Consider the following 57,262-nt stretch of genomic DNA (forward strand, 5'->3'; position numbering starts at 1 on the left):
ACAACCCCCTGCCCCTCAACCGGAGAACCTCTTGTGCAAGGGCATTGCCAGACGCCGTGGCGGGGCGGCTCTCCTCTGGGGGCGGGCGGAACATTGCCCCCGGGACAGAGGCGGGTGTCGGGCACGCTGAAAAAACTCCCTGTCCGGCAGGGAACGTCGGAGGAAAAACGACGGACTGCCCGGCCTTGGGGGCAGGTGTGTGCCGGGTGCGCCAACGCAAACGCCCGCCAGGTGGCCGGAGGGCCGCCGCTGGCGGGCGCTGAGGTGCTTCCACCTGCTTCAAGGGTGAATCAGAGCACCTTGACCTGAATCTCCTTCAGCACCTGGTCCCCGCGCAGCACCGACACCGTCCAGGTGCCAGGCTTGTTCAACCGCAGGCCCGTCCACTGCCGCGCGCGCCAGCCCTCGCCCTTGATCTTCACGTCCTTCGTCTCACGGACGACGGTGCCCTGCTTCGACTGCACCATGATGTCCTCGACGGAGTCGCCCTGCGGCACCAGGTAGGCCTGCCACAGCATCACGCTGGTGCCGGCCTTGATGCCTTCCGGGCCGACTTCCGTGGTGCACTCGTACTTGTTGGGGCCTTCCTTGGCGACCTCGGTGCAGACCTTGGCCTCCACCAGCACGGGGCCCTGGCCCTGGCCCTTGTAGAAGTAGTTCCAGGTGTCACGCACCGCGTCCGCGTCCGGCGCCTTCACCTGCGCGGCGGCGGGCTCCGCGTCCTGCGCCATGGCCACCGGCGACATTCCCAGCACCGCGCACAGCAGGCTCCGCGTCAGCATCTTCGCCATCTCAAGTCCCCTCGTTCTCGTGATGTGGCAGGCCCCCAGGCCCGCCTTGCCATGCCGGGTCTACCACAGCCCGCGTCGCCGCTCAGCCGAAGAGGAAGAAGGCCAGCGTCACCAACGGCAGGTACACGAGGAAGGCCACCAGCAGGAATCCCAGGAGCTCTTTGAACTCCAAGCGCGCCACGGCCAGCAGCGGCAGCGCCCAGAAGGGTTGGATGAGGTCGGTGGCCATGTCGCCCCACGCATACGCCAGCACCACCTTCTCTGGCGCCACGCCCAGTCGCGTCGCGGCGTCCAGGAGGTAGGGCGCTTCAATGGCCCACTTCGAGCCGCCGGAGGGGACGAAGTAGTTCACCACGCCGCTGTACAGGTAGACGATGGCGGGGAACGTCTCGCGCGTGGACAACGACACGAACAGCTCGCCGATGCGCTCCGTCAGGCCGGTGGCCTTGAAGATGCCGTAGATGCCCGCGTACAGCGGGAACTGGAGGACGATGCCGTGCAGCACGGTGCCGGCCTCCTCGCTGGCCTTGAGCAGCCGCGCGGGGGTGCCGTGCAGCAGCACCGCCAGCATCAGGAAGGTGAAGTTCACCACGTTGAGGTTGAGCGCGCGCCAGCCTCCATTCATCCACAGGTGCCGCGCCAGCCACACGAGCCCCAGGACGCCGATGACGGTGTTGAGCAGCCGCGAGTGGTCCAGCCATGAGGCGAAGCCGCGCTCGGCGGGGCGCGGGGGCGGGGTGAAGTCGCCCAGGGACTCCAGCACCGCCGGGTCCACGCGGACGGTGTTCTCCGGCTTCGGGTGCAGCACCCACGCCAGCAGCGTCAGCCCCGCCACCACGGCCAGCGTGAGGCCGATGTTGAAGGGCGAGAAGAGCGTCCTGTCGATGGGCAGCACGCCCAGGCTCTTCTCCAGGAAGTGGCCTGGCGTGGCCACCAGCAGCGGCGCGGAGGCGGACAGGCCCGAGTGCCAGGTGGCGCCCAGGCCGAAGTACGCGCACGCCACCAGCAGCCGGTAGTCCACGTCCGGCCGGCGCTTCACCATGAAGCGCACCAGCATGGCGCTGGCCACCAGGGACAGACCCCAGTTGACGTAGGCCAGGGCCATGGAGACGAAGGCCATCCACGCCGCCGCGCCCCGGGGCGTGCGTGGCACCCGCGCCGCGCGCTCCAGCAACGCGCGCACGGGGCCCGTGAGGGCCAGCAGGTAGCCGGTGAACATCACCAGCGCCATCTGCATGGAGAAGCCGAGCAGCTCCCAGAAGCCGCCGCCCCAGGCGTCCAGCACGGCGGGCGGCGCGGCGCCGGCCCAGCCGGTGGCCAGCGCCATGGTGAGCAGCGTGAGCAGGACGGCGATGGCGAACGCGCTGGGGACGAAGCGCGAAGAGAAGCGGCCGAGGCTCTCCGCGATTCGGACAAGGGTCTCCACGAGGTGTCGCTCCTTGGCAGGGCCGGCACGTTACGGCATGTGCGGCGCGCCGGCGGCGCAATCCCGTCGCGAGTCCTGGCCGCACGAGCCCGGGCACGCAGGCTCCCCTGGCCGCGGGGGGGCCCGGAGAGGGAGGGCGGAGGTTCCTTCCGCGCCGCACGGTGTCAACGCTCCAGGATGCGCCGACTGCTGAGACACCTGCGCTCCGTCCTCCGCGTCCGGCCAGGAAAGCCCGCCATTGGCGCGGGCTTGCGGACCGCGCTGGCCACCGCCGTTCCTCTGGTCCTCGCGTTCCTGTTGGGCGTGAAGGACGCGAGCTGGGGGGGCTTGTCCGGTCTCCTGGTGTCACTGGCCGACAAGGGCGGCTCGTACCGGACGCGTGCGAAGGAGCTGGGCGCGGTGACGCTGCTGGGGGCCCTGGTGGGAGCGCTGGGCGCGCCGGGCGGGTCCCTGCCGTGGCTGGACGTATCCTTGATGTGGCTGGGGGTGACGGCGGCGGCCTTCGCGCGGAGCTACGGAGAGACGGCGGGCTCCGTCGGCGGGCAGCTCGCGGTCATCTTCGTCGTGTCGCTGGGCGCGCCCGCGGTGGGCGTGGATGCCGCGCTGGTTCGCGCCTTCTGGCTGCTCTTTGGCGGCCTGTGGGCCATGACGCTGTCCCTGGTGCTGTGGCCCTTGCGGCCCTACCGCCCGGCGCGGAGGGCTATCGCGCGCGTGTACGGGGAGCTGGCGGAGGCGTGCTGGGATTTGGGCCGCCTGTCGCGCGAGGGCGCCAGCTCCCACGAGTGGGTGGAGGCCGCGGAGCGGCACATGAGCGTGCGGCCCCTCATGGAACATGCGCGCGCCACGCTGGGGGCCATGCGCGGCACGCACCTGGGCAGGTCCCGGCGCGGCGAGCACCTGCTCGTGTTGCTCGAGACGTGCGAGCCGATGTCCGCCCAGCTCATCGCCCTGGCCGAGGCCATGGAGGCGGCCGTGCGCGAGCCCCGCTTCCTGCCGCTGCGCGCGCGCGTGGACTCGCTGTGTGACGCCTACGCGGCCATGGCGAGCTGGGTGGAGCAGGTGCTGGTGCGCGAGCGAAACGAAGGCGTCCCGCGCGCGCCCCGGATGGTGCCTCGCTCGCGCAGACGGCGCTATCGGCCCGCTCCAGACATCCGGAACCGCGAGGACCCGCTGTCCATCCACGTGGAGGCGCTCTTCGGGAAGCTGCGGGAGCTGGCGGGAGTGGCGCACGAGACGGCCGCGGGCCTGCTCCATGGCGACCCGGTGTCCGACCGCGGGCGGAGCGTGGTGGGCCATGAGCAGCAGAGCGCGCGCTCGTGGCTGGCCCCGCTTCGCGACCACCTCCGCTCCGACTCGCTCGTCTTCCGGCATGCGCTGCGCGTGGGGCTGGTGGCGACGGCGGCGCTGGTGGTGACGCGGGCGCTGGGCATCCGCGACGCCCACTGGGTGAGCCTCACCGTCATCGCCATCCTCCAGCCGTATTCGGCCATCACCGAGGAGCGCGCGCTCCAGCGCGTCGGCGGGACGCTGCTGGGCGCATGCCTGGCGGCGGTGATTGCCACGCGCGTGCATTCTCCCTCCGCGCTGCTCGCCGTCATCGTCCTGCTCACGGCGGTGTCGGTGTCCCTCCTGCCCATCAACTTCGGTGCCTTCCAGATTCTGCTCACGCCCGACTACCTGCTGCTGGCCACGTTGAGCTCGGGGGACTGGAGCCTCGCCGGCCAGCGCGCGCTGGGAGTGCTGGTGGCCTGCGCGCTGGCGCTGACGGGCGCGTGGCTGCTGTGGCCCATGCCGGAGCGCCGCCGCTTCCCGGAAGCCGCGGCGGCCGCGTTACGCGCGGATGGTGAATACCTGCGCGAGGTCATCTCCCGACGCAGCGGCACCCGGCCCGAGGTGGGCGCCGCGCGGCGCACCTTCAGCCTGGCGCTGCTGGACGCGGAGGCCTCCTTCGAGCGGCTCACCGCCGAGTACCACGGCCCGCCCCAGCAGCTCGAGTCAGGCATGGCCGTCATCACCTATGCGCGCCGCTTCGCCACCGTGGTGACGGCCCTGGGCATGGAGCGGCCGGAGGCGGAGGTTCCCGACCAGTTGAAGAAACTGGCGCACCAGGCGGGGCGCGCGCTCGACGAACTCGCGGACGCGCTCAGGGACCGGCGCGTGCCGCCGCCCCTGCCGCCGTTGAAGGTGTCGTGCAAGACGGATGACCCCGTCTTCGGCGCGTTGCTCGAACGGGTGCCCCGCCAGCTGGGCATGTTGCACGGCGCCGTGTCGCGGCTCAGCAGTGGCTCGGTCCTGCGGTGAGCCGCGTCAGGGCCGGGCCTCCCGTTGCGACGTCGCGGTCAGCACGGGTAGCGAGACATGGAACGTGGAGCCTCGGCCCAGCTCGCTGTCTACCCAGATGTGACCGCCGTGCCGTTCGATGATGTCCCGGCAGATGTAGAGCCCCAGGCCCAGGCCCCCGAAGCCGGACACGGGCGCGTTGCTCGCGCGGAAGAAGCGGTCGAAGAGGTGCGCCTGTTGCTCCTGGGAGATGCCGATGCCGCCGTCCGCCACGCTGAGCACGGCGTTGCCGTCCGCATGAGACAGGGAGACGCGCACGGTGCCGCCCAGCGGGCTGTATTTGACGGCGTTCTCCAGGAGGTTGGCGAGCACCTGTGACAGCCGGCCCCGGTCGCCCATGACGAGGACGTCCTCCTGGGGGAGCTCGCACGTGAAGGCATGCTCCGCGCTGAGGGTGCGGAACTCCGAGCACGCCGCGTTCGCCAGTTCCAGGAGCGACACGGGCTCGTGTTGCAGCTTCAGCCGGCCCGCCTCCACGCTGGAGGCGTCCACCAAGTCATTGACCAGCGCGGACAGGCGGTGCACCTGCGCCATGGCCTTGTCCACGCGCTCCGGCGCGATGGGCTCCTTGGCCGTCAGCGCCCGCTTCAGCAACTCCAGGTGGAGGCGCAGCGGCGTCAGGGGCGTCTTGAGCTCGTGGGCGGCGATGGAGAGGAAGTCGTCGCGCACGCGAATGGCCTCGTGCGCCTCGGCCAGCAGCCGCTCCTGCGTGCGCTGTGCGTGCACGCGCTCGGTGATGTCGCGGAAGCTCCAGACACGGCCGGTGATGAGCCCGCGCCGCCGCTGGGGCAGGGAGTAGCGCTCCAGGATGCGGCCGTTGCGCAGTTCGATGAGGTCGAAGCTCTCCTGCGATGGCTCCTCGTACAGGGACTGGACCCGCGAGAGGAAGGCGTCCGGGGCCTTCAACTTCTCGCGCACGGCCGCGAGCAGCGTCGCGTCGTGCGTGCAGGCCGCCAATCCCGTCAGCCCCCAGAGCTGCTCGAATTGGCGGTTGCAGGCGGTGATGTGTCCGTCCCGGTCGACCACCAGCAGTCCGTCCGCCGTCGAGTCGAGCGTGGCCTCCAGCAGGGACACCGTCTGCTCCAGCCGCTCCTGGGCCTGATGCTGCTCGGTGACGTCCACCATGATGCCGTGAAGCCGGTGGGCGTGGCCGTCCTTGGACAGCACGGTGACGATGTCACGCAGCCAGACGATGCGGCCGTCCGCGGCCAGCATCCGGTATTCGAATTCGTGGGGAAGGCTCTGCTCCACCGCGGTGCGGCAGTAGGTGGAGGCCCAGTCCCGGTCGTCTGGATGCAGGTGCGCCATCCAGAAGTCAGGCTCCGTGAGCCACTGCTCCACCGGATAGCCGAGCAGCCGCTCCGCCTGCTTGCTCACGAAGATGAAGCGGACGGAGGGGTCTGCCTCCCAGACGATGCCGTCGACATTGTCAACCAGCGCGTCATGTCCACCTCGGGCAGGCGGGCTGACGTCCCCGGCTGCGTCGAGGCCCGGCTCCCTCTCCGCCATGGCGCGCTCCCTCCTCTGGAGCGGGGCTCTCCCGTGTCTCGGGCCTTCTTCAATCAATACACCCGGGGAGCCCGGCGCCACCGGCCCCATACGGCCAGTGGTGCATCGTCCGCCGAATCTCAGTGACCGGGCAGGCCAGCGTGCCCCGGGGCAGGGCCTTGCTTCCTCGCGGGGAATGCGCAGGCGGAGACATGCGAGGATGGCGCACCGAGCCCGCCCCATGACGCCTCCTCGCCCCGCTCGCGCCCGTGTGCCGCCTTCCCGTGAGGACCGGTGGCTGGGGCGCGTCTTCTTCGGCCCCCGGCGCTTGATGTACGTGGGGCCGCTCGCTCCAACGGACCCTCACGCCCACCCCACCTTTCAGGTCCTGCTGTCCCTGGACGCGCCGGTGCGCCTGCGCGACGCCCGTCAGCAGGAGGTCGAATGTCAGGCGGCCGTTGTTCCTCCGGACGCCGAGCACGCCATCGTTGAAGGCGCCCTGTCCGCGGTGCTGCTCCACGTCCCCGCGGAGGACCTGGTGGGCCGCCGGCTGGCGACGCTGGGCATTGGCGCGGACGCGGCCGCGTGGGGCGCGGCGGGCGAACGTTTGAGGGCCTGTGGCATCGGCCGGTTGCCGGTGCGCTGGGCGGAGGCCGAGGCGCAGACGCAGGTCCTGCTGCGTGAGCTCCAAGCCGACGCGGGCATCGCGAAGCCCACCCACCCCGCGGTGAAGAAGTTGCTGCGGCTGCTGCCAGAGGCGCTGGATGAAGACGTGCGTCTGGCCACGCTCGCTCCGCGCGTGGGCTTGTCGGTGGGCCGGCTGTCGCATCTGTTCAGCGCGCAGGTGGGCTTCCCCTTGCGGCCCTACATCCTCTGGCTGCGCCTGCACCGGGCCGCCGAGCACCTGCAACAAGGCGCGTCCCTCACCGAGGCCGCGCACGCCGCGGGCTTCACCGACAGCGCGCACCTGAACCACGCCTTCCGCCGCACCTTCGGCCTCAAGCCCTCGGAGATTGCCGGAGTGGTGGAGTGGGTGCGCCCGCCCTCGCGATAGCGCGTTCTTACAAGCCGGCGGAGGCTTCGTGGCGCGAAGGTGGCGACATGACCGGGAAGAATCCATGTCGATGAAGGCGAAGCTGCGCGCCGCTTTTGAAGCGGAGCTGCGCGAGGCCCATGAAGCGGAGTCGCGTTCGGAGCATGCGCGTGCCTGGCGGCACCTCGAGCGGGCCCACGTCCTCAGCCAGGCCCACGCGGGCCCTCACGTGCGGGTGCACTGGCGCATGCTGGGGTTCGGGTGGCGCCGGCGGAATGTCGCGGAGTGGGTGGGGCAGGTGGTGCGGCTGCTGGTCGCCGCGCCAGGCTCATGGCTCGGGCGGGCTCCGCTGGGAAACACCGGTGGCGCGAACGTGGGCATCCTCACGCCCATGCCCATTCCCGACGACCTGCGCGCCCTGCTGGACGCCGACCGCTGAGGCCCTTCCGCTGTTCACGGCCCGCGCGGTTTTCTTCTCACATTCCGAGGCGCGTGCTGGGGCGAATTACGGTATGGAACGGACATCATGTCCTCTTCCGAGCAACCCGCACGGCAGGACGCACGCGTATCGACTGGCGTGCCTGGGCTTGACGCGGTGCTGGGCGGCGGTCTCGTGTCGTCGGGTGTCTACATCTTCGTGGGGGAGCCGGGCGCGGGGAAGACGCTGCTGGGTTGCAGCTTGCTGGCGGACCACCACCCTCTTCGGCATGGAGACACCGCGGCTCTTCGGTCCGCTGCTGGACGTCCCGATGGAGGTCGGTCCCTCCGTTGTGGCGGAGAACCTCTTTTTCTTGAGACATGTCGAGCTTGAAGGCCGCCTGCGCAGGCTGCTGAGCATCTTCAAGATGCGTGACATCCACGATGCCCCCACCCTGAGGGAGTTCGTCATCGCGTCTCAGGGAATCGAGGTGCTGCCCCCCTTCAGTGTCGCTGTGGATACCCTGCTCACGGGACTTGCCCGACACCCGGGCACTGGCCATTCCTGAACGAACGTCGAGGAGTAGTACCACCCGTATGGAGACGGTCCTGGTGGTGGATGACGAGCAGGGCATCCTGGAAGCGCTGGCGGACCTCCTTCGAGAGGAGGGCTACCGCGTTCTGACGGCCTCTCACGGCCGTGAGGCGCTGGAGCGGATGGCGGAGCTCCGGCCGGACCTGGTCCTCACTGATTGGATGATGCCCGTCCTGGACGGACCGGCACTCATCGAGCGCATCCGGGCTGAGCCGGCCTACAAAGATGTATCACTCATGGGGATGAGCGCGGTGGACGTGTCCGCGCTGCGGCATCGGTATCCTGGCATGCCGTTCCTCCAGAAGCCCTTCGACATTCACGCGCTGATGCGACAGGTCCGCAAGGCCCTGGACGGAAAGCAAGGCTGAGCCTCATGTTCTACCTGCTCAAGCTGGGCCCCGTGCCACTCAGTCAGGGCAACACGCAGGTCCAGGTGTATCTGCGTATCTCCGATTCCGGAGAGCCCGCCGCGCCCGTCTTCGAATCGGACGACGGGGCGGGGCTGCGGGCCCTGCTGGAAGGGGTGGACGCGGCGGAGGTGCGCTGCGTGCCGGCGCTGGCCGCCGCGGGCGCGGAGCTGGGGCTCGCCGTGGCGGAGCCTTCACCGCAAGCGCTGTCTTCCTGTGCGGCCATCGCGACCTTCGTGGCGTGGGGGCAGCGAGGCTTGTCCGGGCTTGGCTCGGACAAGGCGCTGCTCTTCGTGCAGGCGTCGACGGAGTACTGGGATGCGCGGCCCTGGACGCATTGGGATGACAGCCAGCCCTTCGAGGTGGCCGTCACCGGGCCGATGAACCACACCTTCGAGGGGTGCGTCTTCCACATGGGGGACGGGCGCGCGGGACTGGCGCTGTACTTCAAGCCGGGCGCGCTGCAGATGTTGATGGAGATGCAGGCGCGTGGCCAGGGTGACGCCGCCACCAGCCTGCCCGCGATTGCCGTCACGCTGGACACGTCCCCTTCGTATGCCGTGGACGCGCTCACCGCCGCGGGGCGCGCGCCGCGCCTGCCGCTGCCCCTGAAGACGGGGCCGGATGGCATCGGCGTGCCGTCTCCGCTGGAGTCCCTGGTGCTGGTGGCGGCGTTGCGCGCGGTGGCCCGGCTGTCACTGGAGCAGCGCGAGGTGCTCAGCAGCGTCGTGGCCGGAGACGAGCAGATGCAGGTGCGCGTCCGCGCGCCCGCGCCCCGCGTCCGGCACTGAGCCTGCCTGCTCCGTCAGCGAGCGCACCGACTTTCACACCGAGTAGCGCCGCGTCCGAGCCAGTGTTGGCTGCCGGACGAAGTCCTCCTGGAATGTCGCCTGATGGCCAGCTGGGCGTCCCGGGGGGACTGGTCCAGGTGTGCGAGCGCGCGAGAAAACACGCTCCAGCTGCGAGATTCCCGCAGGACGGCAGCCCGTGCTTCGCCGTCCTGGGACCGACCAGGAACTCATATGGCCACGAAGAAGGTTTCCTCCCGCCGTGCACCTGTCGCGGCCCCCCCTTCACCGCGAATCCGGGAGGATGATTCGCAGTCGCTCGACTCGCGCCAGTTGCTGCGGGTCCTCACCGCCGTCCGCAAGGGCGACTTCTCCGTGCGCATGCCGGTGGACAAGGTGGGCAGCGCCGGCAAGGTGGCGGACACGCTGAACGAAATCATCGAACTCAGCGAGCGCATGGCCCGTGAGTTCGAGCGCATCGGCAACGTGGTGGGCAAGGAAGGCCGCATCACCCAGCGCGGCAACGTGGTGGGCGCGCTGGGCTCGTGGGGCGACTGCGTCGAGTCGGTGAACACGCTGGTGGCCGACCTGGTGCAACCGACGACGGAGATGGGCCGCGTCATCGGCGCTGTGGCCAAGGGCGACCTGTCGCAGACCATGGCCCTGGAAGTGGATGGACGTCCCCTCCGAGGCGAGTTCCTCCGCACCGCCCGGTTGGTGAACGGGATGGTGGAGCAGCTCGGCGCCTTCGCTTCCGAGGTGACGCGCGTGGCCCGCGAGGTGGGCACCGACGGAAAGCTGGGCGGTCAGGCCAAGGTGAAGGGCGTGGCCGGCACGTGGAAGGACCTCACGGACAACGTGAACTCCATGGCCTCCAACCTCACCGCGCAGGTGCGCAGCATCGCCGAAGTGACGACGGCCGTCGCCAAGGGCGACCTGTCGAAGAAAATCACCGTCGACGTGCGCGGCGAAATCCTGGAGCTGAAGAACACCATCAACACGATGGTGGACCAGCTGTCGTCCTTCGCTTCGGAAGTGACGCGCGTGGCGCGTGAAGTGGGCACGGAGGGCAAGCTGGGCGGACAGGCCGTGGTGAAGGGCGTCGGTGGCACGTGGAAGGACCTCACGGACAACGTGAACTCCATGGCGTCCAACCTGACGTCTCAGGTGCGCAACATCGCCGAGGTGACGACGGCCGTCGCCAAGGGTGACCTGTCGAAGAAAATCACCGTCGATGCCAAGGGCGAGGTGCTGGAGCTGAAGAACACCATCAACACGATGGTGGACCAGCTCAACTCGTTCGCCTCGGAAGTGACGCGCGTGGCGCGTGAAGTCGGTACCGAGGGCAAGCTGGGTGGCCAGGCCGAAGTGAAGGGCGTGGCCGGAACGTGGAAGGACCTCACCGACAACGTGAACTCCATGGCGTCGAACCTGACGTCCCAGGTGCGCAACATCGCGGAGGTCACCACCGCCGTGGCCAACGGTGACCTCTCCAAGAAAATCACCGTGGATGTGCGCGGTGAAATCCTGGAGCTGAAGAACACCATCAACACGATGGTGGACCAGCTGTCGTCCTTCGCTTCGGAAGTGACGCGAGTGGCGCGCGAAGTGGGGACGGAGGGCAAGCTGGGCGGTCAGGCCGTGGTGAAGGGCGTCGGTGGCACGTGGAAGGACCTCACGGACAACGTGAACTCCATGGCCTCCAATCTGACGTCTCAGGTGCGAAACATTGCCGAGGTGACGACGGCCGTTGCGAACGGCGACCTGTCGAAGAAAATCACCGTCGACGTGCAGGGCGAAATCCTGGAGCTGAAGAACACCATCAACACGATGGTGGACCAGCTCAACTCGTTCGCCTCGGAAGTGACGCGCGTGGCGCGTGAAGTGGGCACGGAAGGGAAGCTGGGCGGACAGGCCGTCGTGCGCGGTGTCGGTGGCACGTGGAAGGACCTCACGGACAACGTGAACAGCATGGCGTCCAACCTCACGTCCCAGGTGCGAAACATCGCCGAGGTGACGATGGCGGTGGCGCGCGGTGACCTCTCCAAGAAGATCACCGTGGACGTGCGCGGCGAAATCCTGGAGCTGAAGAACACCATCAACACGATGGTGGACCAGTTGTCGTCCTTCGCCTCGGAAGTGACGCGAGTGGCGCGCGAAGTGGGTACGGAAGGAAAGCTCGGCGGTCAGGCCATCGTGCGCGGCGTCGGTGGAACGTGGAAGGACCTCACCGACAACGTGAACTCCATGGCGTCCAACCTGACGTCTCAGGTGCGCAACATCGCGGAAGTCACCACGGCCGTGGCCAACGGTGACCTCTCCAAGAAGATCACCGTGGATGTGCGCGGCGAAATCCTGGAGCTGAAGAACACCATCAACACGATGGTGGACCAGCTCAACTCGTTCGCCTCGGAAGTGACGCGTGTGGCGCGCGAGGTGGGGACGGAGGGCAAGCTGGGCGGTCAGGCCGTGGTGAAGGGCGTGGCCGGCACGTGGAAGGACCTCACGGACAACGTGAACTCCATGGCGTCGAACCTGACGTCGCAGGTGCGAAACATCGCCGAGGTGACGACGGCCGTCGCCAAGGGCGACCTCTCCAAGAAAATCACCGTCGACGTGCAGGGCGAAATCCTGGAGCTGAAGAACACCATCAACACGATGGTGGACCAGCTCAACTCGTTCGCGTCGGAAGTGACGCGCGTGGCGCGTGAAGTGGGCACGGAGGGCAAGCTGGGCGGACAGGCCGAGGTGAAGGGCGTGGCCGGCACGTGGAAGGACCTCACGGACAACGTGAACTCCATGGCGTCCAACCTCACCACGCAGGTGCGCGGCATCGCCAAGGTCGTGACGTCGGTGGCCAACGGCGACCTGAAGCGCAAGCTGGTGGTGGACGCGAAGGGTGAAATCGCCGAGCTGGCGGACACCATCAACGGGATGATCGACACCCTGGCGGTGTTCGCCGACCAGGTGACGACGGTGGCCCGCGAGGTGGGCATCGAAGGGAAGCTGGGCGGTCAGGCCCGTGTGCCCGGTACGGCGGGCATCTGGCGCGACCTCACGGACAACGTGAACCAGCTGGCCGCCAACCTCACCACGCAGGTGCGCGCCATCGCCGAGGTGGCCACCGCCGTGACGAAGGGTGACCTCACGCGGTTCATCACCGTGTCCGCCCAGGGCGAGGTGGCCGCCCTGAAGGACAACATCAACGAGATGATCCGCAACCTGAAGGACACCACGCGGAAGAACACGGAGCAGGACTGGCTCAAGACGAACCTGGCCAAGTTCACCCGCGTCCTCCAGGGGCAGCGAGACCTGCTCACGGTGTCCAAGGTCATCCTGTCGGAGCTGGCGCCGCTGGTGGATGCCCAGCACGGCGTCTTCTACATCTCCGAGCGCGCGGACGGCGGCGACCAGATGCTCAAGCTGCTGGCGTCCTACGCGTACCGTCAGCGCAAGGGACTGGCGAACACCTTCAAGTACGGCGAGGGCCTGGTGGGCCAGTGCGCCCTGGAGAAGGAGCCCATCCTCCTGTCGGACGTGCCGGACAGTTACATCCGCATCGCGTCCGGCCTGGGCGAGGAGGTGCCTCGCAACATCGTGGTGCTGCCGGTGCTCTTCGAAGGGGAAGTCAAAGCCGTCATCGAGCTGGCCTCCTTCCACACCTTCAGTGAGGTCCACATGGGCTTCCTGGAGCAACTCACGGAGTCCATCGGCATCGTGCTCAACACGATTGCCGCCAACATGCGCACCGAGGCGCTGCTGAAGCAGTCGCAGGCGCTGACGGACGAGCTCCGCAAGCAGCAGGAGGAGTTGACGGAGACGAACACGCGCCTGGAGCAGCAGGCCACCTCGCTCCAGCAGTCGGAGGAGCTGCTCAAGCGTCAGCAGGAGGAGCTGCGCAGCACCAACGAGGAGCTCCAGGAGAAGGCGAAGCTGCTCTCCGAGCAGAAGACGGAGGTGGAGCGCAAGAATGGCGAGGTGGAGCAGGCCAAGCTCGCCCTGGAGGAGAAGGCCGAACAGCTCAGCCTCACGTCCAAGTACAAGTCCGAGTTCCTGGCCAACATGAGCCACGAGCTGCGTACGCCGCTCAACTCGCTGCTCATCCTCAGCCAGACGCTCAGTGACAACGTGGATGGCAACCTCACGTCGCGGCAGGTGGAGTTCTCCAAGACGATTCACGCGTCCGGCGCGGACCTGCTGGAGCTCATCAACGACATCCTCGACCTGTCGAAGATTGAATCCGGCACCATGGCCGTGGACGTGGGACCGCTGCGCTTCGGTGACCTGCGCGAGTTCGTGGACCGCACCTTCCGGCAGGTGGCGGACAAGAAGGGGTTGGAGTTCCACATCGGCCTGGGGGATTCGCTGCCCGGCGAGCTGGAGACGGATGCGAAGCGTCTGCAACAGGTGCTCAAGAACCTGCTGTCCAACGCCTTCAAGTTCACCGAGTCCGGCTCGGTGTCGCTGCACATCGGTCTGGCGAAGCGCGGCTGGTCTCCGGACCACGCCATGTTGTCCTCCGCGCCCTCGGTGGTTGCCTTCACCGTGGTGGACACGGGCATCGGCATCCCGAAGGACAAGCATCAAATCATCTTCGAGGCCTTCCAGCAGGCGGATGGCTCCACCGCCCGCAAGTACGGGGGCACCGGCCTGGGCCTGTCCATCAGCCGTGAAATCGCGCGACTGCTCGGCGGCGAAATCCGGCTGGAGAGCGACGTGGGCAGGGGCAGCGCCTTCACCCTCTACCTGCCGCTGGCCTTCATGGCGGAGCGTCCGCCGGAGGAGCATGGGCGCTGGGACTACAACCCGCTGGCCACCACGGTGCTTCCCGCGCCCATCGCGGAGCCGGTCACCGAGTCGCGGGTGTCTTCGCTGAGCCGGATGGACATCGATGATGACCGGGGCTCCATCCTGCCTGGAGACAAGGTGCTGCTGGCCGTGACGCACCTGGCGGACCATGCCGCGCGCCTGCGTGCCGCGGCGCAGGGCACGGGCTTCAAGGTGCTGGTGTCCACCGAGGTGGAGGGCGCGCTGGACGCCGTCCGCGACACGCGGCCAGCGGCCGTGGCGGTGGACCTGGACCTGCCGGAGATGGCGGGCTGGGTGGTGCTGGACCGGCTGAAGCACGACGCGTCCACGCGCGCGCTGCCGGTGTACACGGTGTCGGTGGAGGACCACCGCGAGCGCTCGCTCAACCTGGGGGCCATTGGCCACCTGCGCGCGGCGGCGGACCCGGAGGCGGCGGTGGCCGCGCTGGAGTCCCTCAAGCGCTTCGTGGAGCGCAAGGGCCGCGGGCTGCTCGTGGTGGAGGACGACCCCGTCCACCGCCAGACGCTGACGGAGCTCCTGGGCAGTGATGACGTGCAGACGGTGGCGGTGGGGACCGCGGCGGAGGCCCTGGCCGCGCTGGCCGAGCGCCGCTTCGACTGCATGGTGCTGGACCTGGGTCTTCCGGACATGCCAGGCACGGAGCTCATCCGCCGCATCCATGAGGCGCACGGCGCGGGCGGGCCGCCGCTCATCGTCTACACGGGCCGCGAGCTGACGCGCGCCCAGGAGACGGAGTTGCGGCGGGTGGCCGAGGCCATCGTGGTGAAGGACGCGCAGAGCCCGGAGCGGCTGCTGGAGGAGGCGAGCCTGTTCCTCCACCGCTCGCCCTCGGAGCTGACCGAGCCCAAGCGCCGCATGCTGGAGAAGGCGCGCGAGAAGGACCCCTTGCTGGTGAACCGCAAGGTGCTGGTCGTGGACGACGACGTGCGCAACATCTTCGCCCTCAACACCGTGCTGGAGCGCTACGGCATGAAGGTGGCCTTCGCGGAGAGCGCGCGCGAGGGCCTGGACCAGTTGGAGAAGGACGCCGACATCGAGCTGGTGCTGATGGACGTGATGATGCCGGAGATGGACGGCTACCAGGCCATGCGCGCCATCCGCCGCATGGAGCGCTTCGTCCATCTGCCCATCCTGGCCCTCACCGCCAAGGCCATGAAGGGTGACCGGGAGAAGTGCCTGGAGGCCGGTGCGTCCGACTACATCACCAAGCCGGTGGACATCGAGAAGCTGCTCAGCCTGCTGCGCGTGTGGCTGCACGCGCCGCGGGGCATGCCGCCGCGCGGTCCGCGCACGGAGGTCTCCGGATGACGGGGCCCGGCGCGCGCGGCGCGGAGCTGGAGGCGCTGGAGGTGGACCTGCTGCTGGAGGGCGTGGCCCGGCAATGGGGCTTCGACCTGCGCAGCCGCTCCCGGCCGCAGCTCTTGCGGCGGCTGCGGCACCACCTCCGCGAGGAGCGGCTGGACAGCTTCTCCGCGCTCCAGGCCCGCGTGCTGCACGACGCCGAGGCGCTGGACGCGCTGCTGCGCACGCTGTCCTGCACACCGCCCGCCCTGTTCGCGGAGGCCGCCTTCTTCCGCGACTTCCGCACCCGGGTGGTGCCGGTGCTTCGCACCTGGCCCTCCGTGCGTGTGTGGCACGCGGGCTGTGGCACCGGCGAGGACACGTACGCGCTGGCCATCCTCCTCCACGAGGAAGGGCTGTGGGGCAGGTGCCGGCTGTATGCGTCCGACGCGAGTGAAGGGCTGCTAGCGGACGCGCGCACCGGCGTGCTGCCGCTGCCCACGCAGGAGGACGCGCAGCGCTACCTGGAGGCGGGCGGGAAGGGCGCGCTCTCCGACTACTACACGCGCGACGGCAACTGGGCGCTGCTCCAGCCCCGGCTGCGCGACGGCATCTTCTTCACCCAGCACAACCTGGCCACGGATGGCTCGTTCAACGAGTTCCACGTCATCGTGTGCCGGGACACGTTGCTGACCTTCAACCGCGCACTGCACGACCACATCCACGGCCGCCTCTTCGAGAGCCTCGCCCGCTTCGGCTTCCTGTGCCTGGGGCGCAAGGAGTCGCTGGCGCGCACGCCGCACGCGGGGGCCTACGAGATGCTGGAGGACCGCGGTCGCATCTTCAGGAGGGTGGCATGAATCCCTTGGGCCTGCTGGTGGTGGGGGCGCCGCGCTGCGCGGCGGCGGACGTGGAGTCGGCGCTGGCGCTGCTGCCGCCGAACCTGCCCGTGCCGGTGGTGTTGGCGCTGCACCGGGGCCCTCTGGACGCGCTGGCTGCGCCGCTGGGCCGCCGCTGCGCGCTGCCGGTGGTGGAGCCGGATGACAAGGACCCGCTGCTGCCCGGCGCCGTATACCTGGCTCCCGCAGGCTACCACTTGTTGGTGGACCGGGGCTGCGTGTCCCTGTCCGTGGAGCCGCCCGAGCATGGGCAGCGGCCCGGCCTGGACGCGCTCTTCGAATCCGCGGCGGACAGCCATGGCCCCAGGGCCGCGGGGCTGCTCTTCGCGGGGCACGAGGATGGGGTGGCGGGCTTGCAGGTGCTCCATGCGAGAGGCGCCCGGGTGGCCGTGGTGAGCGCGCTCCAGACGGGCGGAGCGGGTGAGGATGGAGCGATGGCGCAATTGACGTTGGGTTCCGTGGGAGGGTGGCTCGCGCGGCTGGCCTATGTGCCGCGTTCCAAGGTGCTGCCTTGAGCGGCGCGCCCACGCGCGAGCGCCTGCCGGCGATTCCGGCGGAGCCCGTCTGCCTGCTGCTGGTGGATGACCAGCCGGAGAACCTGCTGGCGCTGGAGGCGACCCTGGCGCCCCTGGGGCAGCGGCTGGTCACCGCGAGCAGCGGCCGCGAGGCGCTGCGTCACCTGCTGACGCAGGACTTCGCCGTCATCCTCCTGGACGTCGTCATGCCGGACATGGACGGCTTCGAGACGGCCCAGCTCATCCGCGAGCGAGAGCGCAGCCGCGGCACGCCCCTCATCTTCCTCACCGGGCTGTCGCGGGGGCCACATCCGGAGCTGCGCGGCTATGCCATGGGCGCGGTGGACTACCTGCTCAAGCCCTTCGAGCCGGCCATCCTGCGCTCCAAGGTGAGCGTCTTCGTGGAGCTGTACCGCAAGACGGAGCTGGTGCGGCGGCAGGCGGAGGCGCTGCGCGAGGCTCAGCAGCGCGAGCACGCGCGGGAGTTGCTGGAGGCGCAGCGGCGCGTGGAGACCGAGCGGCTTCGTTCAGAAACCAACCGAAACCAGCAGCGCTGGCTGGAGGCGGCGATTGCCGCGCTCCCCATGCCGCTGGCGTTGGTGGAGCCGGGAAGCGGCCACACCCTGCTGGCCAACCGGGCGGCGCAAGGGCTGGCGGGGGGCTGTCTGGCCTACCGCGGGGCGCGCGCGCTGCATGCGGACGCACGCTTCCGTGGCGCGGATGGCCGGCTGCTCGCGGATGAAGACCTGCCGCTGATGCGCGCCGCGCGCGGCGAGGTGTTCCAGGCGTCCCCCGTGGAGTGGAACGTGGGCGGCCAGCGCGGTTCGGTGCTCGCTTCCAGTGAGCGGCTGCCTCGCATGCACGGACGCCCGGAGACAATGGTGCTGGGCCTCTTGGACGTGACGGCGCTCCGAGCCGCCGCTCGCCACGACTGGCTCCCTCTGCCGCTGACGGAGCACATCGCTACACTGGAGGCGCAGGGGGAGGACACAGGCCCGCTCACCCGGCTCATCGAGGTGCTGCGGAACCTGCCGGGCTTGAGCACCGGGAGCCCCGGACAGGAGCGCGAGGACGGCTCCTTGCCAGCGGAGGAGAGCAGCCTGGCGGGCAACCCTCCTCGGCCCGTGCGCTGAACATCGCCGGTCGAGAAATGATTGACGCACAAAATAACATGGGCAAGGTGGACGTGTGAGTGACGCCGGAATCCCACAGCGGGTCCAGCGCTTCATCTCGACGCACATCGACTCCCTGGAGAAGCTGGAGGTGCTCCTCCTGCTTCGTGCGCGCGCGGACAGGGAGTGGACGGCATCGGCGGTGAGTCTGGAACTGCGCATTGCAGAGGCTTCCGCCGCCTCCAGGCTGGAGGACCTGACGAACCGACGCATGCTGGTGAGCGATGGAGCCTCACCTCCGTCGTATCGCTACAGTCCTGAGTCGTCGGAGGATGTGCAGGCGGTGACGGAGCTGGCGGCGGTGTACGGCGCGAAGCGCGTCAGCGTCATCTCCTTCATCTTCTCGAGGCCGCTGGACAAGGTGCGAGGCTTTGCCGAGGCATTCATCCTGAAGAAGGACAAGGACGGCCATGGTTGAAGCAGTCTACATCCTGTGTGCGTTGACGAGCGTGGCGTGCGCGGTGCTGCTGCTCCGCGCCTACAAGCGCACGGGCATGCGGCTGCTCCTGTGGAGTGGGCTGTGCTTCGTGGGCATGGCGGTCAGCAACGTGCTCCTCTTCGTGGACCTGGTGCTGCTGCCCGCCACCATCGACCTGTACATGCCGCGCCTCATCGCCACGTTGTCCAGTGCCTCTGTCCTGCTCTATGGCCTCATCTGGGACGCGTCCTGAGGTGCGATGATGCTCAAGCCCATGCTCAACGGTGCGGTGGCGATGGCGTGGCTGGCGAGCGCGCTGTTCTTCCTGCGCTTCTGGGTCCAGTCGAAGGACCGGCTCTTCGCCTTCTTCGCGCTGGCCTTCACGATGCTGGCGGGCAACTCGGTGGTGGCGGCGCTGCTGGACGCGGATGACGAGCGGCGCCACTACATCTACGTGGCGCGGCTCTTCGCCTTCCTGCTCATCCTCTACGCCATCTGGGACAAGAACCGCGCGAACCGCCACGGCTCCGGGTAGGGCCGCGCCGGCGTCTGGCAGGTCATCTGGCTGACAGTTGTCTCGTACCTGCGTCCGAGCACCGTTGTCGCAGGTGGAGGGGCGTCATTATCTCCGGTACCCCATGTCGCGCCGCCCTTCTTCATCCTCGCGGCCCGCGTCCGTGGACGAGCGCGAACCCGAGCGGTCCGTCTCCACGGAACCGGACGCGGTGTGTCCGCCGCGAGGGCTGGAGCCCCAGGTGGGTGGGGCCGGGAATGCCGTCCGCTTGCGCGGCAGTGACGACGCGGAGGAGCGCCTCGCGTTCCTGGCCAGCGCGGGCGAGCTGCTGTCGTCGTCCCTGGATTCGGGCACGGTGCTCCAGCGGCTGGCGGAGCTGGCCGTGCCGCTGCTGGCGGACTGGTGCGCGGTGGACGTGCTCACGGCGGACGGGCGGGTTGAGCGGGTGGCCGCGGCGCACCGCCTGGCGGAGCAGGTGCCGCTGGTGCACGAGCTGGCACGCCTCCAGCCCCTGGACCTGACGGCCGAGGGCGGTATCCCGGAGGTGCTGCGCACCGGCAAGGCCGCCCTCCTTCCCGAAGTCCTGGACGCGATGCTGCCGGGCGTGGTGCTCACGGAGGCGCAGCTGGAGGTGGCGCGGCGCCTGGGCATCCGGGCGGGCCTCATCGTGCCGCTGCTGGCACGAGGCCGCGTGCTTGGCGCGCTGTTGCTGGTCCGGGGCGACTCGGACGGGGTGCCCGGTGCATCCGACCTGGACCTGGCGTTGGAGCTGGCCCGGCGCGCCGGCCTGTCCCTGGACAACGCGCTGCTGTACGCGGAGGCGCGCGGCGCGCAGCAGCGCACCGAGCGCCTCCAGGCCATCACCGCGGCCCTGTCCCGCGCGGCCACCGCCGAGGACGTGGCCGAAGCGCTGATGCGCGAGGAGCTGCGGCCCGCGGGCCCGGCGCGCGGCGCGGTGCTCGGCATGCTGGAGGATGGCCGGCTGCACGTGCTGGGCTCCTTCGGCTACGCGCCGGCGGTGCTGGATGCCCTGCGAGGGCTGTGGGCGGACCAGGTGCCCGGCGTGGACCGGGCGCTGGAGCAGATGGAGCCGCAGTGGTTCTCCAACCACGCGGCGGTGCCGCGCGCCGTGCCCGAGTGGGCGCGGGACCTCGTCCAGGGCGTGGGGACCGGGGCCTGGGCGGTGCTGCCCTTGAAGGTGGAGCACCGCATCCGGGGCTTCCTGCTGTTCGCGTGGGACGGGCCGCAGGTGTTCCTCTCGGAGGAGCGCGGCTTCCTGTCCTCGTTGGCGCAGCAGTGCGCGCAGGCGCTGGAGCGCGCGGCGCTGTACGAGGCGCTGCGTGAGCGCGGCGGCAAGCTGCACCTGGCGCTGGAGGCGGGCAAGGAGGCCGAGGAGCGGCTCTTCTTCCTGCTGGAGGCGAGCCGCGCGCTGGCCGAGCACCTGGACGACGTGGAGTGGACGCTGGAGCACCTGGCGCGAGTGGCCGCGCGAAACGTGGCCACGTACTGCCTGGTGGAGTTGATGGGGGCGGACGGCGTGCTGCGCGGCGTGGCCGCGTCCCACCGGGAGCCGGAGCGGGACGTGTCGGTGCTGGCCTCGCTGTCCCCTTCATGGGTGGAGGGCACGCTGAATCCGGCGCGCGAGTGCTTCCTGTCGGGGGAGACGCGCTTCTTGCCCGAGGTGGGGCCGGAGCTGCGCGAGCGCATGTGCCAGGGGCCCGAGCACCGCGCGTTCCTGGAGGCGCTGAATCCACACTCGCTGCTCGCGGTGGCGGTGCGCATGCGGGGACGCATGCTGGGCGTCATCACGCTGGGCACCGCGGCTCCCTGCCGCCGGCTGGTCACCGCCGACGTGGCCATGGCGGAGGAGCTGGCGCGGCGCGTGGCGGTGGCGCTGGAGAACGCGTCGCTGTACCGGGACGCGCAGGCCGCGGTGCGTCTGCGCGACGAGTTCCTCTCCGTGGCCAGCCATGAGCTGAAGACGCCGCTCACCAGCCTGAAGCTCCAGCACGGCCTCATCGACCGCGTCGCCCTCGGAGACGTGGGGGACAAGGTGCGGCCCCGGCTGGCCACGGCCGTGCGGCAGGTGCAGCGGTTGAGCGCGCTGGTGGACAGCCTGCTGGACGTCAGCCGGATTTCGCTGGGGCGGCTGATGCTGGAGCCGTCCGACGTGGACCTGGGCCAGGCGGTGCGCGACGCGGTGGACCGCATGGAGGAGGTGTTCTCCCAGGCGGGCTGTCCGGTGCGTGTGGAGGTGCCGGGCCCGCTGCCGGGGAAGTGGGATTCGCTGCGGCTGGACCAGGTGCTGGTGAACCTGCTCACCAACGCGGCCAAGTACGGCGCGGGCCGGCCTGTCCTGGTGGAGGCGGCCTTCGAGGGCGAGGAGATGGTGCGGGTGTCGGTGCGTGACGAGGGCATCGGCATCGCCGCGGAGGACCTGCCGCGCCTGTTCGGCCGCTTCGAGCGCGCGGTGTCCGACCGGCACTATGGCGGCCTGGGACTGGGGCTCTACATCAGCCGGCAAATCGTGGACGCCATGGGCGGCCGCATCGAGGTGGAGAGCCGGCCCGGGCTGGGTTCCATCTTCACCGTGCGACTGCCCCGGTCCACGGCACAATGCGCGCCATGGTGACAGTGGGAAGGGCGGACGTGCCCAAGGTGTTGTCGGTGGCGAAGCTGCGGAAGGAGTACGGCGGCAAGGCCGCGGTGGAGGGTGTCTCCTTCGAGGTGGGACGCGGAGAGATTGTCGGGCTGCTGGGCCCCAACGGCGCGGGGAAGACGACCACCATCAACATGGTGCTCGGCGTGCTGCAGCCCACGTCCGGCACCATCCACATCCAGGACCTGGACCTGGCGGCGCAGCGCTCCGCCGCGCTGGCGCTGACGAACTTCGCCGCCGTCTACTCGCCGCTGCCGGGCAACCTCTCCGTGTACCAGAACCTGCGCGTCTTCGGCCTCATCTACGGGGTGAAGTCCCTGGGGGCGCGCATCGCGGAGTTGCTGGAGCAGTTCGACCTGGTGAAGTACCGCGACGTGAAGTGCGGCGTGCTGTCCTCCGGAGAGCAGACCCGCGTGGCGTTGGCGAAGGCGATGCTCAACCGTCCGCACCTGCTGCTCCTGGACGAGCCCACCGCGTCGCTGGACCCCGCGACGGCCCGGGACATCCGCGCCCGGATTCGCGAGTTCGCCGCGCGGGACACCGGCGGCGTGCTGTGGACGTCCCACAACATGTACGAGGTGGAGGAGGTCTGCGACCGGGTGCTGTTCCTGGCGCGCGGCCGGGTGCTCCTGGAAGGCAACCCGCGGACGCTGCCCGGCGAGCACGGCCAGGCCTCGCTGGAAGAACTCTTCATCACCGTGGCGCGCGAGCCGCTCGCGCTGGAGCAGCGCTGACCATGCACCTGCACCGGGCCGCCGCCGTCGCGCTTCGCCACTACTACCTCTTGCGAGGGAGCCTCGCGCGCTTCCTGCCACTCTTCGCGTGGGTGGCCATCGACATGGTGCTGTGGGGCTTCATGAGCCGCTACCTCAACACCGTCACCTCTCAGGAATACAACTTCGTCCCGGTGCTGCTGGGCGCCGTCCTGCTGTGGGACTTCTTCATCCGCGTCATGCAGGGCGTGACGATGGTGTTCTTCGAGGACGTGTGGTCGCGCAACTTCCTCAACATGTTCGCGTCCCCGCTCACCATCTCCGAATACCTGGGCGGGCTGGTGCTCTCCAGCATCGCCACCAGCACCCTGGGCTTGTTGGTGATGCTGGTGCTGGCCAGCACCGTCTTCGGCCTGTCCTTCGCCGCGTACGGCGTGCTCTTCGTGCCCTTCCTGCTGGTGCTGTTCCTGTTCGGCATCGCGCTGGGCATCTTCGGCTGTGCGCTGGTGCTGCGCCTGGGCCCGGCGTCGGAGTGGTTCGTCTGGCCCATCCCCGCGCTGCTGTCGCCCTTCGCCGGCGTGTTCTACCCGCTGTCCACGCTGCCTGCGTGGATGCAGGCCGTGTCCCATCTGCTACCCCCCTCGTACGTGTTCGAGGGCATGCGCACGCTCGCGGCGGGGGGCGCGTTCCAGGTGTCCACGCTGCTGTGGGGGGCTGGCCTCGCCGTGGTGGAAATCCTGCTCGCGTGTGCCTTCTTCACGCGGGTACACCGACAGGCCGTGCGCACTGGACTCATCGCGCGATACAGCGCTGAAAGCGTGAGCTGATACAGGACGTTTTCAGTCGTGCTGTCGACACGGTGAGGGCGTGCGAAAACGCGTGGCCGGTGGGGCCGTGGGCGAGTCTAATCTCCGTGGTGGCTGTATCCGCGGGGGGCCGAGTCCTGGACGAACCGCGCTTGTGACTCCAGATGCCGCGCCCCTGCCCGCGGACTGGTTTCGACATGAGCAAGGTGGTGGTTGAGGTCGTCGTGGAGGAGGCCCGGCGTGGGTGGCAGCAATCGCACACCCGTACCTGGAGCATACCGATGCGAAGCCTCAATCCTGTTTTCTCGTCCGCGGTGGTGATGGCCCTGTGCTCACTGCTCGCGGGCGGTTGTGGCGGTTCACCGTCGGGCGGTGAGTCCCCGGACACGCAGACCCCTCAGAGCGGCGGGCTGGGCGGCAAGGCCGGCGAAGGAGGCCCTGTCTTCGGCGACGAGCCGACGTACCCCGGGGACGATGACGCCACGCCGGGCAAGGTCACCATCTGCCACATTCCCCCGGGCAACCCCGCCAACGCGCACACCATCTCGGTGTCCACGTCGGCCTGGCCGGCGCATGAGCGGCATGGAGACACGCTGGGCCCCTGCGACGGGGGCGGCGAGGAGCCGGATGCCGGCGGTGGCGAGGAGCCGGACGCGGGCACGGGCGGCGAGGAGCCGGACGCGGGCACGGGCGGCGAGGAGCCGGACGCGGGCGCTCCGGTGTGCGCGCCCATTGGCGCGGCCTGTGGTGAGTCCGCCGCCTGCTGCTTGGGGCTGATGTGCGGCGAGGACAGCACCTGCGAGCCTGTCATCGGCTGACGTGGATGAACGCACCTCCCCGTCCGCGGTTGGGCGGGGAGGTCCGCCGCGCTCGGCTCACGGGCGCGGACGCGCGTTGAGCGCAGCACACTTGCCGAGGCTTCAGGCGGTGGCGCGACGTCCACCATGGAGGTCCCGCGAGGCGTGCGTGCTCCGCCCAACAGAGCGGTCGTTGCGCGTTCGACGCACGTTCCGAAGTGCGTCGCGAAACGCGCCGTGACGGCGTTAGGGTTTCAGCTCAAGGAGGGGGACATCGGAGCGCCAGGGCGCGCGTTCCGAACGGGCACTGTCACATCTTCCGAAACCCATTTCGCGCTGGCTCGTGCGTGGGCCCACTGGCTGCTGGCCGGAGCGGGGCGCCTGTCGCGCGAAGGACGTTGGCATCATGTCCCGGTCGGACGTCACCACCTCCGTTCCCGTGTTCACCCAGACCTTCCGGTCCACGTGTGGCTGTGTCCCCGCGCACGGGGGGGCCTGCGAGTGTCCGGCCCGGGCGGGCGCGCGTCGTGTGTCCATGGGGTGTCCGCCATCCTTCATGGTGTCGCCCGCGAGGGAGGCCCCGTTCCCGTCCTCGGCGGCCTCGCTGGTGGGACAGCAGGTGGGCCACTTCCGGCTGCTGCGCGAGCTGGGCCGGGGAAGCCTGGGCGTCGTGCTGCTCGCGGAGCACGCGCTCATCCAGAAGCGCGTGGCCATCCAGGTGCTTCACACGCACGTGACGCAGGACCCGGCGCAGGTCGCTCGGTTCCTTCAGGCGGCGCGCACGCTGACGCTCATCCAGCACGCGCACATCGTCTCGCTCTACGACCTGGGCATTCGCGACGGGCGTCCCTACCTCGTCAGGGAGTACCTGGAGGGACAGAGCCTGACCGCCTTCGCGAAGGGGCCGCTGGCGTCCGCGCTGGTGGTGGACCTGCTCACCCAGGTGTGTGACGCGCTGGGCGCCGCGCATGCGCACGGCATCGCCCACGGCAGTCTCAATCCCACCAGCATCTTCCTCATCCCCGACGCGAATGGCCGCCAGCACGTGAAGCTGCTGGACTTCGGCATCGCCGGGTTGCTCCCTCCCGCCGACGGCGCCGCCGACCTGCCGGTGGCCGCGGACCTCTTCGCCGTGGGCGTGCTGGGCGCGCTGCTTGTCGCGGGCCGGCTGTCCTCGCGCGGGCACGCGGCGGATGAGCCGCTTCATGGCCACGCTCGGGAGGTGCCATCGCTACCGCTACCGGCGGGCATCCCGTCGGCGCTGTCACGCGTGCTGCTCAAGGCCATGGCGCGCCGCCCGGGGGACCGTTATGCCAGTGCGGCCGAGCTGCGCGCGGCCTTGCAGGCGTCGGTGGCGCTCGACGACGGCGTGGCGCATCCAGAGGCCCTGGAGCTGGAGCGGCTTCCCAGTTGGTACACGCTCCGGGGGCCGCCGGGGGCCGCGCCCGCCTCCAGGTAGGGCGGCCTGGCTGTCTCGGCGGGGCGTCATGCCTTGCGTCTGGCGGGGCCCTCCTCGTTAATCCACTTCAGCTCCCATGGCCTCCGACCCCGACGACAAGCTTCCTCCCCAGGGCCGCTTCAACCGCCTGCGCAAGCTGGCAGGCCTCTCCGTACAGGTGGGCACGGATGTGCTCAAGAGCGGCGCGAAGCGCCTGTCCGGGAGCACGCCCGACCTGCTCAGCAAGGAGGCCGCGGAGAAGCTGGTCTCCACCCTGGGCGAGCTCAAGGGGGCCGCCATGAAGATGGGGCAGGCCATCTCCATGGACCCGGACCTGCTCACCCCCGAGGTGCGGCAGGTGCTGGCGCGGCTGCAGAACCAGGCGCCCTCCATGTCCTACGCGCAGGTGTCGCGCGTGGTCCAGGCGGAGCTGGGCGCGCCGCCAGAGTCGCTCTTCCGCGAGTTCAGCGAGGAGCCGTTGGCGGCCGCGTCGCTGGGGCAGGTGCACCGCGCGGTGATGGAGGACGGCCGGGCGGTGGCGGTGAAGGTGCAATACCCCGGCATCGACGTGTCCCTGGCCAACGACATGGCGAACCTGGGCATCGTGGCGAAGACGGCGTCGACGGTGCTGCGCGTGTCCGATGCAGGCGCCTACTTCCAGGAGTTCCGCGACGAGATGTTGCTGGAGTTGGACTACCACCGCGAGGCCGAGCTGGCCGAGGGCTTCGCGCGCAGCGTGGCGAAGCTGCCGGAGCTGTGTGTGCCCGCCGTCATCTCCAGCCACAGCGCGAAGCGGGTGCTGACGCTGGAGCTGCTGGAGGGGCTCACCCTCAAGGACTGGCTGCCGACGAATCCCTCCAACGAGGCGCGCTTCCGCGTGGCGCGCCAGCTCATCCTCGCCACCTACGGGCCCTTCTTCAGCGCGGGCGAAATCCACGCGGACCCGCACCCGGGCAACTTCATGGTGATGCCGGACGGGCGGCTGGGCTTGCTGGACTTCGGCTCCATCAAGCGCTTCTCCCCGCGCTTCGTGGACGTCAACCAGCGCATGCTCCGGCAGACGATGCGCATGGAGCCGTTGGACATCCTGAGCCTGAGCCGGGAGGTGGGCTTCACCGTGGAGCTTCCGGACGAGGAGGCCGAGGACCTCATCACCGAGGTGCTGCGCATCGCCGGGCGGCCCATGCGCCTGCCGGACTACGACTACGCGGTCTGCGAAATCAACCGCGACATGCGCCACCACTTCTCGCGCAACGCGCCGCGCTTCCTGAAAATCAGGCCGCCACCGGAGGCGATGATGTTCTTCCGCTCCACCGGTGGGCTGGCTCAGAATCTGAGGCTCATCGGCGCGCGGGGGGACTTCCGCGCGGTCTTCCTGGAAGTGACGGACCTGCCCGCGTGAGGCCGGCGCCGCGCTAACGCGCGGCCTGCACGGCTTCCGAAGCCGCGGGCTTGAGGTGGAGCGCTTCCAGCCGCTGGGCCAGCTCCTCGCCCTGCACGCTCTTGCAGATGTAGCCGTCTGCGCCCGAGGCGCGCGCCAGGGCGCGCAGCTGGGATTCGTCCGACGCGGAGTAGAGGATGAACTTCGTGCCCTTGGGCGCCTGACCGCGCGCGAGCGTGAGCACCTTGTCGCCGCTGAGCGCGGGGATGTTCACGTCCAGCAACACCAGGTCCGGCTGGGTGGTGCGCACCAGGTTGGACACGCCCAGGGAGGAGCGGTGGGTGCGGACGTCGAAGCCGAAGGCGGAGAGGGTGCGCTCCACGAGGGAGAGCTGGTCCTGGTCATCGTCCACGATGAGGACGCGAATCTTCGTCTCCGGCATGGCTTCCCCCTTCAGCGTGCGGATGGCACTGCGGGTGCTTCCTGACGGGGCAAGTATCCTCCAGACGTCATTCCCTGTCGCCCCCCACATGAGGGAATCCCCTTAGCGGGGTTGAATCGCAGGGGACGAACGGGGGAGGGTGGAAGGGCCATGGAATCGGAACGCATCCGGGTGGCCATCCTGGAGGACCAGCAGGTCTTCCGGGAGGCCCTGGTGGCTGTGCTGGAAGGCGCGGGCATGGACGTGGTGGCGGACTTCGGGGAGCCCGCGCCGTTCTTCGCGCGTGTGCGCGAGACGCTGCCCCATGTCGCGCTGGTGGACCTGCGCCTGGAGCTGCCGGGGTGGGAGGCGCCCACCAGCGGGATGTCGGCGCTCCAGTGTCTGCATGACTTCTTCCCGGCGGTGAAGCCGCTGGTGCTGTCGGGCCACCGCGAGGCGGAGGTGGTGGAGCAATGCCTCCAGGCGGGCGCGGCCGGCTACCTGTGGAAGCAGAACGTGGGCTGCGCGGAGGTGGTGGAGGCGGTGGAGCGGGTGGTGCGTGGCGAGCGGCTGCTGTCCACGGGGCTGGCGTGGCCCCGGCCGGAGGCGTCGCCGCGGGGCGAGCTGGGCCGGCTGACGCCGCGTGAGCGCGAGGTGCTGGGCTACATCGCCGCGGGCGCGGACAACCTGAGGATCGCCGCATGCCTGGGCATCACCGAGCGCACGGTGAAGGCGCACATCACCGCCATCTACAAGAAGGTGGGCTCGGAGAACCGCACGCAGCTGGCGGTCCTCGGGTGCCAGTTGGGTGTGCAGCGCCCGGCAAGCCTCTGAGTCCGGAGGGCTTGCGCGTCAGACCGCCGGCCACTGGGAGCGCGCCACGACTGGTGGCACCGTCGAGGTGCCTGGGCGTCAGGCGCGCTCGCGCCTTTCCCCCCACGCCAGGGCGCCCGCTGGGGGCCAGGGCAGCGTTGCTGGCTGCCCTGGCCCGCCATGTGGAAAGCCGGTGCTTCAGCTCCCGGCGGCGCGCGGCGCGGGCAGGGAATCCCAGCGCGGCGCGCCCAGGTGCTGGAGGAACCAGATGCACGCCAGGTCCACCATCTGCGTCAGCGTGCCGGGCTCCTCGAAGCGGTGCGTGGCGCCGGGGATGACCTCCAGGCGCTTCTCCGTCGTCATCGCGGCGTAGGTGCGACGGTGGGCCTCCTGCGCGGACGTGTCCTCCGCGCCGACGATGAGCAGGGTGGGCGCGCGCACCCGGGCCAGCGTCGCCCCCGGCTGCGCCAGGCGTCCGCCCCGGCACACCACCGCGTCCACCGCCTCCGGCCGCATCGCCGCGGCGGCCAGGGCCGCGGCCGCGCCCGTGTACGCCCCGAAGTAGCCGATGCGCAGGGCGCTGGTGCGAGGCGCGCGCCGCAGCCAGCGCGCCACGCCCGCCAGGCGTCCGCCGAAGAGGCCCAGGTTGAAGCGCAGGTCCCGCTCGCGGCAGGCCTCCTCTTCCGCCGCCGTCAGCAGGTCCACCGCCAGGGTGGCCAGCCCCTCGTTCTGCAGCAGCCGGGCGACTTCCAGGTCCGTGGCGCCGCGGCGGCTGCTTCCGTGGCCCCGGACCATCACCACCACGCCAGTGGCGCCCGGAGGCACCTGGAGCAGGCCCCTCAACTCCACCCCTTCCTCCACGGGGATGCGGACCTCTCCGTCCGCGGCGGGCGGCGTCCAGCCTCCCGTGCCTTGCGGCTGTGTCACCAGCCCGCGGACCGCCTTCTCCGAGCCTTCATCCGACCTGCGTGAACCCTGCTTCTTCATGCGGAGTCCCTCCTCTTTGTCGGACTGCGTCGCTGCCGTGCTACACGCGCTACGGACTGGAACACTGCAGAGGCCGTGCCAGGGTTTCATCGGACACGGGGTGCGCCCATTCTACCAGCGCTTCCCTGGCGCGGTGCGGTGGGGCCGGTGACACTTGGGGGACAAACAGGTGGCCCCACCTGTGGGGTCCTGTCGTTTTTACCGGTGGGCCAGGATGAGTTCGAAGGGGCCGGGCAGGACTTCGGCGTCCTTGAAACCCGTCTCGTCCAGCACGCGCAGGTAGTGCTCCACCTCGCGCAGGCGGCTCACGCAGGTGTCCACGCCCATGAGGAAGTAGGACCAGAAGAACTGGGCCGCCAGCCGCTCCGGGGTGCGGAACTCCTCGCAGATGAGGACGCGGCCGCCGGGTGGGAGCGCGTCGCGCGCGGCCACGAGCAGCGCGCGCGCCGTGTCCGCGGGCCAGTCATGCAGCACCCGCACGAAGCAGAGCGTGTCGTAGCCGCCGGGCAGCGGTTCCCGGAGGAAGTCTCCGCTCTGGAAGCCCAGGCGCTCGGGGGAGAGGCCGAAGCGCTCGCGGGTGCGCGCCACCAGCGGCTCGGTGGCGGGCAGGTTGAACACGTCCACGTGAAGGCCCGGGTGCTCGCTCGCCAGGTGGGAGGCCAGCGTGCCGTCACCACCGCCCACGTCGAGCACGCGGCCGCCGCGCTCCCAGAGCCGGTCGCGGTGGGCGCGGAATGTCTCCAGGATGGGGGGCAGGCCCGCGGCCATGCTGGCCTCGAAGCCCGCCACCTGCTCGGCGGTGCGCGGAGGCCAGTCGAAGGCGGCGGGGGGCATGGAGCGCTCACCGCGTAGCACCTGGGGCAGTTGCCCGTGCAGCTCGTGCCAGGCGTAGCGCTCCCGGTCCTTCTCCAGGGACTGCGGGCCCAGCACGGCCTGGGCGGCCGCGCGCAGGCCGGGGATGGCCTGGTAGCGCGCGGACTCCAATGCGTCGGTGGGCTGCTCGCGCCGCACCAGCCCCAGGCTCTCCAGGCAATCGAGCAGCTTGTAGAGCCGCACGGGCACCAGCTGGTGCCGCGCCGCCAGTTCTCCCAGGGTGACGGGGCCCGGCTCCAGGGCGTCCAGCAGCCCCAGGTCCATGGAGGCCCTCAACACGTCCACGGCGCGGGCGCCGTTGTACAGCAGATGGAGCAATGCGCGAGGAGTGGTGGCCAGGGCCGTGGCCTCCCCCTTCATGGCTGTTCCACCTGCATCCTGGCTGCGTGCGCCATGGGGCAGCCGCCGCCTGGAGGGGCCCGGTTGGCGCCCGGCGCGATGCCGCCCTCGCGTTGCCACCCGGACGTCAGCTCCAGCCGCACGTCCCAGAGCTGGCGGAACAGCGGCAGCGTCATCCGCGCCGCGAGCACCTGCGTGGGCAGTCCATCCAGCGCCTTCACGGAGCGGTCCACGCCGATGGTGCGGCGCACCAACTGGAAGTGGGCATGGAGCCAGCCCTGGAAGGCCTCGTCCATGTCCACCAACTGCTCGCAGATTCGCTTCAAGTCGTCCGGGCCACCCGCGGTGTACACGGACGCCAGCGCCAGCCCGCGCCGCGCGAGCAGTCGGTCCAGGGCGCCTTCCAGCCCCTGCGCCACCCGCCGCAGCATGTTGTAGCCGGGGGACTCCTGGCCGCTGCCGTTGCCCAGGCTGCGCCGGATGACCTGGTAGGTGTCCGGCGTCATCGTCTCCAGGATGGCCAGCTCCTGCTTCACCGCCTGGAGCACCCGGCAGATGCGCTCCAGCCGCGACGAGGCGGCCCACAGCGCGTCCCGGTCCAGCTCGGCCACGACTTCCACCGCCTCGCGCGAGGCCAGCTTCAGCCAGAGCTCCTGCGCCTGGTGCACCACCTGGAACATCAGCTCGTCGTGGGCGACGCGCTCGCCGTCCGGCGCCTGCAGCGACAGCAGCGTGGGTGTCTTGAGGTAGACCTCGTAATCGAGCTCGCCCTTGCCCACCCACTTCTTCAAGAGGGGGTTGAAGAGGGGCTCTGCCAGTTCGAGTCGTAGTCTTTCAGCGTGACTGTAATTAATGGACGCGCTCATGCGGCCCTCCTGAGTGGGGGGTAGCTCGGAAGGTGTGGAATCGCGGGCACCGTCCCAACGGTACCCGCGGGCATGTCATCCGGCGTTCAGGTGGCGGGAGCGGGCGTCGGGGTGGGCGGCCGGGGCTTCAGGTGGAAGGCGCGCAGGCGCTGGGCCAACTCCTCGCCCTGCACGCTTTTAGAGATATATCCGTCCGCACCGGACGCGAGCGCCAGTGAGCGCAGCTTCGATTCGTCGGATGCTGAATAGAGGATGAACTTCGTCTTCGGCAGCGCGTACTGGCGCGCCAGGTTGACGACCTTGTCGCCCTTGAGGGCGGGGAAGTTCACGTCGATGAGGACGAAGTCCGGCTCCACCGAGCGGACGAGGTTGGAGACACCCAGCGCGGAGGTGTGCGTGAGCACCTCGAAGCCGTATGCGCTCAGCGAGCGCTGTACGAGGTCGAGCAGGTCCGGGTCGTCGTCCACCACCAGGACGCGCGCTTTTTCTTCAGACATGGGTTCTCCCTAGATGCTTTCGAATCATCTCGAGCAACTGGTCACGATCAAGGGGCTTGGTGAGGTACGCGGTGCAGCCGGCCGCGTGTGCCTTGTCCTGGTACTCCCGCCCCGCGTGTGCCGTCACCGCGATGACGGGAACAGTGGCCGCGGCGGGTAGGGCTCGCAACCTGCGGGTGACTTCCCAGCCGTCCAGGCGGGGAAGCGACAGGTCCATCAGGATGAGGTCCGGGGCGTCGCGGATGGCGCGCTCCAAGCCGTGCTCGCCGTCCTCCGCTTCGATGACTTCGAAGTGGCCGTTGAGGTAGCGGCGGACGATGTCGCGGTTCTGCGCGCTGTCCTCCACATAGAGGATGCGGGCCAGCTTGCCGGCGCTGGCGGCGCGCTGGGACAGCAGCAGGCCCTTGGCCTGGGCGATGACGTCCTCCAGCGCGTGGCCGCCCTTCTTCACGAAGCCGGCGAAGCCGTCACGCAAGAGGGCCTCTTCCTCCGCGGAGAGCGTCTTGCCGGTGAGCACCACCACGGGCACCTGGAGCTTCTCCGCGCGCAGCCGGCGCAGGACCTCGAAGCCGTCCAGGTTGGGCATCATCAAATCCAGCACCACCAGGGCGGGCGGGGACACGCGCGCCTTGAGCAGGGCGTCCTCGCCGCTGCGGGCCTCGGAGGTGGAGAAGCCGGCGCGGCGCAGGTTGCGGCTGACCAGCTCGCGGGTGGCCGAATCGTCGTCCACCACCAGCACTTCACCCACGCTGGTGGTGGCGCCGGGGGCCTGGTGGAGGCTGCGCTGCACCACCTCCACCAACCGGTCCGGCTCCACCGGTTTGACGAGGTACTCGCACGCGCCCAGGGAGAAGCCGCGCGCGCGCTGCTCCTCCACGGAGATGAGGATGACGGGGATGCCGGCCAGCGAGGGCTCGCTCTTGAGCTGGCTGAGCACCGACCAGCCGTCCAGCTTGGGCAGGTGGATGTCCAGGAGGATGGCCTGGGGCCGCAGCTCGCGGGCCCGCTTGAGGGCGGCGATGCCGTCCTCGGCCACCACCACCTTGAAGCCGGCGGGCTCCAGCTGTCCGGCCACCAACTGCTGGATGAGCGGGTCGTCGTCCACCACCAGCACCGTGCTGCCCGGCTGGGCCATGGTGCCCACGTGCTGGGCCACTTCCGACACGGGCACGCCGCGCTCCAGGTGCGGCCCGCCGCCGTTGTCCGGCGTCTCCAGCGTGGTGGGCAGGCGCACCGTGAAGGTGGTGCCGCGGCCCAGCGTGGACGTCACGGTGACATTGCCGCCCAGCACGCGGGACAGCTCGCGGACGATGGCCAGCCCCAGTCCGGTGCCGCCCACCTTGCGCGTGGTGGAGCCGTCCACCTGGCGGAACTTCTCGAAGATGAAGGGCAGCTCGTCGGAGGGGATTCCGACGCCGGTGTCCTCCACCGTCATGATGACTTCGCTGCCCGCGGGCACCAGGTTCAGCGACACCTCGCCCGCGTCGGTGAACTTGGCGGCGTTGCTCAGGAGGTTGAGCATGATCTGCCGCAGCTTCAGCGCGTCCGAGCGGAGTATGCGGGCGGACGGGGCGATGTTGGTGGTGAGGGCCACGTCCTTGCCCTTGAGGTACTCCTTCACCGTGGCCAGGCACTCCTCGGCCAGCTCCTGCACGTCCACCTGCTCGGTGACGACCTCCACGCGGCCGGACTCAATCTTGGACAGGTCCAGGATGTCGTTGATGAGCGCCAGCAGCGTCTTGGCGTTCGTCTTCACGACGTTGAGGTCGCGGCGGCCGTGCGCCGTCAGCCGTTGGCCCTCCTCGCGCATCAGCAGGTCGCAGTAGCCGATGATGCCGTTGAGCGGGGTGCGGATTTCGTGGCTGAAGTTGGCCAGGAACTCGCTCTTGAGGCGGGCGGCGGCTTCGGCTTCCCGGGCGCGCTCCTCCTCGTTGCGCTTGGCCACCGCCAGCTCCTGGGCCAGCCGGTCCAGGTCCTCGTTCTGCTGACGGATGATTTCCATCTGCAGCGCGCGCTGCTGGTAGGACGCCAGCGAGCGGGCGGACACGGCGCGGGTGCGCTTGATCTCCTCCAGGCTGGCGGCCAGCTGCTTGTTGGCCGCCTCCAGCTCCGCCTTGGACGCGCGCAGCATCTCTTCGTGCTGCTTGCGCTCGGTGATGTCCTCGGTGACGCCCATCACGTAGCGGGCCACGCCGTGCTCGTCGAGCAGGGGCAGCTTGCGCGTGGCGAAGATGCGGTCCACGCCGTCGGCGCGGGCCACCTCCTCGAAGGACTTCATCTGCTTGGATTCGAGAATCTCCGTGTCGATGGCGATGAACGACTCGGCCTGCTCCTTGGGGAAGTAGTCGTGGTCCAGCTTCCCCAGCAGCCATTCCTTGGTGACGCGGAAGGCGTCCGCGAACGTCTTGTTGGCCACCACCAGCCGGCGCGTGTCCGCGTCCTTCACGAAGAGGACGAACGGAATCGCGTCGATGATGTTCTCCATCAAGTAGTTGGTGCGCTCCAATTGCACCGCGGTGGCGGTGTGGCGGCGGCGGTCCGCCGTCATCCGCAGCTCGCGCTGCACCACGGGCGCCAGACGGCTGAAGCGGTCCTCGGTGATGTAGTCGAGCGCTCCGGCGCGCACGCTGGCCTCCAGCGTGGCCTCGCACCAGTCGCGCGACAGCACCACGAAGGGCAGCTCCTTGCCGTGCTTGCTCCACAGCGACTGGACCTCGGCGAAGCCCATGTCGGGGACTTCCGAGCCGCACAGCACCAGGCCCCACGTGCGTGACAGCGCGGCCTCCGCCGCGGCCGCCGTGGTGGCGCGCTCCGTCACCACCGTCACGCCCGCGTGATGGAGGGCTTCCTCCACGCGTTGGCACTCACGCTCGCCGGCTACGAGCAGGAGCGACGCATTGTCCGCCGGAGAGTCAGAGGGAGGCTGCGAGGAGGCCATGGCTCAGTTCGCCCCGAAGACCAGCGCGGTCAGCGTGGTGTTGATGTGGAACCCCGAATAGATTTCGAAGTGCACGTTCATCCCAGCGGCGGTTGGCGCGGCCTTCAGCGTTTCCGCCAGTTGCTGCGCGGTGTTGGTGGCGCTGGCGTACCACATGCGTCCACCACAGTGAAAAAGCAGGGCGGCCTGGGGGTTCTGGACCCTGCGGGGTACCTCGTCGGTGAAGAAGCTGCGCGTCATGCCGGCCATGTCCCCCAGCTTCATCAGCTCCAGCTCGGTGCCTTCCTCCAGCAGGTTGGCGAAGAGGATGGAGCCATCCTCCTGCGGGCTCCAGGCGGCGCGGATGAAGTACTCCCGGCCCACGCGCAGCGCGGTGGGGCGCACGGCGAAGCCCCGGGGCGTGCCGAACTCCAGCTCCTCCACGCCCACGCCCAGGATTTCCGCGTAGCGCCTGGCCGCCGGGTGCCCGTCGATTTCGAGCGCGCGGGTGTGGCTTTCATCCACCTTGGTGATGGTGAGCTTCTCACCGGTGGGCACGTACCAATGGGAGCGGAGCGCGGCCCAGGGCGCGTTCGTCTTGAAGAGGGCCACCAGCACCGCGTCGGTGGCGACCTCGCCATCCACGTGCACCATGGCGGACTGCTTGGCCGGGTCGCGGTTGGCGTCGCTGGCGCCGCCGCCCACCAGCACCAGCGTCTGGCACTTCTCCAGGATGCCGAGCAGCAGCTCTTCCTTCTTGTAGCGGAAGCCGTCGTCAATCACGAGGCCGACGAACCGGCGCGGGTCCAGGTCCTGCTGCCGCACGCCCAGGTCCTCGCACGCGCGCTTGATGGAGGCTGCGCCCGCGCTGATGGCGTCCACGGACAGGCCGGTGCCCAGGCCCAGGCCCACCTCGAAGTCACCGAAGAGGGCGCTCATCACCACGCTGCCCTCGTGGATGCCGGTGTTGTCCAGCTCGCCCGCGGTGGTGGCGCCAATCAGGCGCGTGTCCGCCGGCAGCCGCTGACGCACGGCGCGGTTGAGCGCGTGCTGGTCACGCTCCCGCGAGGCGAACATCGTCACCAGGCGGGGCGTGTCGCTGCCCAGCTGACTCAGGAGGTCCTCCGCGGCGGCATCTGGCTCCCTCAACGTGGTGCGAGCCGTCTGCATCTTGACCTGAGCCATGGAGGAACTCCGAGGTACGCGAGCGGGGGTTAGAGGCCGCTTCCTGGGTGCCGAGTATGACAGGCGCCGGTGCACTGCTGGAAAGACTCAGCGCCGCCCCCCACATACATGCTCTCGATGGGTCCGAATTGCGCCACGTGACTGTCAGGATAGCTCTTGTGACAGGACAGGCAGGCGGCCTTGCTGGTGCGCTGGATGCTCTCCTTCGTCAGGTGGCATGACGAGCACTGTTGGAGCGGTGCGTCAAAGCGGTTGGACCGCGAGTGGATGAAGTGGGTGCGCACGAAGATGGGGCCCTCCAGCTCGAAGGCGAGCGGGGCGTGGCATCCGGCGCACGCGGCGCGGTTGTCGTTGGCGTGCAGCACCACGCCCAGCTCACCGCCCTTGCTGTGGCAGGAGGTGCAGGGGCCGGTGGTGTGCTTGGGCTGGGTGCGCTGCGGGGTCCCCACCTGGATTTCAATGGTCGTCGACCCGGGGAGGTCCTCGCCCAGGTACACGCGGCGGCCCTTCACCGTCACCAGGTAGGTGCCGGGGGCCGCGTTGTCCGGCAGCTTGAACTGCCAGGTGTCCGTGTTGGGTTGGTTCCAGAGGTTCGGGTCGATGAAGGCGCCGCCGAAGAGGACGTTGGCGAAGGGCAGGGTGGCGAACTGGGAGAAGACGCCGTCGCGCTCGGGCGTGGCGACCACCTGCTCGTCCACTTCGGGGTCCAGGAACGCCTCCAGCGGGACGATGGAGCGGATGGGCTGGATGTTCTGCGCCGGCCCGATGATTTGCGTCATCAGCATGCGCTCGCGGTGCTTGCGCCGGTAGTAGGTGGTCGTCGCGTCGAAGAAGGCCCGGTAGTACTGCAGCCCGGAGTCGGTGCCGTCGGGGGCCACTTCGTTGTAGGGCGGCAGGTACCCCTTGTCGTGGAGCCGGTTGCCCGCGCCGTCCCGCAGGGTGAGCTGGAAGCTGATTTCCGTGCCGGGGGCATAGGTGCCGTCCGGGCGAGGCGGGGTGAGGGCCTCCACGCCAATGCGGAAGCCGTAGGTGTAGCGCGCGTCGCGCACCTGCTCCACGGGGATTTCGTAGGGCGCGGCCGGACGCAGGCTCCAGCGCAGGCGCAGCGTGCGGGTGTCGGAGCGCAGCGTGAGCGTCTGGCGCTGGGCGTGCTCGTACGCGTTGCGCAGCTCCAGGATGGCCTCTTCCTCGAACTGGGTGGATGCCGAGCAGTCGTCGGGCGTGGCGCAGCCGGAGGCCGTCTGGATGCCGCGGAAGCGGCGGATGAAGAAGTCATCCATGCCCGCCCGGCGCTGATGCTCGGTGCCCGCGTTGAGCAGGATGGGGACGCCGGTGAGCCGGCCGCGCGAGTCCACCGGTTCCACGATGAAGTGGCTGGGCAGGTCCATCCACGCCGCGTTCCGGAAGAAGCGGCGGCGGGTGTAGGGCCCCGGGGCGCCGATGGACTCCTGGTCCACCTGACGCACGCCCCACCAGCCCAGGCCGCCGAAGTCGCTCTGGGCGATGAGGTTGCGCAGGCCCTCGTCCCGGGTGGAGGTGACGAAGGTGCGGATATCAATCTGGTTGATGAAGAAGGTGGAGCCCTCGCGCATGCGCAGCGGCTGTCCCACGCCGTTCTTCACCTCGAGCGCCAGCGCCACCGCGGGCGTCTTGTTGCCAGGCCAGGGCCAGCCACCGAGCAGCGACTGGGGATCCGCGTCCAGGAGCGTCTTCTCCGCGGACCGCGTGTCCAGCGAGCTTGTCTCCAGTGCGCTTGTCGCCACCGAGACCGTGTCCGGCGCCTGCGTGTCCAGCGAGGCTGCGTCCGGGGCATCCTGTCCGCCGCAGGCGAGCATCAGCCCTGCGAGCGACGCGAGCAGGGCCCGGGGGGCTCCAAGTCCACCCATGGTGCAACTCCTCGTACGTGTAAAAGCCGACGCCGCCATGGCGTCTGGGGCCAGTGGGCCGTGTAACCCGTCGCCTGTGGGGCGGTGTGGGCCGGGCCTCTCCCAATTCCGGGTTTCCCCGGTTCGGGCCTTTTTAGCCGTACGAAGATTATCTGCAACCAACAGATTTGTTCAACTTCTGGGAAAACAATCCGTCTGGAGTCAAACCTGCTGTGTTTTCAAGGAGATGAATGCCTGCCCCGCAGGGCCATCTCACCCACAAGGTCATACCTGCACTTCATTCATTGAGCAGGATTCCTTGTTTGTCCTGCGAGGAAGCTCAATTGTGAATTCCGAGCCTTCTCCGTTTCTGCTCTGGACGTGGATGGTGCCCCCGTGGGCCTCGACGAGTTGGTGGACGATGTAGAGCCCCAAACCGGTGCCGGGGTGCTGCCCGCCGGCATGGACGCGCTGGAATCGGTGGAACAGGCGCTGCTGTGCTTCCACACCAATGCCGATGCCGCCGTCCCGGATGGCGAAGCGGACGCAGTGGGTGTCAGCCTGGACGCGCAGCTCCACGGGGTGGCCGCGGCCGAACTTGAGGGCGTTGCTCAGCAGGTTGGTGACGACGCGGTCCAGGCGCTGCCGGTCCCACTGGCCGGTGGCGCCTTCCTCCACGCGGATGCTGAGGGCGCAGCCCGCGGCGCTGGCCTGATCGCGGTGGCGCTCCACCACCTCGCGCACCAGGTGCGCCAGGTCCAGCGGCTCCGTGTCCAGCACCATGCGGCCCGCCGACAGGCGGGACAGGTCCAGGAGGTTGTGCACCAGCCGGCCCAGGCGCAGCGTTTCGCCCTCGGCTCCGGCCAGGCCATCGCGCATCCGCATGTCGGAGGTGCCGGCGCTCTGCATGGACAGGCGCCGCAGCCGCAACTGGAGCGAGCTGAGTGGGTTGCCCAGGTCATGCGCGGCGATGCCGATGAGCTCCAGCGCGTCCTTCGCCTGCGCCAGCAGCCGGGCGTTGTCGAGCGCGAGCGCGGCGCGCGCCGCCAGCTCCTCCATGAAGGCCCGATCCACCTCGCCGAAGCGGCGGTGCGTGCCGGTGGACAGCAGGCACAGCGCGCCCAGCACGCGGGAGCCCACCGCCAGCGGCACCGTGAGGGCGGACGTCACGCCCAGCGCGCACAGCAGCTCTCCGTGTGCGCTGCCTTCCAGCGCCGGCGGGAGACGGGCGCCGTCCAGCTCCGGAAGCAGCTCGCTGCGGCCCGTGCGCACCACGCGGGAGGGGCCCACCTCGCCATCCTCTGGACAGCGCAGCAGCGGCTCCCACATGCGGTGGGTGGCGGCGATGTCCTCGCAGGCCACCGCGTGCGGACGCACCGTGCCGTCCTCGGAGGGGAGGAAGAGGATGCAGGCGTCGGCCACTTCGGGCACGCACAGCCGGGTGAGGGCCTCGCCCACTTCGCGCGCGCCTGACAGCGGCTGGAGCACGCGGCCGGCTTCCGCGAAGAGCGCCTGGGCCCGCTCCATCCGGCGGCGCTCGGTGATGTCTCGCGTCACCTTCACGAAGCCGCGCAGCCGCCCGTGCGCGTCGTACAGCGCGGTGAGCAACATCTCCGCCCAGAAGCGGCTGCCATCGCGGCGCACCCGCCAGCCCTCCGCCAGCAGGCGCCCCTCGCGCGCGGCCCGCTCGCGGTGCGCGCGGGGCACGCCCGCGGCCACCTCGTCCACCGGATAGATGCGGTCCGCGTCGCGTCCGGCGAGCTCCACCTCGGACCAGCCCGTGAGGCGCTCGGCGCCCGCGTTCCACGCCGTCACCCGGCCGTGCCGGTCCAGGAAGCACAGCGCATAGTCCGTCACTCCGTCCATGAGGAGCTGCAGGTGCTGCTCGCTGGATTGGTGGCGCGCATGCAGCGGCGCCAGCGCGCGGTGGAGCACGAAGCCCAGCGCCGCCACGCAGGCCAGACCCAGCAGCCCCGCCAGGACGGCCTGGGGCTGGGCGCCGTGGCCCGGGGGCATGCTGGCTTGCGCGTAGACGGCGGACAGCAGCGTCGCGAGCAGCAGCAACCCGGCGAACAGGCAGGCGGACAGGCCGGCGCTCACTCGCTGGGCGAACGTCCAACGGCGCATCATGTGGTGACTCCCCCCCAAGGCACCCTTCCGGGCGTGCCGTCGGTGAGGAAAGCATCACCCAGACTGCCTGCTGGAAGACATCGTCCTGGTGGACGGGGTGGGTCCACCCCAGGGGCGCTCGGGCGGCGCGGTGCGGGCCTCCGGAGGGCGCTTCGTCCGACGAAAGTCCGTCACGGGAGGCCGTCATGGAATGGCCTTCGTCCGGACAGGGGGTTATGAGCGGACGCTCCATGTCTCTAGTCGAAGGTTCGAAGGTCCGTTACCTCCCGCAGCCCGAATGGGGTGTGGGGCATCTGTTGTCGCTGCAGGAAGAGGGCGCCAAGGCGCTCGTCGCCTTTCCCGCTCGGGAAGACGCCCCGGTGCTGGTGTCCACCAAGGGTGGAGCCCTGGTGCAGTACCCGCTGCCTCCAGGCGAGCCGGTCATCACCTACAAGGGCCGCCTGGCGCTGGTGGTGCGCGAGGAGCCGGGGGCGCGCGGCCTGCGCCGCTACGTGCTGCGCTACGTGGAGAACGACGAGGAGGACGAGCTCCCCGAGTCCTCGCTGCGCGCGCTGCCGCCCCGCTCCGACCTGCTGACCACCCTGCGCGAGGGCCGCGTGGGCGAGGCGCGGGCCTTCACGCTGCGCAAGCAGGCGCTGGTGTTGGACGACGAGCGCCGCTGCGACGCGCTGGGCGCGCTGCTGGCCAGCCGCATCATGGTGAAGCCGCACCAGGTGGGCGTGGTGCAGCGCGTGTTGTCCGCCAGCCGTCCGCGCTTCGTGCTGGCGGACGAGGTGGGCCTGGGCAAGACGATTGAGGCGGGCATGGTGTTCAGCGCGCTGCGCCTGTCCGGACTGGCGCGTCGCTGCCTGGTGGTGGCGCCCAGCCACCTCACCGTGCAGTGGCTGGTGGAGCTGTTCCACAAGTTCAACCAGCTCTTCACGCTGATGGATTCGGACCGCTACGCGCAGTCCCTGAAGGAAGCGCCGGAGGTATCTCCCTGGGCGCGCTTCCCACTGGTGGTGACCAGCCTGGAGTTGCTCCAGCGCAGCGAGGAGCACCGCCGCGCGCTGGCTGGCGAGGACGCCTTCTGGGACCTGGTCATCATCGACGAGGCGCACCACCTCAAGGGCGAGCGCGCCTTCGAGGCCGCGCAGGTGCTGGCGAAGAACACGTGGGGCCTGTTGCTGCTCACCGCCACGCCCATGCAGTTGGACCCGGCGGAGTACCACGGCCTGCTCACCCTCATCGACGCGGCCACGGCGCCCTCCGTCGCGGGCTTCGAGGAGCGCCTCAAGCGTCAGGAGGAGCTGTCCGCCGCGGTGCGCGCGCTGATGGAGGGCGGCAAGCCGTCCGCCGCGGTGCAGGCGCTGGCGAAGCGCTTCCCCGAGGACGCGAAGCTGTCTTCGCTGAAGGACCGCGACGCGCTGCTGCAACACCTGTCGGAGACGTACAGCCTCAGTGACCGGCTGGTGCGCAACCGCCGCGCGGTGGTGGGCGGCTTCTCCACGCGCCGGCTGCACCGCCACCCGGTGACACTGCCCGCCGAGGAGCTGAAGGTCCGCGACGCCGCGCTGGCGGTGCTCGCCGGGGCCAGCCTGCGCGGCGCGCCGCTGGGCAACGTGCTGCGCCGGCTGGAGTCCAGCCCCGCCGCCTTCGCGGGCGCGGTGCGCGCCAACCCCGTGTTCAAGGGGCATGCGGACGCGCTGCGGTTGCCGTCGCGCGACGCGAAGTTCGGCGCCTTCCTGGGCGTGCTGCGCGGCGTCTGGAAGTCGGAGCCGGCGGCGAAGGTGCTCGTCTTCACGGAGAGCCGCGACACGCTGGACGCGCTCCAGTCCGAGCTGGGCCGCGAGGGCGTGGAGGCGCTGGGCTACCACGGTGACTTGCCCCTGGTGGAGCGCGACCGGCAGGTGGCGCGCTTCCGTGACCCGGAAGGGCCCAAGGTGTTGCTGTGCACCGAAGTCGGCGGCGAGGGCCGCAACTTCCAGTTCGCGCACCACCTGGTGCACTACGACCTGCCTTGGAGCCCGGCCACGGTGGAGCAGCGCATTGGCCGCCTGGACCGCATCGGCCAGGCGCACCCGGTGGAGATTCACGTCTTCGACCCGGCGGGCACGCTGGCCTCCGACGTGCTGATGCTGCTGGCGGACGCGGTGGGCGTCTTCGGCGAGACGGTGGGCGGCCTGGACGCGGTGCTGGAAGAGGTGGAGGCGCGGCTGGCCGAGCTGGCGCTGATGCCGCGCGAGGCCCGCATGGCCTACGCGCAGGAGCTGAAGGCCCGCGTGGAGGCGGCGCGCGCTCAGGTGAAGCGCGCCTATGACCCGCTCCTGGACGTGCGCAGCTTCGACCGGCCCGCGGTGGAGCGCCTGGTGAAGCGGGCCCAGGAGCGCATGGGCATCGAGGCCGACGAGGAGGACGAGGACGGCGAGGCGGAGGCGTCCGGCGTGGAGGATGGCCTGTGGGGCATCGCGCGCGACCTGGACGAGCGGCTGGAGGAGACGGTGACGGAGCTGGCGCGCCGGGTGGGTATCGGCGTGGACACCGACGAGCAGGTGGAGGCTTTCCAGGTCGCCTTCCAGTTTGGCCACGCGCTGAAGGTGGACGGACTGCCGGGCATCGACGTGATGGAGGACCGCACGCAGCTGGGCACCTTCTGGCGCGACACCGCGGTGGAGGCGGAGGAGCTGGAGTACTTCGCCACCGGCCACCCGCTGGTGGAGGCGCTCTTCGGCTTCCTGCGTGACGGCCCTTACGGGCGCAGCGCCTTCCGCTTCATCGAGCGGCGTGGACCCCAGAAGGGACGCGGCGTGGAGTTGCTCTTCCACGCCCAGTTGCCGGAGTCAGAGGACACGTCCCCAGGCGCCCGGGTGCCCAGCCGCCAGCTGGCGCGCTTCCTGGAACGCACGCTGCTGCACGTGGCCGTGGTGGACGGCGCCGGCGGCCCCAAGGCCGACACCGCGCTGCTGCCCGCGTTGGAGAAGGAAGGGAAGTCGCTCAAGGGCGATGAGGTGTCGCTTGCCTTCCCCGGCTTCGCGGACTTCGTGGACGCGGCGGTGCCCGTGGGCCAGAAGGCCGCCGAGGCGGAGCTGGCGAAGCTGGCCACCCGGGCGCGCAAGGCCATTGAAGCCGAGCGCGACGCCGCCGTGGCCCGCCTGCGCCTGTCCCTGGGACACCAGGGCCTCTCCACCGAGGCCGTGGAGGCGCAACTGGATGCGGAGCGCACCCACTACGCCCGATTGCTGGACGCGCTGGCGGGTGCCAAGGTGGTGCTCGACTCCGCCTGCGGCTTCGTCCTCAACCGCTGAAGGCGCCCCTGTCCAATGTCCGCCTGTTGACGCGTGATGTAGTGTTGCTGGGACTTCAGGAATTGCTGATTTTGTTCTCCCAGTGAAATCGCGCGTTTTCAGGATGGCGGGCCATTTGACCGATTCCTCAATCAACGAGAAATAGGATGGTGGAGGCTCGCATGATCCACCGAGGCACCCCACGCACACGACGTCAGTCGGGACAGGCCGCGGTGGAAGCGGCGCTGACCCTTCCGCTGGTGGTGTTCCTTGTCCTGGGGACACTGCAGCTCTTCATGATGCTCCAGGCCCGCATCCTGGCGCAGGTGGCGGCATACCGGGCGGTGCGCGCGGGCAGCATCAACCACGGCAACTGCCTGCCGATGATGCACGCGGCGATGGTGACCATGCTGCCCACGGTGGCGCGCACGGACAGCGCGGAAACCCTGGCGGCGGCCTTTTCCCCCCGCCGTCACAATCAATTCCGGGTGCGCAGCTCCTACGGGCGCGACTTCAACGAGCCGTTGATTGAAATCGTCCGGGAGTCGCCGGATGCCGGCTGGGCGCAGGAGCTGACGGGGGGCGAGGACCTGCTCTTTGATCAGCCCACGGACAACGCGGCGGCGCTTCGGGCCCGCACGTTGGAGATACGCATGGTGGCCTGGTACTACATGCGCGTCCCCTTCGCGAACTGGGTGATGAGCCGCATGCTGCTGGCCCACTTCCGGCTCCGGCGCTACACGGCGGCCAACCCGCTGATGCCGGTGCAGCGCCGCTCCGCGTGGTGGGGCGAGACGAGCGCCACGCTGGGGCGCGACGGCTGGCCCGGCGGTGATTTGGGCACGCGCATGGTGCGCTGGAGCGACGAGGGACACTTCGTGTTCCCCATCCAGGTCAACGCGGCCATGCGAATGATGACGCCCGTCATGTCCGAGTACTTCATGGGAGGTCCCGCGTGCAATCTCCACGGCTCGTGAGGCACTCGCGGCGAGGCCAGGCGCTGGTGCTGTTCGCGCTGACGCTGCTGCTGCTGACGTTGATGGTGCTGATGACGCTGGGCTTCGGCATGCGCGCCAAGGAGCGCGTCGAAATACAGATGGCCGCGGACGCGGCCGCCTACAGCCAGGCGGTGGCCACGGCGCGCGCCTTCAACGCCATCTCGGTGATGAACCGCGCCCAGGTGGCGCACATGGTGGCCATGGCCGGCACCCAGTCGCTCATCAGTCACAGCAGCCAGGAATACGCGGCGCACGACGTGGCCTGCCCCGGCTCCATCCCGCCGCCGCTGTGGTTCGCCGCGGACGCGGCCGCCGCCACGCAGGTGCGGCAGCTCCAGGGCCGGGCCGGCAACCTGTTCCAGGCCGGGCTCAACATCTACGGCAAGCTCCTGAGCGAGCACATCGCGGAGCAGGAGCTCACCCGGCGTGTCGCGCAGGCGGTCAACCCGGAGCTCCGCGCGCCGCCCGCTGGCGCGGCCAAGAGCTTCTCCGAGCTCAATGGTGGCAACGACGTCCCGGAGCGCGACGCCGTCATCCAGTCCATCAAGGCGGGCACCTATGGCTGCGGCGTGGGGGACGGAGCGCTCTGCCCTTCGGGCGGCGGCACCCCCGCGCTCAACGCCACCATGGGGAGCATGGGGTGGACGTGGGTCCACAACCGTCCGGGAGGCACCGCCGGTTTCGGCACCGGCGGCGCCGCCATCTCCACCAGCTTTCGCCGCTACGGCTCGGTGTCGCAGATGGACCCCGCGACGTACCACACCGTGTCGGGTCGCAACTCGACGGCGCATGACCACGGGCGCGTCGTCATCCCCACGCGCTGCACCCGAGCGCCGACGCTTCCACCCATCGCGACGGATGCGTGGGTGATGTCCGACGAGGAGCAGACGCACGAGGACCAGCACGTCTACGGCGCGCGCCTGCCCCCGGGCCAGGCGCCGGAGGACGGGAAGCCCACCTACGAGACGCACACGCTGGGCGCGTGCGTGGTGTGCCCCGGCATCTGGCCCTACTCCGTTGGCTACAACGTGGACGAACTGCACGCGGGTGCGTCCAACCACTACGGCCAGCCCAAGCTGTACAGCATGCTGTACCGGGACTACGCGAGCGCGGAGCGCCAGGCCCGTCCGGACCCGTGGAACCTCTTCTTCCGCTTCCGCTTCGCGGGGACCGAAACAGAGTTCGACAACAGCAGTCCGCTGGGCCGCATCCGCCCCACGGGCCGCGAGGACGTGCACCGCAACCAGGTGGCCCTCTCCGCCGGCATGGTCTACTACCACCGGCCCCGGCCCGCGTCGCAGGGCGGCGGCTGGCGCGAGCCTCCCAACTTCCTCAACCCCTTCTGGCGCGCCACGCTGGTGAGCGCGGAGGGCTCCCGGGATGACCGGCCCGCGGACAGCCTGTCCGCCGCCGGCTTCTCCGGGCACGCGCGGGCGCTGCGAGAGCTGCACTCCGTGGGCTACCGGGGCGGTGGCCCCGGCGACAGGGGCTACTGACATGCGCGTTCGCCATGCACGAGGCCAGTCGCTGGTGGAGACGGCGCTGGGGGTGATGGTGTTCGTCACCATCCTGCTGTTCGGCATCTACTTCGCCGAGGTGGGCGCGCTGACGCTCAAGGTGCAGGAGGCCGCCAACTTCGCGATGTGGAACGCCACCGGCCGGGTGATGCACGACCCGCAGGACAACGAGTGGGGCCGACGGGGCACGGTGCTCGCCGCCGAGGCGGAGGCCAATGGCCGCTACGCGGACTTCGACGGGCGTCAGCGCATGGGCCGCACGGGCGTGGCCGTCCAGCAGGCCATTGCCCGCGCACAGCCCATCCAGGTGGATTGCCGCCCGGAGCTGCCGGGCACCGTGCGCGGCCTCTCCATGGCGGATGCCGACCCGGACCTGGCCGGCACCATCGCCATGGGGACGCAGGGCATGGGGTGCACCGCGTCCTCGAGCATTCGCGGCGTCCGGATTGGCCGCTATCTGGAGAATGGCCGGGAGGGGTTCTTCAAGGTGTCCCAGCGCCGGGCCGCCGATGCCTTCACGGTGTGTGCCGCCGGGCGCGCCTCGGGTGGCCGCTGCACGGCGCGCTTCGGCATGCTGCTGGATGACTGGGGGCTGGGCGGCGTGGAGGAGGGCCGGGCCTGCGCGCTCAACATCAACGGCGCGCGCCGTTGCGCCAATCCGGACTACTACGAGTGGGCGCAACGCGTGTACCGGGCCAATGGTGCGGGTGGCAACGCCGGCTCCGCGCTGGCGGCGCTGACCGGCGCGGCCGGCGTCAACGAGGACCAGTTCTTCATGAGCTTCCGCGGCGAGGAGGACAACTACGAGGAGAACCTCGGTTCCACGCACGCTGGAGGTCAGGCGCGCTGGGAGGTGACGCCCTTCGACGCGCCCAACATCCGCTCGCACAACGTGGGCCGGGCGAATCACTGGCTCGGGGTTCCGCGGTGAGGTGGCGCCGGGGGCTGCTCGTCACGGCGTGTCTGCTCGGCGCGGCGCCGGTGGTGGCCCAGGGCACGGCGGCGAAGGCACCCGTGGCCGCACAGGGCTCGGCGAGCAAGGCACCCGCCGCGTCCCCGGCGCAGCCCGAGGCTCCCGCGCGGCCGCGCTTCGCCTGGCCCCGCGTGCAGGTCATCGACACCGTCGAGTCGAACGAAATCGTCGAGGCAGGGGGCATCCCCGTCGCGCTGCGCGCCGTGCACGCGAAGGAGCGGATGGATGACCTGGTACAGCGCTTCGCGGACGCCTTCATCCAGGCGGGCCTGCACCTGCCACCGGGCCATGAGCAGCCGCAGCTCGCCAGCGGCGCGGTGATGCTCACCGCCATCGACGGCCACCGGGGCATCACCTACACCGTCATCTTCCAGCCGCAGCCGGACCGCACCACGATGATATACCTCGGTGAGGCCAATCACGCCCTGCGCAGGGACCCGGCGGCGGCGGGGGACTTCGCGCCCATGCCGCCCCAGGCCAGCCAGGTGCTGCGCGTCAACAGCGAGAGCTCACGCACGCTCGCCTTCCATGTCCCCATGTCTGGCGAGGCAGTGGACGCCTTCTACAGCCAGGCGCTCACGCGCGCGGGCTGGAGGCTGGAGGAAGGGGAGACGTCCTTCTACGTGCGCGCGGGCGAGGAGCTGCGCGTGGTGCACGAGCCGGGCGAGGGGAATCAGCGGGCCGTGGTGCTGGTGTATCGCGGCGGACGGAGCGTGCCACCGCCGCCCGGGCCCGCCGCCGTCGTGCGCTGAAGCTCAGGCGCGCAGCTTCTCGCGCAGCGCCTTGGCGCGGCCCTGCATGTCTGGATCCATGCTCGTCAGCTCGACGGACTTCAGGCGCTGGTCCAGGCTCTGCGGCACCTTGGTCTTCAGCTTGCCTTCCTCCCCGAGCACCTCCAGCTTCGCCAGCGCCTTGTCGACGATGCGCTCGCGCGGGTGGTCCAGCAGGCTGTCGAGGAAGTACGCGTCCTCGGGCAGCTCCGGGTACTTCTCCAGGTAGTCCACCACGGCCTTCACCCAGTCGGCGCGCGTCTCGGACTCGGTGACTTTCTGCATGGCCTGCTTCTGGGCCTTGCGCTTGCCTTCGGGGTCGAACGTCTTCGCCAGCCCTTCAGGCAGCTCGCCGCCGGTGAAGAGCGCGTCCGCGGCGGCCTTGTACTTCTGGTAGCTCGCGCTGCGCTCCAGCTTCTGCTGCGCGGGGTCGTCCTGGCGGGAGGCGTACTTGCTGCCCTTGCCGCGCCCCGCGTCGATTTCGCGCCAGCTCTTGTTGCGCTTGCCGGAGAAGCCGCCGCCGCCGTTGTCGTCCCTGTCCTTGGCCATCCTTCATCTCTCCTTGCGAGCGCCCCACAGCGCCGCCAGTCCGCGATGGACGAGGCGCCGCACCACCTCCAGTTCCTGGGAGGACAGGGGCTGCTCCTCGTCCTGCTCCGCCTCGAAGAGCGCCTCGTCCGCGTAGTCCTTCAGCGGCTGAGGCACTGGCGGGGCATCCGTGTCCGCCTCCAACACCGCCGGCTTGATGGACGTGAGTCCCGGCGGCCAGCCCAACTCCAGCATGGCGTACAGCTCGAGGAGCAGGTGGCGGGCGACGCCATATCCTTCGTCCGTGAGCGCCGCCGCGTCAAGCGCGCCCAGCAGCGCGTCCTGCCGGTTTTCGAAGGCATGGGTGAAGCGCGTTCGCGTCTTCTCGTCGTCCTCCAGGTAACGCCAGGCGGCCTCCACGAATTCGCCCGTGGGCGTCCCCGGGTGGAAGGGCGCGGGCGCGGAGGCCTTCACCTTCTTCGGGCGAGGCGGGCGGGCCTCGTCTTCCAGCCGCACGTGCTTTCCCTCCGCCACCAAATCCCAGAGGCCCAGCAGGTTCTGGTACAGGCGCCGGGCGATTTCGGGGGAGGGGAAGCGCGGCTCCTCGTCGAACAGCGCGGGGATGACGTCGCTGGGCGGCGTGCCTTCGGCGCGGGCGTCCCGCATGCGTTCGAGGACCTGGGCGCTGTCCAGCCCGCTGCCGGCCAGGTCCAGCAGGCCGTCGAGCGTCTGGGCGCCCTCGAAGTGGCGTTGGAAGTCATCACCTCTGTCGCGGGAGCGGCTCATGTGGGCAGGCACGCTAAGCACAGCGGGCGGGCGGGCGCACGCGGCTTCATGACTCTCCGGGCCATTCGCCCATCAGTTCGTCCTGGTGCTCCTTGGGATTGGAGGTCCACGCGTAGTCTTCCGGGACGTGGCCGCCTCCGTGCGCGGCCCAGCCATCCCAGCTCACCTGCGCCTTCATGAAGGCGTCGGTGGGTTCGTCAGTGACCTCGGGGCGGTTGGCGGGGACCTCGAAGGGCGTCTCGATGGGCTCATCAGGAAGGGTGATGGGCATGGCTCAATCCTCCTGGTGTGAACAGTAGGGAGGCTCCGGGTGCGAGAGGAGCGGGGCTGCCAGGCAGACGAGCAGCGGGTCGTCTTCCGTTTCGGGACCTTCGCACCTAGTCTCCGTTCACAAATGGCAGAAACCTCCGTGGAAACGTTGAAGACCGCGGTGCAGGCGCTCTATCGCGTCCACGCGGTGGAAGGCCCGCCCGGCGAGAATGGGCTGCGCACCGTCTGGCACTTGTGCCCGGACGGCGCGGAGCTGATGTCCCTGGTGGATTCAGAGGGGCGCGTGCGCCGGCAGGAACTCACGCTGCTGGAGGACCACTACGTGTGGGCCAGCGGTGAGGGCGTGCGCACCGGCTACCTGGAGCGCGGCGGCGGCAAGCCCACGGCCGCGGCGGTGGTCCAGACGGACCCGGAGCTCGTGCCGCAGCGGCTGATGCGCGCCGCGCTCGCCATGGGCACGTACACGGGACAGGACCGCTACCTGCTCCACATGCAGCGGGTGCTGGCGCTGGCACGCGAGGGCCTGGAGATGAAGGGCGGCCTGACCCGTCCCTCGGAGCCCACGCTGCCCGCCGTGGAGGCGCCAGTCGTGACGACGGCTCAGGCCGCCGTCTTCGACGTGCCGCCCGCTTCGGTGGCGGTGGTGGAGGAGGTCACGCCTCCGGTGGTGCGGCCCGGTGAGGGCCTGACGATGGTGCTGGTGCTCGCCCTGGGGTTGCTGGTGGGGTTCGGGATGCTGGCGTTCATCTTCATGGGCTGAGCGGGGCTCACGTCGCCGGAGGGCGGCTGCGGCATGCTCCCCGAGGGGCTCTCGCCGTGTTCGGCGGGAATGGCCACCGGCGCGTGTTCCGTGGCGGAGCTCACCGGGTGCGCATCCAGCACCAGCAGCACGGCCACCGCGGTGGCGGGCACCAGCCGGGCGGACCAGCCCAGCGGCGTGTGGGCGTCTTCTCCGGCGCGCCGGGCCATCAGCGTCAGTCCCAGCACCGCCAGCACCCCGGTGCACGTCCACCGCAGCGCGCGCAGGTTCGCCGTCGCGGCGAGCCCCGTGGCAATCAGCTCCGAGCGCTCCGCGTCCGGCATCCGCGCCAGGCTGGTGAGGAAGCTCAGCAGGTGGCGGGCCTCGAGCGCGCCCACCATGGCCACCGAGGCCAGGGACGCGGAGACGCCGCTGGCCAGCAGCAGTCCGCGGTTGCGGGAGCCCGCGGCCTCCCGGAAGCCCGTGGGGCCGAAGTGCGCCAGCGCCAGTCCCAGCGCCAGTCCCAGCAGTAGCGAGGTGCTCGTCCAGGCGCCCAGCAGCCGCGGCGCCATGGCCTCTCCCGTGCTGGTCGCCAGCACCAGGCCCGCCTCCACCGTGTCCAGCCGGGGCAGGGAGACCAGCACCCGGTCCATCAGGACCTCGGTGCCCATCAACCCCAGCATCCACGGCAAGGTGGCCAGTCCCAGCATCGCGGACAAGGGCACCCGCCGGTCCATGCCGGAGCCGACCAGCGCCAGGGACAGCAGCGGCACCTCCAGCGCCAGCGCCAGCGCCACCAGCGCGGCGAATGGCCCGGCCGCCTGGAATGCGTGCGACACCCCGGCCATCCCCTCCAGCAGGGGACCCAATGTGAAGCACCACACGAACACTGTGATGGGCACGGCCAGCGCCACGGCCAGGCCGGGCGCGAGACGAAGCCGGAGCGGAACGAGCATTTCAGGAGAGAGTAGTCTCTCCGGTTAAGCCTGTGAAATTAGACCGGGGGACGACCCACGAGCCAGTAGATGACGCTCGCCAGCACCCCTGCGACGGGAGAGACGAGCACACCCAGCAGGTAGAGTTTGGGACACCCGCCGCCGCTGCAGCCAATGCGGCCATAGGCGAGGACGCCGGCCAGCAGCATGGGCACGTGCATGCCCATGAGGAAGACGCCCACACCGCGCAGCACGAGCCCGCGGTACCAGGTGCGCGTCCACAACCGGAAGACGACGGGGAGCAGCAGCAGCGTCAGGGTGGCCGCGGTGGCCAGGGTGCCCTGCCGAGCCGACACCGCCACACACGCCAGGGCCGCGAGCGCCAGGGCGGGGACGAGCAGCAGGGCGTTGAGGGACAGGGGCTCCCGGGGACGCATCGAAGTCAGCCAGGGACGCTGGCAGAGCGACGGTGGAGGTGCAAGGACGGAAGCGGGAGGGGTGTCCGGCATCAGCCAGGGCCGCGCGCCGCCTTCACGCCGCGACAGCGCCTTCGCCCAGGAGCTGCGTGTACCGGCCCCGCAGGGCAAGCAGTTGCGCGTGGGTGCCGGCCTCCACCACGCGGCCGGCCTCCACCACGGCAATCAGGTCCGCGTCACGCACCGTGGACAGCCGGTGCGCGATGACGAGCACCGTGCGCCCCTTCATCAGGGCCACCAGGCCTTCCCCCACCGCGGCCTCGCTCGCCGCGTCGAGCGCGCTGGTGGGCTCGTCCAGCAGCAGCACCGACGGGCGGCACAGGAAGGCCCGCGCCAGCACCAGCCGCTGTCGCTGTCCGCCGGACAGCCGGCCGCCGCGCTCGCCCACCAGCTCATCCAGGCCGCCGGGAAGCGAGCGGACGAAGTCGTCCGCGTGCGCCAGCCGCAGCGCTTCCCACAACTCCTCGTCCGTCGCCTCGGGCCGGCCCAGGCGGAGGTTGTGCCGCACGGTGCCGGAGAAGAGCACCGGCTCCTGAGGCACCCACGCCACCTGGCCGCGCACGCTGGAAGGCTGGAGCGCCGTCAGCGGCGCCCCGTCCCACAGCACCTGTCCGCCCGACGTGGGCAAGAAGCCCAGCAGCACGGAGAACAGCGTCGTCTTGCCCGCGCCGGAGGGCCCCACCAGCGCCACGCGCGCGCCAGCGGGCACCACCAGGTCCACCCCGCGCAGCGCCTCGCGCCCGTCCGAGTAGGTGGCCCGCACGCCTTCCAGCCTCAGCTCGCGCGACAGCGGCCCGGCGGCGTCGCCCACGTCCGGCGCGGACGGCTCGTCCGCCATGGCGAAGAGGCGCTCCGCGGCGGCCAGGCCCGTCAGCACCTGCGACAGCGTGCCGCTGAGCGACTTCACGGGCTGGTACAGCAGCAACGCGGCGGCCATGAAGGAGAGCAGCCGCCCCGCCAACGCAGGGTCCGCCGCCACCGCGCGCGCGCCCCAGGCCACCGCCATGGCCACGCCGGCGATGCCCAGCAGCTCCACCGTGGGGCTCACCGCGCCGCGCAGGAAGAGCGAGCGGCGCATCTCCCCCAGGTACTTGTCCGCCTCCACCTCGAAGGCCTCCAGCGCCCGCGGCTGTCCGCGGAAGGCCTGCACCACGGGCAGGTTCTGGAGCTGCTCGGCGGTGAGCGCCGTCAGCGAGCCCAGCCGCTCCTGCGAGCGCGTGGCCACCTTCTTCAGTGAACGCGCGAAGCGGTTGATGGGCAGCACCGTCACCGGCACGACGACGAAGGTGAAGAGGAACAGCGTCTTGTCGATGAGGAAGCAGGTGGCGAGCAGCGCGATGATTTGCAACCCGTCCTTCACGTAGGACGTGAGCGCCTGCGTCACGGAGAACTCGACCAGGGGCACGTCCGCGGTGAATCGCGCCAGCAGTTCGCCGGAGTGCCGCCGCTCGAAGAACGCGGGCGGTTGGCCGAGCAGCCGTCCGTAGAGGAACCCGCGCAGGTCCGCCATCACGCGCTGTCCCAGCCGCTGCATCAGCCCGCCCTGGAGGAACTGCGCGGTGGCCTTCACGATGGCCACTGCCACGACGAGCAGGGGCAGCCGCTTGAGCAGGGCGTCTCCCGGCAGGGATACCCCGGCGACGGTGACGGGCTCGTGGGTGAGCAGCGCGCGCAGCAGGGGGCCCACCACCCAAGCATAGGCGGACGTGGCGATGGCCGCGGCCACTGACGCGCCTACACCCGCGGCGAGCAGCAGCCGGTACGGGCGGAGGTAGCCGAGGAGCCGACGATAGACGTGAGGAGAAGGACGGGGAGCCACTGTTTGGCGGCGGACTCTGTCACTGAGTCGCCAGAAGGTCCAAGGCTACCGGGATTCGAGGGCTGGTGCCCTGTCGGTTGCCCTGCCACCGGGCGCTTGCGGCGCGAAGGCCAGTTCCATTGCCCACCTTCAACCCTGCGGACAGGTTCAGGGGAGCCATGGAAACCAATAACGAAAAAGAGGCCCTGCTCAATCCGGGCTGTGAGCCGGTGGTGGAGGACGAGGAGCGCCGGCGGCTCCTGTGGCTGATGGCCGAGTACTTCCGCACCATCGGTTACACGGACATCAAGGCGCGCCTCCCCGGGTTCATGCCTCCTCCCATCTTGTCGGGGACCATCGAGGACCATCGCCCCGACTTCACCTGTCGGCAGTCGGATTCGGCTCGCACGCCCATCATCCTGGAAATCGTCACCCCGCCCATGGTGGACGACCCCACGGCGGAGAACCGCTGGAGCCTCCTGGCCAGCGCCGCGAAGCTGTACAACGCGGAGCTCCACTTCGTGGTGCCCAAGTGGGCCGCTACGGGCGCGGTGGACCCCGGACTCAAACGCAGGCTGGCCCGGATGGAGCTGACGGCCAACCGCGTGTGGACCGTCTGACGGCCCCCTCTCTTCCCGCCGCGCCACCCGCCCGGATGCCCGCCTGGCACCGGGTGGGCGCGGGCGGCGCGTGTCCTCGCTGGATTGCCGGTGCGTTTCGCTGCGTTATAGTGACTCGAGATTTTACGCAGCGCAAAAAAGCACAGCAAATTCCAGGGGTTGTAATCAATGTCAGCGGCGGCGGGTCAGAAACGCGACTACTACGAGGTCCTGGGCGTCCAGAAGTCTGTCTCCGCGCAGGAGCTCAAGAGCGCGTTCCGCAAGGTGGCGCTGCAGTACCACCCGGATCGCAATCCGGGGAACTCGGACGCCGAGGAGAAGTTCAAGGAGGCCTCGGAAGCCTACGAGGTGCTGAGCGACCCTGAACGGCGGGCGAAGTACGACCGCTTCGGGCACGCGGGCAACCCCTTCGACGGCTTTGGTGGCGCCGGGGGCGGGTTCCAGGGCGTCAACATCAACGACATCTTCGGCGAGATTTTCGGCGACATCTTCGGCGGTGGCCGGGGTGGGCGGCGGACGAGCTCGCGTGGCGCGGACCTGCGCTACAACCTGGAAATCACCTTCGAGGAAGCGGCCTTCGGCTGCCGGCCCAAGGTGACCATTCCCCGGCCGAAGAAGTGCGACACCTGCTCCGGCTCCGGTAGCAAGAGCAACACCGGGCCCCGGCCCTGCTCGGCGTGCGGCGGCAGCGGCGAGCTGCGCTACACCCAGGGCTTCTTCGCGGTGTCCCGGCCCTGCGGTGACTGCGGCGGCACGGGCGCGGTGGTGCCAGACCCGTGCACGCGCTGCAAGGGCTCGGGCAAGGTGCCCTCCGAGGAGGTCATCGAGGTGGCCATCCCAGGCGGCGTGGACAACGGCACGCGCGTGCGGCTGTCCGGCATGGGCGAACCTGGAGACCGGGGCGGTCCGCCGGGTGACCTCTACGTCACCGTCATCGTGAAGGAGCACCCGCTCTTCCAGCGCGAGGAGTACGAGGTCTTCTGCGAGGTGCCCATCTCCTTCACGCAGGCGGCGCTGGGCGCGAAAATCGACGTCCCCACGCTGGACGGCAAGGTGAAGATGACCGTCCCCAGCGGCACCCAGTCCGGCAAGGTGTTCCGGCTCAAGGGCAAGGGCATCCCCCACCTGCACAGCCAGCAGCGGGGAGACCAGCACGTGCGCGTCGTGGTGGAGACGCCCACCGAGCTGTCGTCGAAGCAGCGCGAGTTGCTGGAGAAGTTCGCGGAGGCCTCCGGCGAGGAGTCGCACCCGCAGTCGAAGAGCTTCATCGCCAAGGTGAAGGAGCTGTTCGGCTGACGACGGTTGCGGGCGCGGGGCCGCGAAAGCGCGGCCACCGTGCCGCGCCTGGTGGGCGAGCGGGCGCCGCGGCGCGGCAGGCCGCCGCGGGCACGGGCACTGCAAAACAGCGGATTCTGGCAGTGGAATCTTCCCCCCGCTCGGGTGTCGACGGGGGCGCACCCCACTGCTATGCACGCCCCTGCCATGGATGTCCTGCCCACCCTGCGCCGCTCGCTCGTCATCGCCCTGGCCCTGCTGCTGACGGCCTGCCCCCGGTCCACCCGTACGCCCTCCGGAGGTGACACCGGCGGGGACCTGCCTTCAGGAGACCCGTTCCCCACGCGTCCTTCGGTGGAGGCGAAGAAGGACCCCGCCGCCGACGCGGCGCTGGCGCAGGCATCCCAGACGGCCCGCGCCACCCCGGACAAGAAGAAGGCCGCGGAGGCCTACCTGTCGGTGCGCAAGGCGTATCCCGCCACCACTTCGGGTCAGGACGCGCTGTACCAGGCCGGCGTCCTCTTCTTCGAGTCCAAGGACTTCGTCAACGCGCGCAAGAGCTTCAACGAGCTGCTCTTCGAGAACCCGCTCTACTCGCAGGCGGATGATGCCAAGCACAAGCTGGCCATCTCCGCGATGGAGGTGGGCGCCTACCGCGACGCGTACCAGACGCTCTCCAGTCTCGCCGAGCGCGCCAGTGGCGCCGAGCGCACCCAACTGCTCAACGAGGCCGCTCGCGCCGCAGCGGGCGCCGGCCTCTATGGGCATGCGCTGCAGATGGCGGTGGACGAGGCGGGCCAGGCCCAGGGCGCTCAGGCGCAGGCTGCCGCGGTGGCCAAGGTGGAGGCGCTGGTGGAGGGCCGCGCGGGCTTCGTGGACATCGCCCGCGTGGCGGAGGGCCTGTCGCCGTCCAACCCGGCGTGGCCCGTCATCACCTTCAAGCTGGCGCGCGTCTACTACCACCTGCGTGACTGGACGCGGCTGGAGGAGACGCTGAACCGTTTCCTCGCCCAGGCGCCCGGCCACGCCTTCGCGCCGCAGGCCCGCGAGCTGCTGGCCCGCGCCACGCGCCGGGTGGAGGCCCGCCCCCGCACGGTGGGCGTGCTGCTGCCCATGACGGGCCGCTACCAGCCCATTGGCGAGGCGGTGCTGCGCGGCATCCAACTGGGGCTGGAAGGCAGCGGCGTGGAGCTGGTGGTGAAGGACACGCAGGGCGACGTCAACAAGACGGGCCAGGCCATGGAGCAACTGGCCTTCGATGACGGCGCCATCGCCGTGCTGGGACCCCTGCTGGCGGATGACTCGAAGCGCGCGGCGCTGGTGGCCGAGGAGCTCCAGGTGCCGCTGCTGACCATGAGCCGGCAGGACGGCATCACCGAGCTGGGCCGCTACGTCTTCCGCAACATGCTGACCAACGCAGCGCAGGCGGAGGCCATCGCCGACTACGCGATGAACGTGAAGGGCTACAAGCGCTTCGCGCTGCTGTACCCGAACATCCCCTACGGCGTGGAGCTGGCGGATGCCTTCTGGGACCAGGTGGTGGCGCGGGGCGGCGGCGTGCGCGGGGCGGAGCGCTATTCGCACGACCAGACGACCTTCACCACCGAGGCCAAGAAGCTGGTGGGCCGCTACTACCTGGATGACCGCGGCGACTACATCGAGGGCGTGCGCGACGTGCAGGGGGAGAACCTGGACGCCTTCCGCCGCCGCAAGGCGATGGAGAAGGTGAAGAGCGGCGTGGAGCCCATCATCGACTTCGACGCCATCTTCATGCCGGACGACTGGCGCCGTGTCAGCCTGGTGGCGCCCGCGCTGGCGGTGGAGGACATCGTCACCAACGCGTGCGACCCGCGTGATTTGGAGCGCATCCGCAAGACGACGGGCAAGAAGGAGCTGAAGACGGTGACGCTCTTCGGCGCCAACCAGTGGAGCAGCCCCAAGGGCCGCTCGGGGCTGCCGGAGTTGGTGGAGCGCGGCGGCAAGTTCGTCACCTGCTCGGTGTTCGTGGACGGCTTCTTCGTGGACTCGCAGCGTCCGGCCACGCGCCGCTTCGTGGAGCAGTACCGCGAGGCCTACCGGGCGGAGACGGGGCGGGACCCGGGTCTGCTGGAGGCCATTGGCTACGACTCCGGTCGGATGTTGCGGCAGCTCATGGAGCAGAAGGATGCACCGCGCACCCGCGCGCAGATGCGTGACGCGATGGCCAACCTGAAGGACTTCGACGGGGCCACTGGGCGCACGTCCTTCAACGAGAAGCGCGAGGCGGTGAAGCAGCTGTTCCTGTTGTCCATCGACAACAAGGGCGTCACGGAAATCAACGTCGAGAAGGAGCGGCAGAAGGCCGCCTCGGCGTCAGGAGGCTCAGGGACATGAAGTTCGCGAGGGGGGCGTTCGCACTGCTGGCGGGCGGGGTGGTGGCGGTGGGCGGTGGTGGCTGTGCACACGCGCCTCCTCGGGTGTCCCCGGAGCTGAGCGCCCGGCTGGAGTCGGAGCCGGGCACCTGGGTGTCCGGTAGCGCTTCGGGCCTTGGGCGCAAGGCCGTCCTCAACAACAAGGACTTCATCTGGGGCCTGGCCTTCGCGCCCCGAGTCGCCCGGGTGGCGTACTCGCGGCTGGGCAGCAAGTCCTACTTCCTCTCCGTCTGGGAGCTGGGCTCCGCCGAGCCGACGATGCTGGCGGACCCGGCCATCAACCCCTACGAGTTCGACGTGGA

General features: G+C 70.0%; 48 protein-coding genes (1 of these 48 cut by a window edge). 31 read left to right on the top strand and 17 right to left on the bottom strand.

Annotation, left to right across the window (positions count from 1 at the left end; genetic code table 11):
• Window positions 1-290: 290 nt before the first annotated feature.
• Window positions 291-791 (bottom strand): hypothetical protein, encoded by a 501-nt coding sequence (locus F8M74_RS08700; protein WP_141254946.1) that lies wholly within the window; start codon window positions 789-791, stop codon window positions 291-293.
• Window positions 792-873: 82 nt separating this feature from the next.
• Window positions 874-2,217, bottom strand: coding sequence for a short-chain fatty acid transporter (locus F8M74_RS08705; RefSeq protein WP_141254945.1), 1,344 nt, complete (start codon window positions 2,215-2,217; stop codon window positions 874-876).
• Between the two features lie 177 nt (window positions 2,218-2,394).
• Here F8M74_RS08705 and F8M74_RS08710 point away from each other — a divergent pair, with 177 nt between their 5' ends.
• A complete protein-coding gene (locus tag F8M74_RS08710; protein ID WP_141254944.1) occupies window positions 2,395-4,518 on the top strand; it encodes an FUSC family protein in 2,124 nt (707 codons plus the stop codon).
• Window positions 4,519-4,524: 6 nt separating this feature from the next.
• On the opposite strand, the gene F8M74_RS08715 is transcribed toward F8M74_RS08710, so the two are convergent.
• On the bottom strand, window positions 4,525-6,066 hold the full coding sequence (locus F8M74_RS08715) for a PAS domain-containing sensor histidine kinase (RefSeq protein ID WP_141254943.1): 1,542 nt from the start codon (window positions 6,064-6,066) through the stop codon (window positions 4,525-4,527).
• 220 nt (window positions 6,067-6,286) lie between these two features.
• On the opposite strand from F8M74_RS08715, the gene F8M74_RS08720 reads away from it, so the two are divergent.
• From F8M74_RS08720 to F8M74_RS08805, 19 genes are all read left to right on the top strand, one after another.
• Window positions 6,287-7,099: an AraC family transcriptional regulator gene (locus F8M74_RS08720; RefSeq protein ID WP_228560158.1), complete on the top strand. Its 813-nt coding sequence runs from the start codon at window positions 6,287-6,289 to the stop codon at window positions 7,097-7,099.
• Window positions 7,100-7,163: 64 nt separating this feature from the next.
• Window positions 7,164-7,517 carry a DUF3703 domain-containing protein gene (locus F8M74_RS08725; protein WP_228560160.1) on the top strand — a complete coding sequence of 118 codons (354 nt, stop codon included), beginning with the start codon at window positions 7,164-7,166 and terminating at the stop codon, window positions 7,515-7,517.
• An 87-nt stretch (window positions 7,518-7,604) separates the two neighbouring features.
• The gene (locus tag F8M74_RS37760; protein ID WP_228560162.1) at window positions 7,605-7,889 is read left to right on the top strand and encodes an ATPase domain-containing protein; all 285 of its coding nucleotides are present in this window, start codon (window positions 7,605-7,607) and stop codon (window positions 7,887-7,889) included.
• A complete protein-coding gene (locus tag F8M74_RS37765; protein ID WP_228565820.1) occupies window positions 7,849-8,064 on the top strand; it encodes a hypothetical protein in 216 nt (71 codons plus the stop codon). The genes F8M74_RS37760 and F8M74_RS37765 overlap by 41 nt, the downstream gene beginning before the upstream one ends.
• Window positions 8,065-8,092: 28 nt before the next feature.
• On the top strand, window positions 8,093-8,458 hold the full coding sequence (locus F8M74_RS08735) for a response regulator (protein ID WP_011550838.1): 366 nt from the start codon (window positions 8,093-8,095) through the stop codon (window positions 8,456-8,458).
• Window positions 8,459-8,463: 5 nt separating this feature from the next.
• The gene (locus F8M74_RS08740) at window positions 8,464-9,288 is read left to right on the top strand and encodes a hypothetical protein (RefSeq protein ID WP_141254941.1); all 825 of its coding nucleotides are present in this window, start codon (window positions 8,464-8,466) and stop codon (window positions 9,286-9,288) included.
• Between the two features lie 231 nt (window positions 9,289-9,519).
• On the top strand, window positions 9,520-15,423 hold the full coding sequence (locus tag F8M74_RS08745) for a HAMP domain-containing protein (RefSeq protein ID WP_141254940.1): 5,904 nt from the start codon (window positions 9,520-9,522) through the stop codon (window positions 15,421-15,423).
• A complete protein-coding gene (locus tag F8M74_RS08750; RefSeq protein WP_141254939.1) occupies window positions 15,420-16,256 on the top strand; it encodes a protein-glutamate O-methyltransferase CheR in 837 nt (278 codons plus the stop codon). The genes F8M74_RS08745 and F8M74_RS08750 overlap by 4 nt, the downstream gene beginning before the upstream one ends.
• Window positions 16,253-16,810, top strand: coding sequence for a chemotaxis protein CheB (locus tag F8M74_RS08755; protein ID WP_141254938.1), 558 nt, complete (start codon window positions 16,253-16,255; stop codon window positions 16,808-16,810). Before F8M74_RS08750 ends, F8M74_RS08755 begins: the two co-directional genes overlap by 4 nt.
• Entirely contained in the window at window positions 16,807-17,943 is a 1,137-nt protein-coding gene (locus F8M74_RS08760) for a two-component system response regulator (protein WP_141254937.1), read from the top strand. Before F8M74_RS08755 ends, F8M74_RS08760 begins: the two co-directional genes overlap by 4 nt.
• Before the next feature lie 55 nt (window positions 17,944-17,998).
• The gene (locus F8M74_RS08765) at window positions 17,999-18,400 is read left to right on the top strand and encodes a hypothetical protein (RefSeq protein ID WP_141254936.1); all 402 of its coding nucleotides are present in this window, start codon (window positions 17,999-18,001) and stop codon (window positions 18,398-18,400) included.
• Window positions 18,393-18,653, top strand: a complete 261-nt coding sequence (locus F8M74_RS08770) for a DUF5985 family protein (RefSeq protein ID WP_141254935.1) — start codon at window positions 18,393-18,395, stop codon at window positions 18,651-18,653. Before F8M74_RS08765 ends, F8M74_RS08770 begins: the two co-directional genes overlap by 8 nt.
• A 6-nt stretch (window positions 18,654-18,659) precedes the next feature.
• Entirely contained in the window at window positions 18,660-18,935 is a 276-nt protein-coding gene (locus F8M74_RS08775; protein ID WP_140787279.1) for a DUF5985 family protein, read from the top strand.
• Window positions 18,936-19,077: 142 nt separating this feature from the next.
• Window positions 19,078-21,546 (top strand): GAF domain-containing sensor histidine kinase, encoded by a 2,469-nt coding sequence (locus F8M74_RS08780; RefSeq protein WP_228560163.1) that lies wholly within the window; start codon window positions 19,078-19,080, stop codon window positions 21,544-21,546.
• Entirely contained in the window at window positions 21,531-22,307 is a 777-nt protein-coding gene (locus tag F8M74_RS08785; RefSeq protein WP_141254933.1) for an ABC transporter ATP-binding protein, read from the top strand. The genes F8M74_RS08780 and F8M74_RS08785 overlap by 16 nt, the downstream gene beginning before the upstream one ends.
• A gap of 2 nt (window positions 22,308-22,309) precedes the next feature.
• The gene (locus tag F8M74_RS08790; RefSeq protein WP_140787285.1) at window positions 22,310-23,113 is read left to right on the top strand and encodes an ABC transporter permease; all 804 of its coding nucleotides are present in this window, start codon (window positions 22,310-22,312) and stop codon (window positions 23,111-23,113) included.
• Window positions 23,114-23,373: 260 nt separating this feature from the next.
• A complete protein-coding gene (locus F8M74_RS08795; protein ID WP_141254932.1) occupies window positions 23,374-23,910 on the top strand; it encodes a hypothetical protein in 537 nt (178 codons plus the stop codon).
• A 385-nt stretch (window positions 23,911-24,295) separates the two neighbouring features.
• On the top strand, window positions 24,296-25,348 hold the full coding sequence (locus F8M74_RS08800) for a serine/threonine-protein kinase (protein ID WP_141254931.1): 1,053 nt from the start codon (window positions 24,296-24,298) through the stop codon (window positions 25,346-25,348).
• 76 nt (window positions 25,349-25,424) lie between these two features.
• Window positions 25,425-26,729 carry an AarF/ABC1/UbiB kinase family protein gene (locus tag F8M74_RS08805; RefSeq protein WP_141254930.1) on the top strand — a complete coding sequence of 435 codons (1,305 nt, stop codon included), beginning with the start codon at window positions 25,425-25,427 and terminating at the stop codon, window positions 26,727-26,729.
• A gap of 13 nt (window positions 26,730-26,742) precedes the next feature.
• On the opposite strand, the gene F8M74_RS08810 is transcribed toward F8M74_RS08805, so the two are convergent.
• Window positions 26,743-27,150 carry a response regulator gene (locus F8M74_RS08810; RefSeq protein ID WP_026114312.1) on the bottom strand — a complete coding sequence of 136 codons (408 nt, stop codon included), beginning with the start codon at window positions 27,148-27,150 and terminating at the stop codon, window positions 26,743-26,745.
• A gap of 150 nt (window positions 27,151-27,300) precedes the next feature.
• On the opposite strand from F8M74_RS08810, the gene F8M74_RS08815 reads away from it, so the two are divergent.
• Window positions 27,301-27,963 carry a response regulator transcription factor gene (locus F8M74_RS08815; RefSeq protein ID WP_141254929.1) on the top strand — a complete coding sequence of 221 codons (663 nt, stop codon included), beginning with the start codon at window positions 27,301-27,303 and terminating at the stop codon, window positions 27,961-27,963.
• A 177-nt stretch (window positions 27,964-28,140) separates the two neighbouring features.
• Here the strand turns inward: F8M74_RS08815 and F8M74_RS08820 are convergent, their stop codons facing one another.
• From F8M74_RS08820 to F8M74_RS08855, 8 genes are all read right to left on the bottom strand, one after another.
• A complete protein-coding gene (locus F8M74_RS08820; protein WP_228560165.1) occupies window positions 28,141-28,929 on the bottom strand; it encodes a dienelactone hydrolase family protein in 789 nt (262 codons plus the stop codon).
• Window positions 28,930-29,127: 198 nt separating this feature from the next.
• Window positions 29,128-30,162 (bottom strand): methyltransferase, encoded by a 1,035-nt coding sequence (locus F8M74_RS08825; protein WP_141254927.1) that lies wholly within the window; start codon window positions 30,160-30,162, stop codon window positions 29,128-29,130.
• Window positions 30,159-31,007 carry a tryptophan 2,3-dioxygenase family protein gene (locus F8M74_RS08830; RefSeq protein ID WP_141254926.1) on the bottom strand — a complete coding sequence of 283 codons (849 nt, stop codon included), beginning with the start codon at window positions 31,005-31,007 and terminating at the stop codon, window positions 30,159-30,161. The genes F8M74_RS08825 and F8M74_RS08830 overlap by 4 nt, the downstream gene beginning before the upstream one ends.
• Window positions 31,008-31,093: 86 nt before the next feature.
• Window positions 31,094-31,504 carry a response regulator gene (locus tag F8M74_RS08835; RefSeq protein WP_002637883.1) on the bottom strand — a complete coding sequence of 137 codons (411 nt, stop codon included), beginning with the start codon at window positions 31,502-31,504 and terminating at the stop codon, window positions 31,094-31,096.
• Entirely contained in the window at window positions 31,497-34,442 is a 2,946-nt protein-coding gene (locus F8M74_RS08840; protein WP_141254925.1) for a response regulator, read from the bottom strand. The genes F8M74_RS08835 and F8M74_RS08840 overlap by 8 nt, the downstream gene beginning before the upstream one ends.
• 3 nt (window positions 34,443-34,445) lie before the next feature.
• A complete protein-coding gene (locus F8M74_RS08845) occupies window positions 34,446-35,606 on the bottom strand; it encodes an FIST signal transduction protein (RefSeq protein WP_141254924.1) in 1,161 nt (386 codons plus the stop codon).
• Window positions 35,607-35,635: 29 nt separating this feature from the next.
• Entirely contained in the window at window positions 35,636-37,531 is a 1,896-nt protein-coding gene (locus F8M74_RS08850) for a cytochrome C (RefSeq protein WP_141254923.1), read from the bottom strand.
• 225 nt (window positions 37,532-37,756) lie between these two features.
• Window positions 37,757-39,601 carry an ATP-binding protein gene (locus F8M74_RS08855; RefSeq protein WP_141254922.1) on the bottom strand — a complete coding sequence of 615 codons (1,845 nt, stop codon included), beginning with the start codon at window positions 39,599-39,601 and terminating at the stop codon, window positions 37,757-37,759.
• 230 nt (window positions 39,602-39,831) lie between these two features.
• On the opposite strand from F8M74_RS08855, the gene F8M74_RS08860 reads away from it, so the two are divergent.
• From F8M74_RS08860 to F8M74_RS08880, 5 genes are all read left to right on the top strand, one after another.
• Entirely contained in the window at window positions 39,832-42,885 is a 3,054-nt protein-coding gene (locus F8M74_RS08860) for a helicase-related protein (protein WP_171410276.1), read from the top strand.
• 146 nt (window positions 42,886-43,031) lie between these two features.
• Complete coding sequence (locus tag F8M74_RS08865) at window positions 43,032-43,841, top strand: TadE/TadG family type IV pilus assembly protein (protein ID WP_141254920.1); 810 nt, start codon at window positions 43,032-43,034, stop codon at window positions 43,839-43,841.
• On the top strand, window positions 43,820-45,358 hold the full coding sequence (locus tag F8M74_RS08870; RefSeq protein WP_141254919.1) for a pilus assembly protein: 1,539 nt from the start codon (window positions 43,820-43,822) through the stop codon (window positions 45,356-45,358). The genes F8M74_RS08865 and F8M74_RS08870 overlap by 22 nt, the downstream gene beginning before the upstream one ends.
• Before the next feature lies 1 nt (window position 45,359).
• The gene (locus tag F8M74_RS08875) at window positions 45,360-46,310 is read left to right on the top strand and encodes a hypothetical protein (RefSeq protein ID WP_171410275.1); all 951 of its coding nucleotides are present in this window, start codon (window positions 45,360-45,362) and stop codon (window positions 46,308-46,310) included.
• Complete coding sequence (locus F8M74_RS08880) at window positions 46,307-47,104, top strand: hypothetical protein (protein WP_141254917.1); 798 nt, start codon at window positions 46,307-46,309, stop codon at window positions 47,102-47,104. Before F8M74_RS08875 ends, F8M74_RS08880 begins: the two co-directional genes overlap by 4 nt.
• Before the next feature lie 3 nt (window positions 47,105-47,107).
• On the opposite strand, the gene F8M74_RS08885 is transcribed toward F8M74_RS08880, so the two are convergent.
• Genes F8M74_RS08885 through F8M74_RS08895 form a run of 3 tightly spaced genes read right to left on the bottom strand, consistent with a single transcriptional unit; the run spans window position 47,108 to window position 48,707 of the window.
• Window positions 47,108-47,671, bottom strand: coding sequence for a hypothetical protein (locus F8M74_RS08885; RefSeq protein WP_090485852.1), 564 nt, complete (start codon window positions 47,669-47,671; stop codon window positions 47,108-47,110).
• Window positions 47,672-47,674: 3 nt separating this feature from the next.
• Window positions 47,675-48,436 (bottom strand): hypothetical protein, encoded by a 762-nt coding sequence (locus tag F8M74_RS08890; protein WP_141254916.1) that lies wholly within the window; start codon window positions 48,434-48,436, stop codon window positions 47,675-47,677.
• Between the two features lie 46 nt (window positions 48,437-48,482).
• Complete coding sequence (locus tag F8M74_RS08895) at window positions 48,483-48,707, bottom strand: hypothetical protein (RefSeq protein WP_141254915.1); 225 nt, start codon at window positions 48,705-48,707, stop codon at window positions 48,483-48,485.
• A 138-nt stretch (window positions 48,708-48,845) separates the two neighbouring features.
• On the opposite strand from F8M74_RS08895, the gene F8M74_RS38635 reads away from it, so the two are divergent.
• The gene (locus F8M74_RS38635; RefSeq protein ID WP_306441940.1) at window positions 48,846-49,466 is read left to right on the top strand and encodes a hypothetical protein; all 621 of its coding nucleotides are present in this window, start codon (window positions 48,846-48,848) and stop codon (window positions 49,464-49,466) included.
• Between the two features lie 973 nt (window positions 49,467-50,439).
• Here the strand turns inward: F8M74_RS38635 and F8M74_RS08905 are convergent.
• A complete protein-coding gene (locus F8M74_RS08905; protein WP_141254913.1) occupies window positions 50,440-50,817 on the bottom strand; it encodes a hypothetical protein in 378 nt (125 codons plus the stop codon).
• Window positions 50,818-50,911: 94 nt separating this feature from the next.
• A complete protein-coding gene (locus F8M74_RS08910) occupies window positions 50,912-52,675 on the bottom strand; it encodes an ABC transporter ATP-binding protein (RefSeq protein WP_141254912.1) in 1,764 nt (587 codons plus the stop codon).
• A 158-nt stretch (window positions 52,676-52,833) separates the two neighbouring features.
• Between F8M74_RS08910 and F8M74_RS08915 the strand changes: the two genes are divergently transcribed.
• From F8M74_RS08915 to F8M74_RS08930, 4 genes are all read left to right on the top strand, one after another.
• Window positions 52,834-53,274 (top strand): hypothetical protein, encoded by a 441-nt coding sequence (locus F8M74_RS08915; RefSeq protein WP_141254911.1) that lies wholly within the window; start codon window positions 52,834-52,836, stop codon window positions 53,272-53,274.
• A 168-nt stretch (window positions 53,275-53,442) separates the two neighbouring features.
• A complete protein-coding gene (gene dnaJ / locus F8M74_RS08920; protein ID WP_141254910.1) occupies window positions 53,443-54,570 on the top strand; it encodes a molecular chaperone DnaJ in 1,128 nt (375 codons plus the stop codon).
• Between the two features lie 186 nt (window positions 54,571-54,756).
• On the top strand, window positions 54,757-56,922 hold the full coding sequence (locus F8M74_RS08925) for a penicillin-binding protein activator (RefSeq protein ID WP_171410274.1): 2,166 nt from the start codon (window positions 54,757-54,759) through the stop codon (window positions 56,920-56,922).
• On the top strand, window positions 56,919-57,262 hold the 5' end (the start) of the coding sequence (locus F8M74_RS08930) for a WD40 repeat domain-containing protein (protein ID WP_141341506.1). The gene runs 1,300 nt beyond the window's last position; only the first 344 of its 1,644 coding nucleotides appear in the window; its start codon is at window positions 56,919-56,921; its stop codon lies beyond the right edge, outside the window. Before F8M74_RS08925 ends, F8M74_RS08930 begins: the two co-directional genes overlap by 4 nt.

This window comes from Myxococcus sp. CA023 (assembly GCF_010998615.1).
Lineage (GTDB): Bacteria > Myxococcota > Myxococcia > Myxococcales > Myxococcaceae > Myxococcus.

Excerpts from the sequence above, each read along its gene's own strand:
- F8M74_RS08845 (WP_141254924.1), bottom strand. The coding sequence starts at position 35,606 with ATGGCTCAGGTCAAGATGCAGACGGCTCGCACCACGTTGAGGGAGCCA.
- F8M74_RS08745 (WP_141254940.1), top strand. The coding sequence starts at position 9,520 with ATGGCCACGAAGAAGGTTTCCTCCCGCCGTGCACCTGTCGCGGCCCCC.
- F8M74_RS08715 (WP_141254943.1), bottom strand. The coding sequence starts at position 6,066 with ATGGCGGAGAGGGAGCCGGGCCTCGACGCAGCCGGGGACGTCAGCCCG.
- F8M74_RS08790 (WP_140787285.1), top strand. The coding sequence starts at position 22,310 with ATGCACCTGCACCGGGCCGCCGCCGTCGCGCTTCGCCACTACTACCTC.
- F8M74_RS08700 (WP_141254946.1), bottom strand. The coding sequence starts at position 791 with ATGGCGAAGATGCTGACGCGGAGCCTGCTGTGCGCGGTGCTGGGAATG.
- dnaJ (WP_141254910.1), top strand. The coding sequence starts at position 53,443 with ATGTCAGCGGCGGCGGGTCAGAAACGCGACTACTACGAGGTCCTGGGC.
- F8M74_RS08905 (WP_141254913.1), bottom strand. The coding sequence starts at position 50,817 with ATGCGTCCCCGGGAGCCCCTGTCCCTCAACGCCCTGCTGCTCGTCCCC.
- F8M74_RS08895 (WP_141254915.1), bottom strand. The coding sequence starts at position 48,707 with ATGCCCATCACCCTTCCTGATGAGCCCATCGAGACGCCCTTCGAGGTC.
- F8M74_RS08735 (WP_011550838.1), top strand. The coding sequence starts at position 8,093 with ATGGAGACGGTCCTGGTGGTGGATGACGAGCAGGGCATCCTGGAAGCG.
- F8M74_RS08725 (WP_228560160.1), top strand. The coding sequence starts at position 7,164 with ATGTCGATGAAGGCGAAGCTGCGCGCCGCTTTTGAAGCGGAGCTGCGC.
- F8M74_RS08850 (WP_141254923.1), bottom strand. The coding sequence starts at position 37,531 with ATGGCGGCGTCGGCTTTTACACGTACGAGGAGTTGCACCATGGGTGGA.
- F8M74_RS08865 (WP_141254920.1), top strand. The coding sequence starts at position 43,032 with ATGGTGGAGGCTCGCATGATCCACCGAGGCACCCCACGCACACGACGT.
- F8M74_RS08890 (WP_141254916.1), bottom strand. The coding sequence starts at position 48,436 with ATGAGCCGCTCCCGCGACAGAGGTGATGACTTCCAACGCCACTTCGAG.
- F8M74_RS08830 (WP_141254926.1), bottom strand. The coding sequence starts at position 31,007 with ATGAGCGCGTCCATTAATTACAGTCACGCTGAAAGACTACGACTCGAA.
- F8M74_RS08710 (WP_141254944.1), top strand. The coding sequence starts at position 2,395 with ATGCGCCGACTGCTGAGACACCTGCGCTCCGTCCTCCGCGTCCGGCCA.
- F8M74_RS08720 (WP_228560158.1), top strand. The coding sequence starts at position 6,287 with ATGACGCCTCCTCGCCCCGCTCGCGCCCGTGTGCCGCCTTCCCGTGAG.
- F8M74_RS08750 (WP_141254939.1), top strand. The coding sequence starts at position 15,420 with ATGACGGGGCCCGGCGCGCGCGGCGCGGAGCTGGAGGCGCTGGAGGTG.
- F8M74_RS08860 (WP_171410276.1), top strand. The coding sequence starts at position 39,832 with ATGTCTCTAGTCGAAGGTTCGAAGGTCCGTTACCTCCCGCAGCCCGAA.
- F8M74_RS08805 (WP_141254930.1), top strand. The coding sequence starts at position 25,425 with ATGGCCTCCGACCCCGACGACAAGCTTCCTCCCCAGGGCCGCTTCAAC.
- F8M74_RS08835 (WP_002637883.1), bottom strand. The coding sequence starts at position 31,504 with ATGTCTGAAGAAAAAGCGCGCGTCCTGGTGGTGGACGACGACCCGGAC.
- F8M74_RS08885 (WP_090485852.1), bottom strand. The coding sequence starts at position 47,671 with ATGGCCAAGGACAGGGACGACAACGGCGGCGGCGGCTTCTCCGGCAAG.
- F8M74_RS08800 (WP_141254931.1), top strand. The coding sequence starts at position 24,296 with ATGTCCCGGTCGGACGTCACCACCTCCGTTCCCGTGTTCACCCAGACC.
- F8M74_RS08875 (WP_171410275.1), top strand. The coding sequence starts at position 45,360 with ATGCGCGTTCGCCATGCACGAGGCCAGTCGCTGGTGGAGACGGCGCTG.
- F8M74_RS08810 (WP_026114312.1), bottom strand. The coding sequence starts at position 27,150 with ATGCCGGAGACGAAGATTCGCGTCCTCATCGTGGACGATGACCAGGAC.
- F8M74_RS08785 (WP_141254933.1), top strand. The coding sequence starts at position 21,531 with ATGCGCGCCATGGTGACAGTGGGAAGGGCGGACGTGCCCAAGGTGTTG.
- F8M74_RS08840 (WP_141254925.1), bottom strand. The coding sequence starts at position 34,442 with ATGGCCTCCTCGCAGCCTCCCTCTGACTCTCCGGCGGACAATGCGTCG.
- F8M74_RS08925 (WP_171410274.1), top strand. The coding sequence starts at position 54,757 with ATGGATGTCCTGCCCACCCTGCGCCGCTCGCTCGTCATCGCCCTGGCC.
- F8M74_RS08855 (WP_141254922.1), bottom strand. The coding sequence starts at position 39,601 with ATGATGCGCCGTTGGACGTTCGCCCAGCGAGTGAGCGCCGGCCTGTCC.
- F8M74_RS37760 (WP_228560162.1), top strand. The coding sequence starts at position 7,605 with ATGTCCTCTTCCGAGCAACCCGCACGGCAGGACGCACGCGTATCGACT.
- F8M74_RS08755 (WP_141254938.1), top strand. The coding sequence starts at position 16,253 with ATGAATCCCTTGGGCCTGCTGGTGGTGGGGGCGCCGCGCTGCGCGGCG.
- F8M74_RS08815 (WP_141254929.1), top strand. The coding sequence starts at position 27,301 with ATGGAATCGGAACGCATCCGGGTGGCCATCCTGGAGGACCAGCAGGTC.
- F8M74_RS08915 (WP_141254911.1), top strand. The coding sequence starts at position 52,834 with ATGGAAACCAATAACGAAAAAGAGGCCCTGCTCAATCCGGGCTGTGAG.
- F8M74_RS08740 (WP_141254941.1), top strand. The coding sequence starts at position 8,464 with ATGTTCTACCTGCTCAAGCTGGGCCCCGTGCCACTCAGTCAGGGCAAC.
- F8M74_RS08795 (WP_141254932.1), top strand. The coding sequence starts at position 23,374 with ATGCGAAGCCTCAATCCTGTTTTCTCGTCCGCGGTGGTGATGGCCCTG.
- F8M74_RS08775 (WP_140787279.1), top strand. The coding sequence starts at position 18,660 with ATGATGCTCAAGCCCATGCTCAACGGTGCGGTGGCGATGGCGTGGCTG.
- F8M74_RS08825 (WP_141254927.1), bottom strand. The coding sequence starts at position 30,162 with ATGAAGGGGGAGGCCACGGCCCTGGCCACCACTCCTCGCGCATTGCTC.
- F8M74_RS08820 (WP_228560165.1), bottom strand. The coding sequence starts at position 28,929 with ATGAAGAAGCAGGGTTCACGCAGGTCGGATGAAGGCTCGGAGAAGGCG.
- F8M74_RS08770 (WP_141254935.1), top strand. The coding sequence starts at position 18,393 with ATGGTTGAAGCAGTCTACATCCTGTGTGCGTTGACGAGCGTGGCGTGC.